Consider the following 55,958-nt stretch of genomic DNA (forward strand, 5'->3'; position numbering starts at 1 on the left):
ATGAAAGGAAACAGCATGATGTCGACGAAGATGTCAGCTCGCGGTCGCCTCGCGGCGCTCGCGGGTCTCGGCGTCGCCGCCGCCCTCGCACTCGCGGCCTGCGCCCCTCCCGGCGCATCGAACGATTCCGATTCGGGCTCCAAGAAAGACACCGGCACCCTCAAGGTCGGCTTCATCTCCCCCACGAGCGGCACGTTCGCGATCGCGGGGCAGCAGATGGAGGACGGCTGGAAGTTCTACTGGGACCAGGCCAAGAACAAGGCCGGCGGCGTCAAGATCGCGACCACGTACGAGGACGACGCGGGCGACGTGAACCAGTCGCTGTCGAAGGCCAAGAAGCTGGTCGAGCAGGACGGCGTCGACATCGTCGTCGGCCCGCTCATCGCGAACACCGCCTCCGCGGTGGCGGCGTACACGTTCAGCCAGGGCATCCCGAACCTCGAACCGGTGGCGGCGTCGAACAACCTCACGCTCAGCGGCGCCAACGACCTCACCGTCCGCACCAGCTCGATGGGCGGCACGCAGGCGAACTACGCCGGCGGAGAGTGGGCGGCGACGAAGGGTGACGCCAAGACGGCCGTCACCGTCTGCTCCGACTACTCCTTCGGCTGGGAGTCCTGCGCCGGATTCACGCAGGGCTTCAAGGACGCGGGCGGCGAGATCGTCAAGCAGATCTGGGCCCCGAACGGCACGACCGACTTCGCGTCGTACGTCTCCCAGGTGCTCGCGTTGAAGGCCGACGTGATCTACGTGGCGACGGCGGGCGGTGCCCCGGGACCGGCGTTCATCAACGCCTACCTCGGTGCCGGCGGCGACCTCGACAAGCTGCTGCTCAACTGCTGCGCCGCGGATCAGGGCACCCTGGTGTCGCTGGACAAGTCGGGCAACGGTGACAAGATCGTCGGGCTCAAGTCGATCAGCTACTGGGCCGAGGGCGCGAAGAACAAGGCGACCCAGGACTTCGTGAAGGAGTACACGGAGGCGACCGGCACCATCCCCGGCGCCTACATCGCCGGCGGGTACATGACCGCTTCGCTGCTCGACCGGGTGCTCAAGGACAAGGGCCTCGTGACCGGACCCGACCTCGTGTCGAGCATCACGTCGTTCAAGTTCGAGGACAGCATCTTCGGCAAGGTCTCGTGGGAGAAGGGCAACAACATGGTCGGCCCGGTCTACGTCCGCGAGGTGAAGCGTCACGATGACGGCAAGCTGTACAACGACGTCATCGCCGAGAACGACAACGTCTCGCAGTTCCTGGGCAAGGACCCGCAGAAGGTCATCGACCAGGACAAGAGCAAGCCGTACACCAACTCCTTCCAGGGCTGATGGCGGCTGATACGACGACGGCGACGGCTCCGGACCCGCGAGGGTCCGGGGCCGGCGCCCCCGTGCTCGTCATCGACGAGGTCGGCAAGCGGTACGGCGGCGTGCAGGCCGTCGACGGCATCTCCCTCACCCTGCACGCCGGCGAGCGGATCGGGGTCATCGGCCCGAACGGCGCCGGAAAGACCACGCTGTTCAAGATGATCGCCGGCGACGTGATCCCGACCTCGGGGTCCATCCAGCTGTTCGCGAAGGACGTGACGCGGATCGGCGCCGCACGCCGGGCCCGGATGGGCGTCGGCCGCACCTTCCAGATCTCCAATCTCTTCCGCGACATGACGGTGCTCGACAACGTCCGGGTCGCGGCCCGCGGCGGCTCCGCGAAGGCGCGGGTCTTCTGGTGGCCGCAGCGCGCGAACGACGCCGTGAGCAACCGCGCGATCGACGCCCTGGCCCAGGTCGGCCTGCACGGGCGTCGCGACGACATCGTCTCCGATCTCTCCCACGGCGAGCAGCGTCAGCTGGAGATCGCCATGGCGCTCGTCGGCGAGCCCCAGATCCTCCTCCTGGACGAACCGGCCGCCGGCCTCTCCGCGGTCGAGCGGGTCACGCTGAAGCAGCTGATCGAGGAGCTCCCCCGCACCCTGCCGATCCTGCTCATCGAGCACGACATGTCGCTCGCCCTCGGCCTCACCGACCGCGTCATGTGCATGGAGAACGGACGGCACGTAGTCACCGGCACCCCCGACGAGGTCCGGAGCAACGAGACCGTCAAGGAGATCTACCTGGGAAGGCGGGACAAGCGATGACCCTCGACGTCACCGGCCTGCATGCCGGCTACGCGGGCGCCCGGGTGCTGCACGGCGTCGATCTGACGGTGGCCGGTGACGAGACCGTGGCGCTGCTCGGCCGCAACGGCATGGGCAAGACGACGCTCGTGCGCACGATCTGCGGTCTGCGTCCGCCGGTCGTCACCGCGGGGACGATCTCCTACGACGGAGCCGACATCACCAAGCGATCCAGCTTCCAGATCAACCGGGCGGGCATCGCGATCGTGCCCCAGGGGCGACGCGTGTTCGGGTCGCTCACCGTGGTCGAGAACCTCACCGCGGTCCGCAAGCGGACCTCGACCACCGGCGAGCCGTGGACGCTCGAGAGCGTCTTCGACTTCTTCCCGCGCCTGGCCGAGCGCCAGCGCTCCTACGCCAAGTCGCTCTCCGGCGGCGAGCAGCAGATGCTCGCGATCGGGCGCGCCCTCATGACCAACCCGTCGCTGCTGGTGATGGACGAGCCGAGCGAGGGGCTCGCCCCGAGCGTGCTCGACGTCATCCAGGACCGGATCGCGGGCCTGCGGGGCACGGGCCTGTCGGTGCTCATCGCCGAGCAGAACGTCGACCTGGCACTCGAGATGGCGGACCGCATCGTGATCATCGAGGACGGCGAGGTGCCCTGGACCGGCTCCCCCGCCGAGTTGCGCGACGACACGGTGCGCCTCGAGCAGTACCTCGGCGTCTGACGTGACCGGACCGGCTGTCGACCTGCTGCTGCGCGGCGGGCGGATCACGACCCTCGCCCAGGCGGGTGACGGCCCCGCCGAGGTGCAGTCGCTCGCGATCTCCGGGGGCCGGGTGCTCGCGACCGGTTCGGATGCCGACCTCGCGTCGTACGCCCCGCACGCGACCCGGGTCGTCGACCTCGACGGACGGCGGGTGCTTCCGGGTCTGGTCGACTCGCACATCCACGCGATGCGCGCCGGCGCCGGCTGGTCGGTCTCGGTGCGCTGGGACGACGTGCGCAGCATCGGCGAGGGTCTCGACATGATCCGGGCGCGTGCCGCGCAGCTGCCGGACGGGGCCTGGATCCCGGTGATCGGCGGGTGGAGTCGGCGACAGCTCGCCGAGCGCCGCCTGCCCACGTCGCAGGAGCTCACGGCCGCGGCGCCCCGGCATCCGGTCTACGTGCAGGAGACCTACGACGTCGGCATCCTGAACACGGCCGGTCTCGCCGCGTGCGGCTGGTCGGACGCGGGCACCGCGGACCCGGCGCGCGGCCGGCTCGAGCGCGGCACCGACGGCGCACCCACCGGCGTGCTGTACGGCACGGGGGCCTTCGCGGTACCGACCGGCCTCGCCCTCGCGGTCGATCACGACCAGGCGGTCGTCGGCACGCGCGCGATGGCGCAGGAGTTCGCGAGCCACGGGCTCACCGGCGTGAACGACGGCGGCGGCCTGCTGGTACGCCCGTCCGACTACGACGCCCTCTTCGACCTCTGGCGCTCCGGCGACCTCCCGCTGCGCTTCCGGCTCTTCATCTCGGCCTGGACCCGCGGTGGGGAGCTCGCCGACTTCTCGGCCTACACCGAGCACCAGCAGCACGACTTCGGCGACGACGTGCTCGCCGTCTCGGGGGTGGGCGAGGTGGTGCACCTCGGATGCCACGACCTCGAGGGCTTGGACGAGGTCCAGGTCGATGACGCGGCGGTCGCCGAACTGCGGGAGATCAGTCGGCTGTGTGCGCAGCGCGGTTGGCGCATGTCGATGCACGCCGTGCTCGACGAGACCGTCGGCCGCGTGCTCGACGCGTGGGAAGAGGTCGAGGCGGAGACCGGCGGCATCCGCGGGCGGCGGTGGTCGATCGTGCACGCCGACGCGGCGAGCCCCGCCAACCTCGACCGGATCGCGGCCCTCGGCCTCGGTGTGCTCGTGCAGAACCGGCACGTGCTCAAGGGCGGCGACTACGTCGAACGGTGGGGTGAGCGGGCCGCCGCCGACGCGCAGCCGGTCGCGGACCTGCGAGCGCGCGGGATCCCGATCGGGGCCGGCAGCGACGCGACGCGCGCGAACTGGTTCTCGCCGTGGGCCTCGATCGCCTGGTTCGTCACCGGCCGGTCCGTCGACGGCGCGGGCGTGCGGGCCGCGCGGCACCTGATGAGCCGTGACGAGGCGCTTCGGGCGTACAGCGCCGACGCCGTGTGGTTCACCGGCGACGACGATCACCGCGGCCGGCTGCTGCCGGGCTTCGACGCGGACCTCATGGTGCCCACCGACGACCCGTTCTCGTGCGCGGACGACGACCTCGCCGGCATCCGCAGCGAGCTCACCATCATGGGCGGCCGCATCACGTGGTCGGCCGGCCGGCTGACGGAAGGAACATCGGCATGACCTCCATCCCCGAACCCCGGAAGGTGGCCAGCGGCGCCTCCGAGATCCTGCACCACGAGGGCTACGACGAGGCCATCCGCAGCCCCTTCGTGCCGGCGATCCGCACCGTCTCGAACGCGCGCCTGGTCTTCATCAGCGGCGTCACGGGCGCGCCGGTGTATCACGACCATCCGCACGTCGCGTCGGTCATCGACGCCGTGCCGGCCGACATCGACGGCCAGGTGCAGATCCTCTTCGACAATCTCGATCACGCGCTGCGCGCCGCCGGGGCGCAGCGCTCCGACGTCGTGGGGCTCACCCGGTTCTTCACGAACATCGACGAGGACCAGGATGTCGTGAACCGCGTGCAGGGCGAGTGGTTCGGCGGGCACATCCCGACGAGCACGACCGTGCAGATCACCCGCCTCGCGACCGATCCCCGACTGCGTCTGGAGATCCAGGCCGTCGCCGCGGTGCCCGCCGACTGAACGTGGCCGATCGGCCGGCCGCTCGGCACGCCCGCCGATACAACCGATTGCATAGAATCCCGGAAGGATGACACACCACATGACCGACAGCTCCCTGCCCACCATCGGCTGGATCGGCGCGGGCCGGATGGGCCTGCAGCTCGCCCAGCGCCTGCTCCGCGCCGGCTACGACGTCGCGGTCTACAACCGCACGAAGGCGAAGGCCGAGCCGCTGGCCGCGTCCGGGGCCACGATCGTCGACCACCCGATCGATCTGGCCGGGCGCGACATCGTCTTCAGCATGGTGTCGACCGGCGCCGACCTCGAACAGGTCATGCTCGGCGAGCGCGGACTGCTCACCGACCCGGCGACCACGCCGCGGATCATCGGCGACTCCTCGACCGTCGACACCGAGACCAGCAAGCGCGTCCGCGCGGCGGCCGAGGAACGCGGGGTCGGCTTCCTGGCGACCCCGGTCTCGGGCAATCCGAAGGTCATCGCCGCGGGCAAGCTGACGGTGGCCGTCTCGGGACCGCGCGCGGTGTTCGAAGAGGTGGAACCCGTGCTGCAGACCTGGGGCCGCGGCGTCACCTACGTCGGCGAGGGCGAACTCGCCCGCATCGTGAAGATCGCGCACAACGTGATGCTCGGCGTCGTCATCCAGAACCTCATCGAGATCACGCTGCTGGCCGAGAAGGCGGGCGTGAGGCGCAGCGACTTCCTGAGCTTCTTCAACGACTCCGTCATGGGATCCGCGTTCACCCGGTACAAGTCGCCGGCGCTGGTCAACCTCGACTTCGCGGCGACCTTCACCAACGTCCTGCTCTGCAAGGACCTCGACCTCGGCCTCGCCGCCGCGCACGACCTCGGCGTCGTGATGCCGGTCACCTCGGCGACCCGCCAGGTCGTCGCGAGCGAGGTCGGCGACGGCAACACGGAGCAGGACTTCTCCTCGCTCATCATGACGTGGGCCAAGCACTCGGGCATGTCGATCGAGTCGGAGAACGTGCCGGTCGACGACGGACTCGCCCCGGAGGAATGATGAGCCCCGACCACGGAACCGGCGCCGAGCACGGCCACCGGTACAAGCCCAGCCGGCTCTTCGAGCGACCATCGCAGCGACCCGCCGGCATCCGGCCGCTCGGCGCGCCGGGACAGGCCGGCGTCGACTACGAGCACCGCGTCGACTTCGACCGGCTCCGGCGCTATCGCCTCGACCGCGCGAAGGCGGCGCTGGAGGCGAGCGAGTGCGGGGCCTTCCTGCTCTTCGACTTCTACAACATCCGGTACACGACGCAGACCTGGATCGGCGGGGCGCTCGGCGACAAGATGATCCGCTACGCGCTGCTGATGCGCGGCCAGGACCCGATCCTGTGGGACTTCGGGTCGGCGGTGAAGCACCACAAGCTCTACTCCGACTGGGTGCCGGAGGAGAACTACCGGGCGGGCTTCCTCGGCTTCAAGGGCGCGGTGGACCCGACCGGGGGCTCCGATCTGATGGTCGACGCCGTCGCCGAGATCAAGTCGCTGCTGGGCGCGAACGGCCTCGCCGACGCCCCCGTCGGCCTGGATCTCGTCGAGCCGACGTTCCTGTTCGAGATGCAGCGCCAGGGTCTCCGGGTCGCGGACGCGCAGCAATCGATGCTCGACGCGCGGGTCATCAAGAACCAGGACGAGATCATGCTGCTCAACCAGGCCGCCGCGATGGTCGACGGCGTCTATCAGGACATCGTCGACGCGCTGCGACCCGGGGTGCGCGAGAACGAGATCGTGGCGCTGGCCAACGCACGCCTGTACGAGTACGGCAGCGATCAGGTGGAGGCCGTCAACTCGATCTCGGGCGAGCGCTGCAACCCGCACCCGCACAACTTCACCGACCGCATCATCCGGCCCGGCGATCAGGCGTTCTTCGACATCATCCACTCGTTCAACGGTTACCGCACCTGCTACTACCGCACCTTCGGGGTCGGCTGGGCGACGGAGTCGCAGCGCGACGCCTACAAGCAGGCGCGGGAGTGGATGGATGCCGCGCTCGACGCGATCCGGCCGGGTGTCGGGTCCGACCAGGTCGCGAGCGTGCTGCCGCGTGCCGAGGAGTTCGGGTTCGACAGCGAGCTCGCCGCCTTCGGTCTGCAGTTCGCGCACGGCCTGGGTCTCGGCCTGCACGAGCGACCGATCATCTCGCGGCTCAACTCGCTGAAGGACCCGGTCGAGATCCGGCCGGGCATGGTGTTCGCGATGGAGACCTACTGTCCCGCCTCGGACGGGATGTCGGCGGCGCGGATCGAGGAGGAGGTCGTGGTGACCGAGTACGGCACCGAGATCCTGACGCGGTTCCCGGCACAGGAGCTCGTCATCGCGAACGAGTACTGATGCCTGCAGCCGCGCTCCCGGCGTCGATGGCCGCGGCTGTGGATGGATGGCGACTACCTCTCAGCACGAAAGTGGACTGCAGCCACGGAGTAGGGCCGGCCTAGGGTTCGAGGATCAACCCGGGAGCAAGGGTGAACGTCGAGACGGTTCCGACTTCCTGCGCCACCACGGGCCCCTGCCACGACACGGGAACCTTTCCCGATCTGAGCTGGCTCGCCGTGCCGGGGCTGATCCTCGCCGTGATCGTCATCGGCATCATCGTGTACTTCGCCATCAAGGGCAGTCGCGGCCTGTAGCGCATCCGAGCGACGCCAACCGGAGTACCCTCGGGCGACCTGACGGTGCCCGGGGGCCGGAGCCGGCGTCGTCTGCCGGCCCCGCTTCCGGCGCCGCCTACTTCTTGTACTGGTAGGGGTTGTAGAGCACCTCGGCCTCGGGGATCTCCGGGAACTGCCCCGAGATCCAGTCGTCGCCCACCTCGCGCTCGAGGTACGCGACCGTGCTCTCGAGCTTCGCCTTGACGCCCTTCAGATCGCCGGCGACGAGCTTGCCCTCGGACTTCACGACCTCGCCGCCGACCAGCACCGTGTGCACGTCACCGCGCTGAGCCTGGTAGACGATCTGGCCGTACGGATTGATGAGCGGCGCCCAGGTGGGCGAGTCGTCGTTCTTCAGGAGCACGACATCCGCCAGCTTGCCCTTCTCGAGCGAGCCGATCTCGTCGTCCTTGCCGATCGCGTGCGCCCCGCCGCGGGTGGCCATGTGCACCACGTCCTCGACGCGCAGCTTGACGTGGGTCACCGTCTCGGCCGGCTCCAGTTGATGCGCGAGGTAGTGCTCGAGGGCGCGATCGGCGTTGACGGTCGCACGCATCTGCGAGAACAGGTCGGCGCTCTCCCAGACGCTCGTGTCGACCGAGAGGGAGGTCGGGATGCCGTACTTGCGCAGCTGGTGCAGCGGCGGATAGCCCTGGCCGCAGGTGTCCTCCGACTCGGTGGCGAGCGAGACGTTGCCGCCGGTCGCCGCGATCTTCTGGTACGACTCCGCGGAGAGCGAGGCGGCGTGCACGTAGGTGAAGCCCTCCTCCATCACCCCCGCGTCGTAGGCGTTCTTGATGCCCCAGTCGTTGGTGGCACCCCACACGCCGGCGTGGGTGGTGACCCGCAGCCCCAGCTCCTTGGCGGCCCGATACGCCGCGAGCTCGGGGAAGTTCTCGTCCTGGTCGGAGACGTCGAACGCGATCTGGGTGCCGTACATCCGGGCGTCGTCACGCGACGCCTCGAGGATCTTGCGCACCTCGGGGTCCGCGGTCCACTCCCAGGGCGCGGCGTGGATGTTGCCGTAGGCGAAGACGTATCGTCCCGGCGAGGTCGCGAGCGCCTCGTACGCCGCCCAGCCGTGCTCGGGCGTGCGCAGACCATGCGACCAGTCCACGCTCGTGGTCGTGCCCGACTCGATGGCGTCGAGCGCGGAGATCAGGTTGCCGGCGACGTAGTCCTCGGGCCGGAAGAGCTTGCCGTACTGCAGGTAGTACCAGACGAAGTACTGGGTGAGCGTCCAGTCGGCCCCGTAGGCGCGCATCGCGGTCTGCCACATGTGGCGGTGGGTGTCGACCATGCCGGGCATGACGATGCCGCCGGATGCGTCGATCTCGTGGGTGCCGTCGGGCACGGTCAACGCGGTGCCGACCTCGGCGATCCGGCCGTCGACGACGAGCACGTCGCCGCCCGGCACGATGGTGTGCGCGTCGTCCATCGTCAGCACGATGCCGCCTCGGAATACGACGGGTCGGCCAGCCTGGGGAACGGTCATGGGGTGCTCATCCTCCTTGATTCGCGGTCGGCTCCGGGGCCGCGCGCCATCGCGCGGCGTGACTTTCCCCGATCGGGTCGACTGTGCTTTAGTTAAGCAACACTGAACACAGGTGTCCAGTACAACTTCCGGAAGAGACGGACCATGAGCGACCGGACCATCATCGTCGTCGGCGGAACGAGCGGCATCGGCCTCGAGATCGCGAAGGACGTGATCGCCCACGGCGACCGGGTCATCATCACCGGTCGCGACCGGACGCGCACCGAGGAGATCGCCGCGGGCATCGGGCCCGGCGCGAGCGGGATCGCCCTCGACATCTCCGAGCCCGAGACGATCGCCGAAGCCCTCCGACCGGTGGGAGCGGTGCACGGTCTCGTGCTCGCGGCGATCGAGCGCGACGCGAACAGCGCCCGCGACTACTCGATCGAGCGCGCACGACGGCTCGTGGTGCTCAAGCTCGTCGGCTACACCGAGACGATCCACACGCTGCTCGACCGGCTCGACCCCTCGAACGCGACCGGCATCGTGCTGTTCGGCGGCCGGGCGAAGGACCTGCCCTACCCGGGCTCGACGACGGTGTCGACGATCAACGGCGGCGTGATGGGCCTCACCCACACGCTCGCGCTCGAGCTGGCGCCGATGCGCGTCAACGCCATCCATCCCGGCATCATCGGCGACAGTCCGTTCTGGGCCGGCAAACCCGCCGGGGTGCTCGAGGGCTACGAGAACCACACCCCGGGCGGCAAGCTCGCGACGATGCAGGATGTCGTCGAGACGACGCGCTTCCTCCTGGACAACAGGGGGATCTCCGGCCAGCACCTCTACGTCGACCGCGGCAGCGCCCTGATCTGACCGATCCCGCGGGCTCGCCCGCTACTCGGCGCCGAAGCGCGAGCGGTAGGTCGCGGGCGGCTCGCCGAAGCCGGTGCGGAACGCGCGGCCGAACTGCGTCGCCGTGCGGAACCCCCAGCGGACGCCGATCCTCGCCACCGGCACCTCGGCATCCGCCACGTCGATGAGGTCGGCACGGCAGCGCTCCAGGCGGCGCCGGAGGATCGCACCGGCGATCGTCAGCCCCGCGTCGTGGAAGATGCCGTGGGCACGGCGCAGCGACATGTAGTGCGCAGCGGCGATCACCCCGGGCGACAGCTCGGGGTCCGCGAGGTGGCGATCGACGTAGCGGAGCATGCGCTCCAGGTCGGTCTCGTCGGCGGGACGGGCCGGCCGCCTGCCCAGCGTCGTGAGGAAGATCGTGGTCAGGAGATCCGCCGTGTTGTGGGCCGCCAGGCTCCTGGCCCTCCCCGGGATGCGGTCCCAGGCCCGGTCGACGGTGGCGAGCAGCGCTCCGAAGGCGGGGGTGAGGCCGTCGTCGGGGGCGAACCGGATGGCGGTGAGCTCGCTCATCGCCGAACGGGAGACGCCGACGAGCTGATGCGGCAGGCGTACGCAGAGGCTCCGGTAGCCGTCGCTGCTGGCGACCGACGCGGGGACCGTCGAGTCGAACAGCGTGACGTCGCCGGGTCGCACGGTCGCGGTGCGCGATCCCTGCGAGAACTCGCCGACGCCGTCGACCTGCAGGCAGACGAGGAAGTCCGCGCGCTCATCGGAGGCGATGCTCTCGGCGCTTCGATGCGAGACGTGCCGATCGGTCACCATGGCGATGAAATCGATGCCCCCCGCGCGTCGGACGCGGAAGCTGCCGTGGAAGCCCCGGTCGCCGTGCGACTCGACGGCGAAGCGCATGAAGGAGCGCTCGAGCGCCGCGTTCCAGCCCGGCGCGTCGTCCGCCGTCTCGACGACGTCGACCTCGTTCACGGCACCCTCCGACCGGGGCGGCCGTGCGGGGCGCGCGCCGCCGCGATCCTGCGCGCTGCGAACAGACGCGTGCACGCTGCGCCGATGCGTGCGGGCGCGGCGCGTCCATATGGTGCGGGTGAGCGTGCGGCGCATCGAGCTGCACGGCCGAGCAACGGAGCTGAGGCATGAGCACGACATCGACAGCAGATCACGACGTCCCCGTCCTGATCGCCGGCGGCAGTCTGGTCGGGATGACGACCGCGGCCCTGCTGGGCCACTTCGGCGTTCCCACCATGGTGGTCGAGCGCCATCGCGGCACCGCCATCCACCCCCGCGCGGCCTTCATCATGCAGCGTTCGATGGAGATCATGCGCACCATCGGCCTCGAGGACGCGATCCGCGACCGCTCCAGCGAACAGTTCGATCAGGATGCCGCGATCATGGCCGTCGTCAGCCTCGCCGGCGAGGAGATCGCCTGGTATCTGCCCCGACTGAACGACGGCGTGCGCGACCTCAGCCCCTCGGAGCGCCTCTTCGCGTCGCAGATCGCGATCGAGCCGCTGCTCGAGGAGCGTGCGCGGGAGCTGGGCGCCGACATCCGGTTCGGCACCGAGCTCGTCGACTTCGAGCAGGACGAGGACGGCGTCACCGCCCGGATCCGCGACCGCGACGGCGGCCCGGTCTCGACGGTGCGGGCGCGCTACCTGATCGCGGCCGACGGCGTGAAGAGCGGGATCCGCGAGCAGCTCGGCATCGGCCAGACCGGTCACGGCACCTTCTCGAAGAGCGTGACCATCTACTTCCGCGCCGACGTCCGGCCGCTGCTGCGCGACCGGACGCTCGGCGTGATCATGGTCGTCAACGACACCCTGCAGGGCTTCTTCCGCATCCAGAAGCCCTATCAGGCGGGCTTCCTCGCCGTGCACGGGCTGGGCGACCCCGCCAACCCCAACTCGGATGTCTGGACCGGACTGACCGAGCAGGGGTGCATCGAACTCGTCCGCGCGGGGCTCGGCGTCCCGGACATCGAGGTGACGATCGACGACGTCATGGAGTGGCAGGCCAGCGCCGATGTGACCGACCGCTGGCGCGACGGGCGCGTCCTCCTCGTCGGCGATGCCGCGCACGTGATGCCGCCGTACGGCGGCTACGGAGGCAACACCGGGATCCACGACGCCCACAACCTCGCCTGGAAGCTCGCGTCGGTGCTGCGCGGCGACGCCGACCCCCGGCTCCTGGACAGCTACGAGGCGGAGCGCAAGCCGGTCGCCGCGTTCACCGTCGAGCAGGCGTACGCCCGCTACGTGGTGCGGGCGGCGCCGTCGCTGCGCGAGGGCGGTTTCGAGCAGACCGTGGACGATGCGAACATCGACCTCGGCACCCGCTACCGCTCGAGCGCGATCGTCGAGGATCCGGATGAGGCGTTCGAGGTGCACGGGCATCCTCGCGACCTCCGTGGCGTGCCCGGGTCGCGAGCCCCGCACGTCGAGATCTCGCTCGACGGGACGGCGGCGTCCATCCTGGATCTGTTCGGCACCCGGCCGGTGCTCCTCGTCGCGTCCGGCGAGTCCGGCTGGACCGATGCCGCTCGCGAGGCGGTCGAGCGCACCGGAGCCGAGCTCGGCGTGCACGTCGTGGTCGCGCCCGACGGCGCCTTCGCCGAGCGGTACGGGATCACCGACTCGGGCGCCGTGCTGGTGCGGCCCGACGGCATCGTGGCGTGGCGGGCGCGGGAGGCCGGCGACGATGCCGCGCACCGACTGGAGGACGCCCTCGCGTCGGTCTTCGGCAGGGCCGGCGATCCGGCCTCCGCACGCTGACCCGCCGCCGCGCAGCATGGCGTCGCGCCTAGGCGGGCCCGAGCAGATCGCGGCGGGTGACCTCGGCGATGGCGCCCCAGTCCGCGTCGCGGAGGTCGTCGTCGGCGAGCGCCCGTTCGAAGACGGCGCGCAGGGCGGGCATCGTCGCGGCGTTCACGCCGCCCAGCTCCTGCACGCCCTCGGCGAGCAGCAGGTCCTTGAAGCCGAGGGCCATCTCGAACCCGGCCGGCTGGTACGACCGGTTCGCGATCTCGGCGCCGTACCCGCTGTACGCGACGCCGCCGAACAGGGAACTGGTCAGCAGCTCGACGAAGGCCGCCGGATCGACGCCCTGGCGCTCGACCATGGCGATCGACTCACCGAGGGCCTGCATCGCGTGGATGATGTTGTAGTTCACCGAGATCTTGACGATGTTCGCCTGGGCCGGGTTCGTCCCGAGGTTCCAGATCCGCTTGCCCAGGAGCTCCAGGTACGGCGTCGCCGTCTCGAGCACGGAGGGCGGACCGGCGAACATGATGTTCAGCTGCCCCGCGGCCGCGTCGGGCGGGCGGCCGAGCACCGGGGCGGATCCGAAGCCCGCTCCGACCGCCGCGAAGCGCTCGGCGAGGTCCGTCACGAGCTCCGGCGAGACGGACGCCATGCAGACGTGGGTCGACCCGGCGGCGGCGGCGATCTCCGGGTCGGCGAGCACCTGCCCGGTCGCCTGATCGTTGGCGAGCATCGAGAACGACACCTCGGCGGCGAGCGCCTCCGCGGGGCTCCCCGCCTCCCGCGCACCCTTCGCGACCAGTCCGGCCAGCGGTTCCTTCGAGCGATTCCAGACGAGCACCTCGTGACCGGCGTCGACCAGGCGCGCCGCCATCCCGGAGCCCATCGCCCCGAGGCCGAGGAACCCGAGGGTCGTCACGCCTCGCCCCGGCCCCAGACCGTGTTGCGGCTGGACTGGGAATCGCGATTCAGGTTCAGCGGGCCGTCGATCGTGTAGTACTGCCGACCCGCCACGATGAGCTCCTCCGCCGGGAACTTCGTGATCACCTCGCAGCCGTCGGCGGTGACCACGAGTTCCTCCTCGATCCGCGCCGCGCCCCAGCCGTCTGCCGCCGGCCAGTAGGTCTCGAGGGCGAACACCATCCCCTCCTGGATCGTCTCGGGGTGGTCGAACGACGTGAGCCGGCTGAAGATCGGCTTCTCCCAGATGGAGAGGCCGACGCCGTGGCCGTACTGGAGCGCGAACGCGGCCATCTCGTCGGCGAAGCCGAACTCCTCGGCCTTGGGCCAGACCGCGACGATGTCCGCGGTCGTCGCGCCCGGCTTCACGAGGGCGATCGCGCGATCCATGATCTCGCGGCACTTCTTGTAGGCGTCACGCTGGGCGGTGCTCGCGGAGCCGACCGCGAACGTGCGGTAGTAGCAGGTGCGGTAGCCGTTCCAGCTGTGCAGGATGTCGAAGAACGCGGGGTCGCCCGGTCGGATGATCCGGTCGCTGAAGACGTGCGGATGCGGCGAGCAGCGCTCACCCGAGATGGCGTTGACGCCCTCGACGTACTCCGACCCGTAGTCGTAGAGGGTCTTCGCGACCAGCCCGACCGCCTCGTTCTCGCGCACCCCCGGTCGCAGGAACCGGTAGAGCTCCTCGTAGGCGCCGTCGACCATCGACGCTGCCTGCGTGAGCAGGCGGATCTCATCGGGCGTCTTGATCCGGCGCGCCTCCATGAAGACCTGCTGCCCGTCGACGACCTCGATGCCCTCCCGCTGCAGTGCGAGCAGCACCGGCAGCTCGACGACGTCGACGCCGAGCGGCTCGTTCGCCAGACCGAACTTCTCGAGCTCGCGCTTGATCTTGCGCGCGAGGTCGCCGGCCAGATCGGCATCGGGCGGGAAGGCGCCGCGCAGTGTCGAGATCCCGGCGCGCGCGCCCGACTCGAGGCGGGTGCGCTTGGCCCCCTCGTGCGGCGAGGACGGGTCGGCGTCGGCCTCCTGCGTCGTCACGTCGAGCCACGGGTTGTAGAGAGCGTGATGCTTCGCGGCGGAGCCGAAGTCCCACACGATCGGGTCGGTCTTGCGCGTGACGAGGCAGAACCGGATCAGCTTGTCCATCGCCCAGGTGCCGATGTGCGTGGCCGACGCGTACCGGATGTTCGAGAAGTCGAAGGCGAGCACCGCGCCCAGCGACGACCTCTCGAGCTCGGCATGCAGGCGGGCGAGCCGTGCATCCCGGAGCCGGTCCATGTCGACCCGCTCCTCCCAGTCGACGGCGTTGGTCCCGGTCGTCCCGGTGCTCTTCATCGAGTGCTCCCTCGGCGGATGCGGCGGCAGATCTTGTTCACAGCGTACAGCAGGGCTGAACGATGGCCGGAGGCTGTTCACCGCCGTGTACAGTCGGCGACAGTCGATTCAGGCGGGAGCGGCATGCCCACGGAGAGCATCGGTGCACACTTGCGGGACGCCCGCACCGGACGCGGTCTGAGCCTGCGCAGCGTCGCGCAGGCGCTCGGCGTCTCGGCGTCGCTGCTGTCGCAGGTCGAGACCGGCAAGACCCAGCCATCGGTCGCGACGCTGTATGCGATCGCGAGCTACCTCGGCGTCTCCCTCGACGAGCTGCTCGGCATCACGCCCGCGAGCAGCCAGCCCGGGCCGATGTTCGGCCACAGCGGCGATGCGCTTCCCGACGTGCAGCGGGCGGCCGACAACCCGGTGATCCTGCTCGAGAACGGCGTGCGCTGGGAACGGCTCGCGGTCGGCGCAGGCGGGCCGGCCGACGCACTGCTCGTCACCTACGAGCCCGGGGCCACGAGCAGCGGCGACGGGCGCCTGTCCCGGCACTCCGGGTACGAGTACGCGTACATCCTCGAGGGAGAGCTGACCCTCGAGCTCGACTTCGACACCCATGTGCTCGGCCCGGGCGACTCGATGCAGTTCGAGTCGATGCGCCCGCACCTCTTCAGCAACCGCGGTGCGACGGACGCCCGCGGGATCTGGTTCGTGCTCGGGCGGCGCTCCGGCTCCCTCGGCTTCGACGCCGCCGACGCCGAGACGGCGGCTCCCCCGCGGCACTGAAGCCGGTGGCGCCTGTCGATGGGGCCCTCTATCGGGAATGGTCGGCCGGGCGCGGGGCCTCGATCCAGGGATCGATGAGCGCCTTGATCTGCGCGGGCGACCCATCGAGCAGCGGCTGCAGGGCGTCCGGCAGGAGGCCGCTCAACGGGTAGGCGGTCGGCGCGATGTCGCTCCAGTCGTCGCGGGTGCCGAGCAGTCGGACCGCCTCCGGGAAGTCGGTCGCGAAGACGTGCGCGACCGTGCCCACGACCTTCATCTCGTCGAGGGTCCAGTGCCCGAGCGGCAGCTCCGGCTCGCCCCGCTGAATGCCGACCGGCACGATCGTGCTGCCGCGCGGGGCGGCCTCGAGCACCGACTGCAGCCCGGGTCGCGAGCCGCTCACCTCGAAGAACACGTCGACGTCGAAACCGAGCTCGTCGATCCGGTCGGTGAGGGTGGCGTCCCCGGAGCGCAGCGTCGCCGTCGCACCCAGAGCGGTCGCGAGTTCGAGGCGCTCCGGGTTGAGGTCGACGACCAGCACCCGCGCCCCCGTGGCGACGGCGGCGACCGTGATGAACGCCCCGATCCCGCCGACGCCGACGATCACGGCGTCGTCGCCGGCCGCGAGCCCGGATCGGCGGACCGCGTGGACCGCGATCGCCATCGGCTGGGCGAGCCCGAGGGTATCCATGGGCAGACCGCTGTCGCTCACGTCGAGCGTGATGCCGGCGGGGGCGATGACGTACCGCGCGAGGCCGCCGTGCGACGCAAATCCGATCGTCTTGTAGCTGCGGCACAGATTCGTGCGCCCCCGGCGGCACGGTTTGCACTCACCGCACGAGATGCCGGCGCCGCACACCACGACCGCCCCGGGTGCGAGCGACGTCACCCCCTCGCCCACCGATTCCACCGTGCCGGCGAACTCGTGGCCCAGCACGACCGGCGGCTCGGCCAGGACGAGGCTCCGGCCGTACTCGGTCGCGTCGGAGCCGCACACCCCGCACACGCCGACCCGGATGAGCACCTCGCCCGGCCCCGGCCGCGGGATGTCGACCTCCTCGATGCGCAGGTCGCCCGGTTCGTGAAGCACCGCGGCCGGCGTCGCCGTCACGCGAAGCTCCCGGACTCGATCGGCAGCTGCGCCGCGGCGCGCTCCGCGACCATCCGGCCCAGGTGCTGGTCGTAGACCGCCTTGTGCAGCGGGTGGTCGAGGTACGCGGCGAGGTCGTCGGCATCGGCCACGATGGCCGCGCAGGCGTAGTCCGTGGTGCTCGGACGCACGCGGAGGTTCGCAGCCGCACGGTACGACAGGATCTGCGGAATCTGCGCCGCCATCTGCTCGAGCGCGGTCGTGAGGGCATCGACGTCGGCGGCCGTCACCTCCGGCTTCCAGGTGAACTGGGCGATGTGGAGGATCATCGTGCTGCTCTCTTCGTCGAGGTGATCGCGCGGCCGGACCGGATGTTCAGCCATGATGTACACATTCTGCTGCGCGAGGCGCAAAATACCAACGCAGGCGCCGTCCGTGTGCGTCCCAGCTGTAAGGAGTCGCGATGACCGAACCCCGGATCGCCGTGCTGGGTGCGGGCGCCAACGGTGCCTCCATCGGTGCCGACCTCATCCGCGCCGGCCGCGACGTCACCCTGATCGAGCAGTGGCCGGCGCACGTCGAGCGCATGCGCTCCGACGGCCTCACGGTGCAGACGCCCGAGGAGACGATCCGCGTCGAGCCGGAGGTGATCCACCTCTGCGAGGTCGCGGAATCGAGGCGCCCGTTCGACGTCGTGCTGATGCTGATGAAGGCGTACGACGCCCGCTGGGCCGCGCAGCTCCTCGAGCCGCATCTCGCGGCCGACGGCCTCATGGCCGGGGTGCAGAACGGCATGACCGCGCGGGTGGTCGAGGAGATCGTGGGCGCGCACCGCACGGTGGCGACCGTCATCGAGTGCTCGGCGACCATGGAGGAGCCGGCGCTCGTCCATCGGCACACGCCCGTGTCCCGCTCCTGGTTCGCGACGGGCACCCTGCCGGGCGGCCCCTCCGCGGAGCGCGAGGAGGAGGTCGCGGCGCTGCTGCGGCATTCGGGCACCGTCGATCATTTCGACGACATCGAGAGCGCCAAATGGATGAAGCTGGTGAGCAACGCGACGCTCCTGGTCACCTCGGCGATCCTGGGCCTGCCGATGCTCGACGCGCTGCAGACGCCGGGCTACCGCGACGTCATGATCGCCGCGGGGAACGAGGCCCTCGCGGTCGGCGGCGCGCTGGGATACAGGGTGCTGCCGATCTTCGGCCTGACCCGGGCCCAGATCGCCGATCGCTCGCGCATCGTCGACATCATGACCGACAAGCTGTTCGCCGGGTTCGTGGTGCCCGGCGCGACCACGACGGTGCTGCAGGACTGGCGTCGAGGCAGCGGCCGGCACAGCGAGGTCGACGACCTCAACGGCCTGGTCGCGGCCAAGGGTGCCCAGACCGGCGTGCCGACGCCGGTGAATCGCGTGGTCACCGACCTCGCGCATCGCATCGAGCGCGGCGAGCTGTCTCCGCGGCCCGGGAATCTGAGCGAGATGCTCGGCGCGGTGCGCTGAGAACCGGGCGCACGGAACACGGCGCGCTGCTCCTAGGCTCGGGGCGTGGTCTCCGCGCTGAACATCACGTCGACCGTCGCCGACCCGACACCGCTGCTCGATCTGCCGTGGGATCTGCCGCTCGAGCTCTGGCCGGACGACGTGATCGCGGCACTCCCGAAGGGCATCTCGCGCCACCTCGTGCGGTTCGTCAACCTCGGCGGCACGGTCATCGCGGTCAAGGAGACGACGGAGGATCTCGCCCGCCATGAGTACGACCTGCTGCGCACGCTCGAGCGGCTCGAGCTGCCCTGCGTCGAGCCGGTCGCCGTCATCACGAACCGCGCGACGGCCGACGGCGAGGTGCTGGAGCCCGCCCTCGTCACACGGCACCTGCGTTTCTCGCTGCCGTACCGGGCCCTGTTCTCCCAGACCCTGCGACCCGAGACGGCGGTGCGGTTCGTCGACGCGCTCGCGGTGCTGCTGGCGAAGCTGCACATCGCGGGCTTCTTCTGGGGCGACGTGTCGCTGTCCAACACGCTGTTCCGTCGTGACGCGGGATCGTTCGCCGCCTACCTCGTGGATGCCGAGACCGGAGTGCTGCACGAGGCGGGCCTCAGCGAGGGCCAGCGCGAGCACGACCTCGAGATCGCACGCGTCAACATCGCGGGCGAGCTGTTCGACCTCGAGTCCGGCGGCCGGCTCGATGACGCGATCGACCCGATCCGCGTGGCCGACGGGATCGTCACGGCGTACCGGTCGCTGTGGACCGAGCTCACGGCATCCGAATCGTTCCCGGAGTCGGAGCGCTGGCGGATCGCCCGCCGGGTCGAGCGGCTCAACGATCTCGGGTTCGACGTCGACGAGATCTCGGTGCGGCGGGATGCCGACGGCAGCCGGGTGCGCATCCAGCCGAAGGTCGTCGACGCGGGCCACCATTCCCGCCGGCTGCTGCGGCTCACCGGCCTCGACGCGGGCGAGAACCAGGCGCGGCGGCTGCTCAACGACCTCGACGCCTACCGCACGAGCGGCGACCGGGTGGGCCGCGACGAGGAGGTCGTGGCGCACGAGTGGCTCGTGCGCGTCTTCGAGCCGATCACCCGCGCGATCCCGAAGGATCTGCGCGGCAAGCTCGAGCCGGCTGAGCTGTTCCACCAGCTGCTGGAGCACCGCTGGTACCGCTCGCAGGAGGAGGACCGCAACGTGCCGCTCGCCGAGGCGCTGACCTCCTACATCGACACGGTGCTGCGCCACCGCCGCGACGAGGCGACCGTCTACGGCCCCCCGACGAGCGCGCTCACCCTCCCCACCGAGGTCATCGACCTCGAGGGCGAGAACTGGCGCGACCGCGTCTGACCCGCGAATGACCGATTTCGACCACTCGCCCGCCCACGAGGCGCACAAAGTGGTCACTCGCGGGCATCGGCGCCCGCTGGCGGCGCTCGGGCGGGCGTCGGCACGGCATCCGGTCGTCGTGCTCGTGGTGTGGGGGATCGTGCTCGGCGCCGCCGGAGCGTTCGCCCTCGGGGGCGCGGGGGGACAGACGCTGTTCCAGCGGCTCAGCGACGGCATCCCGAGGGTGCAGGGCGAGGCGCAGCAGGGTCAGGATCTGCTGAGCTCGGGCTCCGGCACGACCGGCTTCACGCTCCTGGTGCACGGCGTCGACCCCCACTCGACCCGGCTGGCGGAACTCGCCGCCGACCTCGGTGACCGGCTGGGGCCGCTGCCGCATGTCGCGTACACCGACCCGCTCGCGATCCCGGCGCTGCCCGACGGGTCGCGGGCGCCGCAGCTCGCGCCGCTGTTCTCGAAGGACGGCCGCGGCGTGCTGCTGACCGCCTCGATCTCCGAGCACCCGTCGACCGCGGCAAAGCTGCGCGTGCGGCACGTGCTCGAACAGGCACGTGACCGCATCCGCGACGCATTCCCGCACTCGACCGTGGAAGTGGGCGGCGGCAGCCTCCTCACCGACTCGCTGCAGGGCACCTCCGAGAACGATCTGCGCCGCGGCGAGACGGTGGCGCTGCCGGTCGCGCTGCTCGTGATGCTGTTCGTCTTCGGCGGGTTCCTCGCTGCCGGGCTGCCGCTGGTCGGCGCGGGCGCCTCGATCCTCGGCGCCCTGGGCGCGCTGCTCGGGTTCACGTACGTGATGGATGTCGCCAACACCGTCATCAACGTCGTGACCGCGGTCGGGCTCGGCCTCTCGATCGACTACGGGCTGCTCATGGTGAGCCGCTTCCGCGAGCTGTATCGCACCTCGGCTCGCGGCCGCGGCGCGCGGATCGACGCGATCGCGCTGACGACCGACCGCGCCGGCCGTACCGTCGCGTTCTCGGGCACGACGTTCGCGATCGCCTCGCTCGGCCTGCTCGTCTTCGAGCCCGACATGATCAAGGCGATCGGCGTCGCGGCCATGGCGGTCACGGTCATCGCGATCGCGTCGGCGCTCACGCTCATGCCGGCGCTGCTGTCGCTGAGCGGCGAGCGCCTGATCCGCCCCGGTGCGCTCGCGCGGGTGCCGGGGGTCCGGGCTCTCGTCGCGCGCTTCGGCGACATCGCGCCCGACGACGGGTTCTTCTCGCGGCTCACGCGGCGGGTGCAACGGCATCCGGCGCTCGTCACGCTCGCGTGCGTCGTCGTGCTGGTCGCGGTCGGCAGTCCGCTGTTCACGCTGCATCTGGCCAACACGAGCGTCGACGCGATCCCGCGGGTGTCGACGCAGTACGCGTTCCAGACCACGCTCGACGACCGCTTCCCGGATGCCGCCCTCGTGCGGGTCGAGCTGGTCACCTCGACGCGCGCCGACGCCGAGACCTGGTCGCGGAGCGTGGAGTCGCTCGACCACGTGCACTCCGTCGCCGCCCCGGTGCGCTCCGGCGACGGCTGGGGCGCCCGCGTGCGCGTCGACGGCCGCGACGGGATCGCGGTCGTGCAGGAGATCCGGGCCGACCCGCCCCCCTTCCGGCACTGGGTGTCGGGCATCGACGCGTCGACGACCGACCTGTCGGCCTCCCTTCTGCGCGGAGCGCCGTGGGCCGCCCTCATCATCGCGATCGGCACCATCGCACTGCTGTTCCTCATGACCGGATCGCTCGTCGTGCCGCTCAAGGCGCTCATCGCGAGCGCGCTCTCACTCGGCGCCTCGGTCGGCGTGCTGGTGTGGGGGTTCGAGCTGGGCAACTTCGCGCCGATCCTCGGCTTCGACCCGTCGCACGTCTACGGCGTCGACGTGCTCGTGCTGCTGCTGACCTTCGTGTTCGGCTTCGGGCTCGCGATGGACTACGAGATGTTCATCCTGTCGCGCATCAAGGAACGGGTGGATGCCGGCCTGCCCGGTCCCGAGGCCATCGCCCTCGGCCTGCAGCGCTCCGGACGCATCATCACATCGGCCGCGCTCATCATCGTTCTCGTGTTCCTGGGGTTCGCCAGCGGCGACCTCATGGTCATCAAACAGCTCGGCATCGGTCTGGCCGTCGCCGTGCTCATCGATGCGACGCTCGTACGCTGTCTGCTCGTGCCGGCGTTCATGACCTGGCAGCGCCGGATCATGTGGTGGGCGCCCGCGCCGCTGACGCGGCTGCACGCCCGGTTCGGCCTCAGCGACTGAGCCTCAGCGCTCGGCGCGGAGCTTCGCGATCTCGTACAGCGCGACGCTCACGGCGATCCCGGCGTTGAGCGACTCCGTCGAGGACTCGATCGGGATCGACACGACCGCGTCGCAGGTCTCGGTCACGAGCCGCGAGAGTCCGTCGCCCTCGCTGCCGACGACGAGCACGAGCGGCTGCGGCGCGAGCTCCAGACCGGGCAGCGACAGGTCGCCGCCCCCGTCGAGTCCGAGCACGAAGACGCCGCGCGCCTTGAGCTCCTTGAGCGTCTGCGTGAGGTTCGGCGCCATCGCGACGGGCACGCGCGTCGCCGCACCGGCCGAGGTCTTCCAGGCCGCCGCCGTCATCCCGACCGACCGGCGCGACGGCACGATCACGCCCTGGCCGCCGAACGCCGCGACCGAGCGGATGATCGCCCCCAGGTTGCGCGGGTCGGTCACCCCGTCGAGGGCGACGAGCAGCGGCACGCCGCCGCCGTCCTCGATCCGGTCGAGCAGCTCCAGCGGGTGCGCGTACTCGTAGGCCGGCACCTTGAGCGCGACGCCCTGGTGCACGGCATCCGGACCGCTCAGCCGGTCGAGCTCCGGGCGCATGACCTCCAGCACCGGGATGCCGCGCTTCGTCGCGAGGGCGAGCGTCTCCTTGAGACGGTCGTCCATCTCCACGCGCGCCGCGATGTAGAGCGCCGTGGCCGGGATGCGTGCCCGCAGCGCCTCGAGCACCGAGTTGCGGCCGGTCACGACCTCGCTCTCCTCGCCCCGGCGGGACCGCGGTGCCGGCCGGCGCTGCCCGCCCGAGGATCCCGCGCCCGTGCCGCCGCGCCCGTAGCGCGTGCGCGCGGCCTCGAGCCGGTCGTTGGCCGCCTTGCGCTTGCCGGCGACGTGCCAGCTGCGGTCCTCCGCCTTGGGGGTCGGGCCCTTGCCCTCGAGCGCCTTGCGGCCGTGGCCGCCGGTGCCCGTGGTCGCGCCCTTCTTGCCGCCCTTGCGGCCGCCCGGCCGTCCCGGTTTCGTCATCAGCCCACGCTCCACTGGGTCCCGTTCGCGGCGTCCTCCAGCACGATGCCGGCGTCCGCGAGCTCGTCGCGGATGCGATCCGCCGCTCCGAAGTCCTTCGCCGCCCGCGCACGGGCCCGGTCGTCGAGGAGTCGCTCGACGAGCACGCCGAGTGCCGCGGCATCCGCCCCGTCGCCGCCGGTCGCCCACTCGGGTGCGGTCGGGTCGATGCCCAGCACACCGGTCATCGCGAGCACCTGCGCCCGCGCCGTCGCCGCCGCCGCGAGGTCGCCCGCGTCGAGCGCCGCGTTGCCGGCCCGCACCGTCTCGTGTAGCACGGCGAACGCCTGCGGCGTGCCGAGGTCGTCGTCCATCGCCGCCGCGAACGCCTCAGGAACGGCGCCGGGCACACCCGTCGCCGGCTCGGCCTCCAGCGCCTTCGCCGTGCGTGCCAGGAACCCCTCGATCCGCTCGAACGCGGCCTCCGCCTCGGCGAGCGACCCGTTCTGGTAGTCGATCGTCGAGCGGTAGTGCGCGCTCGCGAGGTAGTAGCGCACCACGATCGGCCGCGCACCGCCGAGCACCTCGCCCGCGAAGACCGAGTTGCCGAGCGACTTCGACATCTTCTGGCCCTCGACGTTCACGAGCCCGTTGTGCACCCAGTACTGCGCGAAGCCGAAGCCCAGCGCACTCGACTGGGCGAGCTCGTTCTCGTGATGCGGAAAGCGCAGGTCGAGTCCGCCGCCGTGGATGTCGAAGGCATCGCCGAGATAGCGGCGCGACATCGCGGAGCACTCGATGTGCCATCCCGGCCGTCCGCCGCCCGCGCCATCGGCTCCCCAGGGTGCCGGCCAGCTCGCCGACGCCGGTTCGCCGGCCTTGGCGCCCTTCCAGAGCGCGAAGTCGTGCGGGTCGCGCTTGCCGCGCGTGGGGGCGTCGGCCGACTCGGCCATGTCGCCGAGCCGCTGGCGGGTCAGGGCGCCGTAGTCGGGCCAGGTGGTGGTGTCGAAGTAGACGTCGCCCGTGTCGTCGTCGGCGACGTAGGCATGCCCGCCGTCGATCAGGCGCTGGATCAGCTCCAGCATCTGCGGCACGCTGCCGGTCGCGCGCGGCTCGTAGGTGGGCTCCCGGATGCCGAGCGCGCGATACGCGGCCGAGAACTCCGTCTCCACCCGGTACGCGACCGCCCACCAGGGTTCCGTCGCGCTCTCGTTGGCGAGGATCTTGTCGTCGATGTCGGTGACGTTGCGGATGAACCTGACGCGGTATCCGCGGTGCTCGAACCAGCGCCGCCACAGGTCGTAGACCAGGGCGCTGCGCAGGTGGCCGATGTGCGGCGAGGACTGCACCGTCGGCCCGCAGACGTAGAGCCCGACCTCGCCCTCGACGAGCGGCGTGAAGTCACGCAACTGCTGCTCGCGCGTGTCGTAGAGCCGGATCGTCACCCGTCGAGCCTAGGGCGTGCTCCGTCAGGACGCCCTCGTGAGCAGCGCCGTGGCGATCACGGCCACGCCCTCCCCGCGACCCGTGAAGCCGAGGTGATCGGAGGTCGTGCCCGCGACGCTCACGGGCGCACCGATCCGGCCGCCGAGCAGCGCCTCGATCTCGCTGCGCCGCTCCGAGATCCGGGGCCGGTCGCCGATGACCTGCACCGCGACGTTGACGACGCCGAAACCGGCGCCGGCGACCGCCTCGAGCGTGTCGCCCAGGAACAGCTCGCTCCGCGCTCCGGCGAAGCGCGGGTCGTCGGAGCCGAAGCGTCCGCCGATGTCGCCGAGCCCCGCGGCCGACAGCAGCGCGTCGCACACGGCGTGGATGACGGCGTCGCCGTCGCTGTGCCCGGCGAGCCCCGGCTGGTCGGGCCAGTACAGCCCGCCGAGCCAGAGAGGCGCCGCGTCGTCGTACGCGTGCACGTCGATGCCGATGCCGGTGCGCATGCCGCCCCCCTCGAGCGTCGCGGCCGCCCGGTGCAGGTCGGCCTCCGTCGTGATCTTGAACGCCGTGGGGTCACCCGGTACCACGGTCACCTCGTGCCCTGCCGCCGAGAACAGGGCGGCGTCGTCGGTGTAGTCGCGGTCGGCGGCGGCGTAGGCGGCCAGCAGCGCCGAGCGGGGGAATCCCTGCGGCGTCTGCATCGCGACGAGCGCGCTGCGGTCGACGGTCTCCCGGACGACCTCCCCCTCGACCCGCTTGATCGTGTCGGACACCGGGAGCCCGGGCACGGCGCCCGCGTCGGCGGTCACCGCCGCGGCGACGGCGTCGAACTGCTCCGGCGGGGTGAGCGGGCGGGCGGCGTCGTGGACCAGCACGACGCCGGCGGCGGGGTCGACGAGCGCGAGACCCGCGGCGACGGACGCCTGACGATGCGCGCCCCCGGCCACCACGGCGATCCCGGGGTCGACGCGTCGCGCGATCGCGCCGGCCTCGCCGACCCGTTCCGGCGGGGCGACGACGACGATCTGCGTGACGGACGCCGCCGCGCACGCCCGGCGCAGGGCGTGCTCCAGGATCGTCGTGCCTCCGAGCTCGACGAACGCCTTCGGCCGGTCGCGGCCGAGCCGCGAGCCGGAACCGGCCGCCACGACGACGACCGCGACGCGCATCCCGGGCCTCCGCGGCCTGATGTTTAGGAGGCCAGGACCTCGTCGAGGACGGTCGACGCCTGCTCCTCGTCGGTCTTCTCGGCGAGGGCGAGCTCGGAGATCAGGATCTGGCGGGCCTTCGCGAGCATGCGCTTCTCGCCGGCCGAGAGGCCGCGGTCCTGATCGCGGCGCCACAGATCGCGCACGACCTCGGAGACCTTGATCACATCGCCGGAGGCGAGCTTCTCGAGGTTCGCCTTGTAGCGGCGGCTCCAGTTGGTGGGCTCCTCGGTGAACGGGGCGCGCAGCACCTCGAACACGCGGTCGAGGCCCTCCTTGCCGATCACGTCGCGCACGCCGACGAGGTCGACGTTCTCCGCAGGGACCTCGATGGTGAGATCACCCTGCGTGACGTTGAGCTTGAGGTAGACCTTCTCCTCGCCTCGAATCGTGCGCTTCTTCACCTCCGTGATGGTGGCGGCACCGTGGTGGGGATAGACGACCGTCTCGCCGACCTCGAAAAGCATGGAGTTGTTCCTTCCGCAGACCTTCCATTTTACCACAGCGGACCTTCAGCCTCCGGGGGCGGTCCGGGCCCCGTCGCCCGTCCGGATATGCTGGGCACGACCCTCGGGAGGACCAGTTGAAGGCTCGGGCATTCGCCTCGATCGTGACCGCCGGGCTCGTGGTCGCCGGGATCGCGGGCTGCACGTTCGTCACCCCGATCGCCACCAAGGAGATCAACGACGTCACGGACGGCGTGAACGTCACCGTCGGCGACGTCAAGCTGCTCAACACGCTCGTGATCACGAAGAACGGGCAGAACGGCAACCTCGTCGCGCAGGCGTACAACGGGTCCGACGAGAGGGTGACCCTGTCGATCCAGTACGACGTCGACGGCCGGCACACCAAGAAGGTGACGCTGGCGCCCGGCAAGGCGACCGATCTCGGGTACGGGTCCAAGGGCCAGGTCTTCCTGCCCGACATCGCCACCGACGCGGGCGGCCTGCTGGCGCTCTACGTGCAGTACGGCTCGGAGCCCGGCAAGCAGATCACCGTCCCGGTGCTGACCAACCGGCAGGGCGAGTACCAGAAGCTCGACCCGACCACGCCGCCCAAGCCGACTCCGACGCCCACGATGACGCCGCTGTCCGGCGCCACCGAGAGCCCGGCGCCGAGCTCCTCGCCGACGCCGTAAAGGGCGGCGCTACGCCTCGAAACGGTAGCCGAGGCCGCGCACGGTCACGAGCATCGACGGCTGCGAGGGATCCTGCTCGATCCTCGAGCGGATGCGCTTGATGTGCACGTCGAGCGTCTTCGTGTCACCGAAGTAGTCGGCGCCCCACACCCGGTCGATGAGCTGGCCCCGGGTCAGCACCCGTCCGGCGTTGCGCATGAGCAGCTCGAGCAGCTCGAACTCCTTGAGCGGCATCGCCACCTCCGCGCCGCCGACCGACACCGAATGCCGCTCGATGTCCATCCGCACCGGGCCCGCCTCCAGGATCGCGTCGGCATCCACCTCGGTCTCCACGCGGCGGCGCAGCACCGCGCGGATGCGCGCCAGCAGCTCGCGCGACGAATAGGGCTTGGTCACGTAGTCGTCCGCGCCGAGCTCGAGCCCCACGACGATGTCCACCTCGCTGTCCTTCGCCGTCAGCATGATGATCGGCACGGAGGAGCGCGTCCGCAGCTCGCGGCACACCTCCGTGCCCGGCAACCCCGGCAGCATGAGGTCGAGCAGCACCAGGTCGGCTCCGGCGCGGTCGAAGGCGGCGAGCGCCTCCGGGCCGTCCGCCGCGGTGTCGGTCTCGTACCCCTCCCGTCGCAGCAGGAAGGACAGCGGCTCACTGAGCGAGAGCTCGTCTTCGACGATCAGGATGCGGGCCACTCAGGTCACTCCGAGGATCGCGGCCGTCGCGTGCGAGGCCTCCGGCAGGCGGATGGTGAAGGTCGAGCCGGATCCCGGCTGCGACCAGACGCGCACGTCGCCCCCGTGGTTCTGGACGGCGTGCTTGACGATGCTCAGGCCGAGCCCGCTGCCGCCCGTGCTGCGGCTGCGCGCCGCGTCGACGCGGAAGAAGCGCTCGAACACCCGGTCGCGCTCGTTCTCGGGGATCCCGACCCCCTGGTCGGTGACGGCGATCTCGACGACGCCCTCGTTCACCGCGACGCCGATGCCGACCCTCGACCCGTCGGGCGAGTACTGGATGGCATTGGCGATGAGGTTGTGCACGGCCGTCACCAGGAGCTGCTCGTCGCCGTACACCTGTGCGCGCTTCTCGCCCCCGACGACCAGCCGGATGCCGCACGCGTCGGCCGCGACCCGGTTGCGATCGACGGCCTGGGCGATCACGCCGCCGACGTCCACGAGCTCGGCGTGACCGAGGGCATCCGTCGCCTGCAACCGGCTGAGCTCGATGATCTCGTGCGTGAGCCGGCCGAGCCGGTCCGCCTCGATCGTGAGGCGTCCGGCGAACCGCCGCACCTCCGCCGGCTCGTCCGCCGCGGACTCGAGCGCCTCGGCGAGCAGCCCCACCGCGCCGATGGGGGTCTTGAGCTCGTGGCTGATGTTGGCGACGAAGTCACGCCGCACCTCCTCGAGCCGATGCGACTCGGTGCGGTCGTCGGCCAGCAGCAGCACGAACCGGCTGCCGAGCCGCGCGACCCGTACGAGCAGGTGGATCTGGGCCTCGCCGAACGGGCCGCGGCTCAGAGTGAGCTCCTGCGTGATCGGCTCGCCCTCCCGGCGCACCCGGTCGACGAGCTCGACGAGCTCGGGATGCACGAGCGCCCGGTTCCACACCAGCCCGAAGGCGAGCGCGCCGTTCGACGCCGTGAGCACGTTGTTCGAGGGGTCGAGCACGACCCCCGCCGACTCGAGGGCGTCGATGACCTCGTCGACCCCCTCCGGGAGGGCGGGACTCGCGACGGCGACGGCGCGAGCACCCCGGCGATGAGCCGCGACGATCAGAACCGTCGCTCCGGCCCCGACCACGAGGCCGAAGACCAGCGCCGCCCACGCGAGCCAGGGGTACACGCGACTAGATTAGGGCGCGGCATCCCGGTGGCACCGGTCGCGGGCGTCGACGGGGCTCCGCTTCGCCCGAAGTTCAGACCCGCGTCACCGGGCGTTCACCTGGGATGGCGAGCGTTGCCTGCGGGCGCGTCATCGCCCGGCGAATCGAGAGGACCGTCAGCCATGCGCGAGGTGTTCCAGCAGGAGCTGCGAGAGGTGCAGGACCGCCTCGTCGAGATCTCCTCCCTCGTGGAGGGCTCGATCGAGAACGCCGTCCGGGCCTTCAACGACTCGAACGTCGCGCTGGCCGAGACCGTGATCGAGGACGACACCAAGATCGACGCGCTGGCGGCGGAGCTCGACGAGCATGCCATCCAGATCCTGGCGCGCCAGGCACCGGTCGCACGCGATCTGCGCATCGTCGTGAGCGCACTTCGGATCAGCGCGTCGCTCGAGCGGATGGGCGACATCGCCGAGCACATCGCCCAGCTCGCGCGCTACCGCTTCCCCGACAAGGTCGTGCCGACGTCGCTGCGCGCGACCTTCGCCGAGATGGGCCGGCTCGACGTCGAGGTCGCGCACAAGCTCACCGAGCTGCTGCGCACCGAGGACACCCGGCTCGCCGAGGAGATCCGCGACGAGGACGACAAGATCGACGCGCTGCACCTCAGCGTCTTCGACAAGGTGCTCGGCGAGACCTGGAAGGGCGGCGCCGCCGAGACCGTGGATGCCACCCTCGCCTCGCGCTATCACGAGCGGTTCGGCGACCACGCGGTCTCGATCGCGAAGAAGGTGCGCTACCTCGCCACCGGCGATTGGGCGCCGCAGCGCGCTGGAGCTTAGAGCAGAGGCCATTTCCGGCCTCCGCCGCGACGCCAGCGCCCGTCTCGGGCCTCGGTTGCCGGCGCCCTACTTCTTGCCCTGCGCGGCGACGGCCGCAGCGCCCGCGGCGGCGGCCTCGGGGTCGAGGTAGCGCGAGGGCGCGACCGGCGTGAAGTCGTCGCCGAGCTCGTACACCAGGGGGATGCCGGTCGGGATGTTCAGCTCGGCGATGTCGTCGTCCGAGATGCCGTCGAGGTGCTTGACGAGCGCGCGGAGCGAGTTGCCATGGGCCGTGACGAGCACGGTCCTGCCGGCCGCGAGGTCCGGGACGATGTCCGAGCGCCAGTAGGGCAGCATCCGGTCGATCACGAGCTTGAGGCTCTCGGTGCGCGGGAGCTCGCGGTCGGGCACGTCGGCGTAACGCACGTCGTGCGCCTGCGAGAACTCGCTGTCGTCGGGCAGCGGCGGCGGCGGCACGTCGAAGCTGCGGCGCCACGTCATGAACTGCTCCTCGCCGTACTCGGCCAGGGTCTGCGCCTTGTCCTTGCCCTGCAGCGCGCCGTAGTGCCTCTCGTTGAGGCGCCACGAGCGGCGCACCGGGATCCAGAGCCGGTCGGCGACGTCGAGGGCGAGGTCCGCGGTCTGGATGGCGCGGGTGAGCACGCTCGTGTGGAGCACATCGGGGGCCAGCCCGGACTCCTTCAGCAGCTCGCCGGCGCGTGCGGCCTCCTGCACGCCCTGCTCGCTCAGCCGCACATCCACCCAACCCGTGAACAGGTTCTTCTGGTTCCACTCGGAGTTGCCGTGGCGCAGCAGGATCAGGGTGTGGGTCACGGTTTCAGCCTACGGCCGCCCCACCCGCCGAACGACCCGCCGAACGACCCGCCGAAACAGCCGCCGAAGGACCCGCCGAAAGACCTGTCGAAAGTTCAGGAGGAGGCGAGCGCGTCCCGCGCGAATCGGCGCGAATCGCCGTGCCGCTCCTGAACTTTGTACGGTGGGCGGCATGGCACGGGGCGCGATTCCGCAGGGGCGGATCACGCGCGGCACCACGGGGGCGAACCGGCTGCGCCGGATCGACCGGTGGATCGCGGCCCAGCCCGTGCTGCGGCGCACCGTCCAGCCGCTCGTGGTCGATCTCGGCTACGGGCGCTCGGCGACGACGACCCTCGAGCTGCGCGACCGGCTGGCGAAGCTGCGGCCCGATGTCGAGGTGGTCGGGATCGAGATCGATCCCGAGCGGGTGCGGATCGCGAGCGCCGCGGCGCGCGGCGGCGTGACGTTCCGGCTCGGCGGGTTCGAGCTCCCCCTCGACGGACGCCGTCCCGCGATCGTACGCGCGCTCAACGTGCTGCGGCAGTACGACGAGCACGAGGTCGCCGCCGCCTGGGCGACGATGTGCGCGCGCCTGCAGCCGGAGGGCCTGCTCGTCGAGGGCACGTGCGACGAGCTCGGGCGGATCGCCAGCTGGGTCGGCCTCGGTCCGGACGGGCCGCGCACCTTCACGATCTCGCTGCGCCTGGCGGAGCTCGAGGCACCCTCGATCGTGGCGGAGCGCCTGCCCAAGGCGCTCATCCACCGCAACGTCGCGGGAGAGCGCATCCACCGCCTCCTCGGCGACCTCGACCGCGCCTGGGCGACGCACTCCCCGCTCGCCGTCTACGGCCCCGTGCAGCGCTGGATCGCGTCGGTCGAGACCCTGCGCGCCGCCGGGCTCGCGGTGCACGACTCGCGCGCCCGCTGGCGCCTGGGCGAGCTCACCGTCGACTGGGCCGCCGTCGCCCCCGGCTGAGAACGGCGGAACCGGGAGGGATCAGCGGATGCGGGGGAGTCGCGGGACACCGGCCGTCGCGCCGGCATCCACGGGCACGATGACCTCCTGCGCGGCGGCGAGGTCGCCGTCGGCGGCGCGCACGGTGAGCGCGGCGCTCGGGTCGGTCGTGCGCTTCACGATCGCCAGGGCGATCGGGCCGAGCTCGAAGTGCCGGGCGGCCGCGGTGATCCGGCCGACGGTCGCGTCGCCGAGCAGCACGGCGTCGTCGTGGGCGGGCAGGCCGCCCTCTGAACCGTCGAGGTGCAGCAGCACCAGCCGGCGCGGCGGGTGGCCGAGGTTGTGCACCTTGGCGATCGTCTCCTGCCCGCGGTAGCAGCCCTTGCTCAGGTGCACGGCGCTGCGCAGCCAGTCGAGCTCATGCGGGATGGTCGTGGCATCAGGTTCGGTCGCGGCGCGCGGGCGGCGTGCGGCGATCCGCAGCGCCTCGGCGGCGTCCTCCGGCGCGAGGGCCGCCGGGAGCGCGTCGCGCGGCACGAGCGACTCCGACCAGGTCCAGTCGGTCACCGCATCCGGTTCGTCGGCGGCGTACTGCCAGCCGCCGGCCACCACGCTGGACCAGGGATCGTGCCACGTGACGACGGCTCCCTGCGGCGCGACACCGAACCCGCCGACCGTCGCGAAGTCCGCCGTCCGGTCGGCGACCTCGACGCGGAGCATGAAGCGCATCCGCTGCAGGAACTCGGCCAGCCCGGCGCCCGTGCCGGCATCCATGAGCAGCCAGGTCGTCTCGCCGTCGTCGACGACGCGCGCGGCGTACTCGATGCGCCCGCTCGGATCCAGCAGCAGCGTCTCGGCCGACTCCCCCGGCGTGAGCGTGGTGAGCCGCTGCGACGTGAGGGAGTCGAGCCAGTTGAGCCGATCGGGCCCGGTGATGCTCAGCACATCGTGCGACGACAGGTCGGCGAACGCGTCGGCCGCCAGGAGCGCGCGCTGGTCGGTGAAGGGATTACTCAAGGCGCGCCAACCGTCCGCTCGCATGGGTGCGCAGGTCCTGGCCGAGCGCGGCGATGTCCCAGGCCCAGAGCAGGTGCTCTTCGACGAGGCCGTACAGGCGGGTCGCCGCCGCATACTCCTTCGCGCTCGCCGTGCGCACGACGGCGTCGGTCGCGAGGTCGATGCGCGGCCCCTTCACCTGCCCGAGGTACAGCTCGCTCACGCCGCCGGGGTGCACGATCGACACCTCGAGGTCGAAGCCGCCGTCGCCGTTGCGCAGGGTCTCGACCGCCTCCGCCGTCTGGAAGACCGGCGAGCCGAGGCCGGGCAGCATGCCGGGGCCGGGGTCGGCATCCCCGAGCGGCCGGGCGAGGCGCCAGTAGCCGATCTCGGAGAAGAGCGGCCGCGGCTCCTCGCCCCCGAGCAGCCAGCTGGAGGAGGTGTACTGCACGTGCGGGGTGCCGTCCTGCGTGAACGCCACCCGCTGGCCGAACTCGTGCTCACGGGTCTCGTCGGCGATCTTGTACGAGAGCACGCCGCTGCCCTCCCACACACCGAGCAGCCACGACAGCGGCACGATCTCGGCGGGCAGGCTCGCGTCGAGGTCGAACAGGCGCGCCACGGCCGAGCCGCCTAGCGCTGCCCGCGGAAGAGGTTGTAGAGCACCACGACCGCGACGAAGGCGATCGCCAGCGCGGCGAGACCCAGCAGACCGATGTAGAAGAGCTCGACGGCCAGGATCATGAGGGCAGTCTACCGGCCGAGGCTCAGCGCCGCCGTGGCGAGGCCGACGATCACGAGAGCGCCGGAGAAGCTCAGGATCAGCCGGGTCACGAACCCCTCTTTGCGCTGCACACCCAGCTGGATCGCGATGGTCACGAGCACGCACAGCGCCATGACGATCGGCAGCCAGACGAGGCTGCGCCCCGGTGCGATGACCGCGACGACCACGGCCCCGGCGAGTGCGACGACCCAGACCGGGACGACGGTGCCGATCTGCCACGCCATGCCCGCCAGATTACCGCCGATAGACTCGTCGCACCCTTCAGGAGGCTCCGTTGGCCCAGCTGCTCATCCTGACCCAGGCGGTCGCGGGCGACGTGCTGCCCGCGCTGGGGCTCCTGAGCCACCGCGTGCGCACGATCCCCGCGCAGCCGGCGGCCCTCGTCAACGCCCCCGCCACCGACCTGATCCTCGTCGACGCGCGCGCCGATCTCGCGAGCGCCAAGTCGCTGTGCAAGATCCTCACCACCACCGGCGTCGCCGTGCCGCTGGTGCTCGTGCTCACCGAAGGCGGTCTGACGGCGGTCTCCGCCGACTGGGGCGTCGATGACGTGCTCCTCGAGAACGCGGGGCCCGCCGAGGTGGATGCCCGCATCCGCCTCGTGATCGGACGACTCGCCCAGCGGCAGGAGGCGGGCTCCAAGATCCAGGCATCCGGCGTCGTGATCGACGAGGCCAGCTACTCCGCGAAGGTGCACGGGCGGCCGCTCGACCTCACCTTCAAGGAGTTCGAGCTGCTGCGCTTCCTCGCGACCCATCCGAACCGGGTGTTCACGCGCGAGCAGCTGCTCAGCGAGGTGTGGGGCTACGACTACTTCGGCGGCACCCGCACCGTCGACGTGCACGTGCGGCGGCTGCGCGCGAAGCTCGGCGACCTCGAGTCGCTCATCGGCACGGTGCGCAACGTCGGCTACCGCTTCAACGTCGCCGAGGAGGACGACGCGCTCGCTCCCGTTCTGTAACTCCAGACGAACTTCCGGAGAACCTGGCGGCCGAGACGGCCGCCAGCGCTGGCGTCGCGGCGAAGGCCAGAAATGGCCTTCGCTCCAAGCTCCAGCGCGCGGTGACAGGATGGGGCGATGGAGACGGAGAGCCCTCTCGGCGACGCGACGATCGCCGCCGACCTGCTCGACGACTACGAGCCGGAGCCGGTCTGGATCGACGACGGCACGCTGCCCTCCGATCGGTTCCTCGACCGCGAGCTCAGCTGGCTCGCGTTCAACCAGCGTGTGCTCGAGCTCGCCGAGGACGAGACCGTGCCGCTGCTCGAGCGGGCCAATTTCCTCGCGATCTTCGCCGACAACCTCGACGAGTTCTTCATGGTGCGCGTCGCCGGGCTCAAGCGCCGGATCGAGACCGGGATCGCCGTGCCGACCAACGTGGGCACCGCCCCCCTCGACGTGCTGACCGGCGTCGGCGAGAAGGCGCATGAGCTGCAGGAGCGGCACGCCCGCGTCTTTCACGACGAGATCAAGCCGGCGCTGGACGCGGCCGGCATCCACATCGAGAACTGGTCGGATCTCGACGAGAACGACCGCACCCGCATCGACGAGATCTTCTCGGCGCAGATCTTCCCGGTGCTCATGCCACTCGCGGTCGATCCGGCGCATCCGTTCCCCTACATCTCCGGCCTGTCGCTCAACCTCTCCGTGCGGGTGCGCAACCCGAAGGCGGGCCGCACCGAGTTCGCGCGCCTGAAGGTGCCGCAGAACCTGCCGCGGTTCGTCGAGCTGCCTGATGACGCGAGCGGCCTCGTGCGCTACATCCCCCTCGAGGACCTCATCGCCAACCATCTCGGCGAGCTGTTCCCCGGCATGGAGATCCTCGCCACCCACGAGTTCCGCGTCACGCGCAACGAGGACGTCGAGATCGAGGAGGACGAGACCGAGAACCTGCTGCAGGCACTCGAGAAGGAGCTGCGTCGCCGCCGGTTCGGCCCGCCGATCCGGCTCGAGATCAGCGAGGACATGGACGACGTCACGCTGCAGCTGCTCATGTCGGAGCTCGAGATCACCGAGCAGGAGGTCTACCGCCTCCCCGGACCGCTCGACCTCAGCGATCTGTTCGAGATCACCGGCATCGACCGGCCCGAGCTGAAGTACCCGAAGCAGGTGCCGACGACGGCTGCCCAGTTCCGGCCGGCCGAGCCGACCGACAAGGCCGACATCTTCGCCGCCATCGGCCGCGGCGACGTTCTCGTGCACCACCCGTACGAGTCGTTCGCGACGAGCGTGCAGGCGTTCATCGAGCAGGCGGCCGTCGACCCGAACGTGCTCGCGATCAAGCAGACCCTCTATCGCACGAGCGGCGACAGCCCCATCGTGGAGGCGCTCATCCAGGCCGCGCAGAACGGCAAGGCCGTGCTCGCGCTGGTCGAGATCAAGGCCCGCTTCGACGAGGAGGCCAACATCGGCTGGGCGCGCAAGCTCGAGCGGGCGGGCGTGCACGTCGTCTACGGGCTGGTCGGGCTGAAGACGCACTGCAAGCTCCTGCTCGTGGTCCGGCAGGACCGCGACGGCGTGCTGCGGCACTACAGCCACATCGGCACGGGCAACTACAACCCGAAGACGAGCCGCATCTACGAGGACCTCGGCCTCTTCACGACGAGCAACACCGTCGGCAAGGACCTCACCCGGCTGTTCAACGAACTGAGCGGCTACGCGATCGAGAAGAAATTCAAGCGCCTGCTCGTCGCGCCGCTGCATCTGCGGGCCGGCCTCATCAAGCACATCGACACCGAGGCGCAGAACGCGCTCGACGGCAAGCCCGCCCGCATCCGGATCAAGGTCAACTCGATGGTCGACGAGCTCGTCATCGACGCGCTGTACCGGGCGAGCCAGGCGGGTGTCGAGGTCGACGTGTTCGTGCGCGGCATCTGCTCGCTGCGTCCGGGGATCGCGGGACTGAGCCAGAACATCCGGGTGCGCAGCGTGCTGGGCCGCTACCTCGAGCACTCGCGCGTGTTCTGGTTCGCGAACGACGGCGATCCGCAGGTCTACATCGGCAGCGCCGACATGATGCACCGCAATCTCGACCGCCGCGTCGAGGCGCTCGTGCGCCTGCGGCGCGCGGAGCACATCGTCGAGCTCGAGGAGCTGTTCGACCTCGCGATGAGCGATGCGACGGCATCGTGGTGGCTGGAAGAGGACGGCACCTGGAGCCGCCATGCGCGTGACGAGCGCGGCGAGCCGCTGCGCGATCTGCAGGTGGAGCTGGCCCGGCGGATCGGATCCCGACGACGGGTGGCCCGGTGAGCCCCTCCCCCGTGCTCGCGGCCGGCGCGGTGTGCTGGCGCGAGGGCGCCGACGGCCGGGTCGAGATCCTGCTGGTGCACCGCACGCAGCACCGCGACACCTCGCTGCCCAAGGGCAAGGTGGATCCCGGCGAGACGCTGCCGGAGACGGCCGTGCGCGAGATCGCCGAGGAGACCGGTCTGCTCGTGGGGCTCGGCACGCCCCTCGGGGTGGTCCGCTACAAGCTGCCGAGCGGGCGGCCCAAGGAGGTCTCGTACTGGGCCGCCGAGGTCGGGGAGCTCGCGATCGCCAACTCGACGTTCGAGTCGAACGACGAGATCGAGCGCCTCAGCTGGGTGACGATCCCCGCCGCGCGCGAGCAGCTCAGCTATCCGCACGACATCGACATCGTCGACCGCTTCGACGAACTGCACCGGCTCGGTCGCGCCCGCACGTTCGCGATCATCGCGCTGCGGCACGGCAAGGCGGTGCCGGCGGAGAACTGGGACGGCCCGGATGCCACCCGCCCCCTCCTGCAGCGCGGCGTCGACCAGGCCCTCAGCGTGGCGCCCGGCATCGCGGCCTTCCGGCCGGAGCGCCTCTACAGCTCGCCCGCCGAGCGCTGCCAGAGCACGATCGCGCCGACGGCGCGGCTGACCGGACTCGACGTGACGCTCAAGCCCGGCATCTCCCAGGACGACTACACCGACGACGGCGGGCGCGTGGCCCGGATCGTCGCCAAGCGCCTCCGACAGCGGCGCACCGCCGTGCTCTGCAGCCACGGTCCCGTGCTGCCGCAGATCATCGCCGCGGCGGCCGCGGGAGCCGGGTACCGCCACGTCGCGAAGCTGCGGCGTGCCGCACAGCTGAGCACGGGCGAGTACGCCGTGCTGCACATCCCGGTCGACGACCCGGATTCGGGCCCCGTCGCGGTCGAGGTGCACAGCCCGACGGTCTGAGGCACGGGCGCGGAGTTCCGGCCTCGTTCACCTCGCGTTCACCGGCACGGCCGAGGGTGGTCACGCGCCGTTCCTAGCGTCGGAGCGGATCCCGCAACGGGTCCGTCCCGAATCCACATTCCGAAGGGAACTCCGTGAACATCAAGCGCGTCAGCGCGATCGCGGCGATCGCCGGGGCCTCCGCCCTCGTGCTCGCCGCCTGCTCCACCGGCGGCGGCAACAGCGGCTCGACCTCCGGCCCCGACACCGCGGTGAACAGCTCCGCGGTCGTCGGTCCGAAGATCGACTCGAGCCTGGGCGGCACGATCACCGCGGGCGGCTCGAGCGCCCAGGCCAACGCGCAGACCGCGTGGGCCGCCGCGTTCCAGGCCCAGGCTTCGGGGATCACCGTGAACTACGACAAGTCGCAGGGCTCCGGCGGCGGCGTGACCAACTGGCTGAACGGCTCGTACGACTTCGCCGGATCGGACGCGGCGCTGAACCCGACGCAGTTCGCGCAGGCGAAGACCCTGTGCGCGGGCGGCGACCCGGTCGATCTGCCCGCGTACCTCTCGGGCGTCGCCGTCATCTACAACCTGCCCGGGGTGAAGCTGCAGCTGCGCTCCGCCACGGTGGCGAAGATCTTCACCCGGCAGATCACGTCCTGGGGTGACCCGGCCATCGCGGCGGACAACCCCGGCGCCGCACTGCCCGCGGGTCCGATCACCGTGGTGACCCGCTCCGACGGTTCGGGCACCACCGCGAACTTCACGACCTACCTGCACGACACCCAGCCGAGCATCTTCACGCAGGCCCCGGGCACGGCGTGGCCGGTGCCCGGCACGAGCGGCCAGCAGGGCGGTTCGGGCGTGGTGACCGCGGTCGCGGCGGGCGAGGGCACGATCGGCTACGCCGACCAGAGCTCGATCAACGGCGCGACGGCTGCCAGGATCCAGGTCGGCACGGGCACGGACTTCGTGGGCTACACCGCCGCGGGCGCCACGGCGGCGTTCGAGGCGGGAGCCACGGTGCACTCGCAGGGCACGGGCGACATGTCCGAGGTGATCGACTACTCGAAGATCACCGACGCGTCGGCCTACCCGATCCCGCTGCTGTCGTACGTCATCACCTGCACGGCGCACAAGGAGGCGACCCAGGGCGAGCTCACCCGGGCGTACCTCGGCTTCGTGCTGAGCACGCTGGGGCAGCAGGTGGGCGCCAAGAACGCGGGCGCCGCGCCCCTGCCCAACAGCGTGCTGAAGCAGGCGCAGAAGACGATCGCGACCATCAAGTAGTCCGCACTACCCTTCCCCCATCGGTCGCGCCGACGGCCGCCATCCCCGGACGAGAGAGAGCCCCGTGAGCAACGAGACCATCTCTCGTCCGGGCACCGGCCGGCCGGCCGACGCGACCACGGGGAAGGCGGGAGGCCGTCCGGCCGACCGTGTCTTCCTCGGCCTGAGCACCGGATCCGCCGCGCTGATCATGGTGATCCTCGCGGCGGTCGCGCTGTTCCTGATCATCCGGGCGGCGCCCGCGATCGCGGCGAACTGGACCACCGACCCGAACCTGTCGCACGGCACGACGGCCGGGCACGCCGACTTCTGGTCGTACGTGCTCCCGCTCATCTGGGGCACCCTGTGGTCGTCGGCCATCGCCCTGGTGATCGGCGCGCCCATCGCGATCGGGATCGCGCTCTTCATCTCGCACTACGCACCGCGCCGGCTCGCCGGCATCCTGGGCTATCTCGTCGACCTGCTCGCCGCGGTGCCCTCCGTGGTCTTCGGCCTGTGGGGCATCTTCGTGATCCGCCCCTTCCTGCTGCCCGCCGAGCAGTGGCTCGTGCAGCACCTCGGCTGGATCCCGCTGTTCGAGGGTCCGCAGTCCGGCACCGGCTCGACGATGCTCGCCGGCGGCATCGTGCTGGCCGTCATGATCCTGCCGATCGTCACCTCGATCTCGCGCGAGATCTTCCTGCAGACCCCGCGGCTGCACGAGGAGGCCGCGCTCGCGCTCGGCGCCACCCGGTGGGAGATGATCCGCTACGCGGTGTTCCCGTACGCGCGGTCGGGGGTGGTCAGCGCCGTCCTGCTCGGGCTCGGCCGGGCGCTCGGGGAGACCATGGCGCTGGCGCTGATCATCTCGCCGTCGCTGATCTTCTCGCTCGCGATCGCCACCGACACCCGCAATTCGCAGACGATCGCCGCGAACCTCGCCCTCAACTTCCCCGAGTCCAACGACCCGCAGCGCCAGGCGCTCATCGGCACGGGGCTCATGCTGTTCGTGATCTCGCTCGCCGTGAACTTCCTGGCGCGCGGCATCATCACGCGCACCGGCCGGACGTCGACGCGGCGCCTCCGCCGGGCGACGCGCCGCGCCGCGGGAGGTGACGACGCGTGAGCACCGGCACGATCGGCAAGCGCGGCGCGGCGCGCCGGCCGCAGGCGAACAGCCTGACCTCGGGACAGCTCCCGCGGTTCTTCGAGCTGTACGCGCTGGCGGGGTCGCTCTTCGTCGCCGCCGGCCTCCTCGCGATCATGGGCTTCAACGTCGTCGGCTGGCTCGTGGCGTCGGCGATCCTGTATCTGGTGTCGCTCGGCGCCTTCTCGTCGATCGTCGAGAACCGCCGCAGGGCGACCGACCGCGTCGTCCGCGGCCTCGTCATCGTCGCGTTCCTGCTGGCCGTGATCCCGCTCGTCTCAACGCTCTGGGAGGTCGTGTCGCGCGGCATCCCGGCGCTGGACTGGGACTTCATCTCGACCTCGAGCGGCGCGACGTTCGACCCGAGCACCCTCAAGGTGACCGTGCGGTACGGCGCGCTGCAGTCGATCGTCGGCACGCTCATCATCACGGGCATCGCCGCCGTCATCTCGATCCCGATCGGCATCCTGACCGCCGTCTACCTCGTCGAGTACGCCCGCCCCGGCAACTGGATGGCGCGCACGGTCACCTTCCTCGTCGACGTCATGACCGGTATCCCGTCGATCGTCGCCGGTCTGTTCGCGTTCTCGCTGTTCAGCATCCTCGTGGGACCGAAGGCATTCAGCGGCTTCTCGGCATCGGTCGCCCTGTCAGTGCTGATGATCCCGATCGTCGTGCGCTCGAGCGAGGAGATGCTGAAACTCGTGCCGCAGGAGCTGCGCGAGGCCTCCTACGCGCTCGGGGTCTCACGGTTCTCGACGATCACGAAGGTCGTGCTGCGGACCGCGGTCGCCGGCCTCGTCACGGGCGTCATGCTGGCCATCGCCCGCGTCATCGGCGAGACGGCCCCGATCTTCATCGCCGCGAGCTTCTCGAACAACTTCAACGCCGATCCGTTCCACGATCCGATGAACACGCTCGCGGTGCAGATCTACGCGGCGTTCAAGTTCCCGGGTCAGGATGTGGCGCAGTCGTTCCAGTCGGCCTGGGGCGCCGCGGTGCTCCTCGTGATCCTCGTCGTCATCCTCAATCTCATCGCTCGCCTGGTCGCGCGCTTCTTCGCGCCCCGGGGCCTGCGGTAACCCCCACGAAAGACGGAATGCCAGTGTCCAAGCGCATCGAGGTCAACGACCTGAACGTCTACTACGGCGACTTCCTCGCCGTGGAGGGCGTCTCCATGACGATCGAGCCGCGCACCGTGACGGCCTTCATCGGTCCGTCCGGGTGCGGCAAGTCGACGTTCCTGCGCACGCTCAACCGCATGCACGAGGTGATCCCCGGCGCGCACGTGCGGGGCGAGGTGCTCATCGACGGCAACGACCTCTACGGCCCGGGGGTCGACCCGGTGCTCGTGCGACGCCAGGTCGGCATGGTGTTCCAGCGGCCGAACCCGTTCCCGACGATGTCGATCGCCGACAACGTGCTCGCCGGCGTGCGCTTGAACAATCGCCGGATGCCGAAGAGCGACGCCGACGACCTGGTCGAGACCTCGCTGCAGGGCGCCAATCTCTGGAACGAGGTGAAGGACCGCCTGCACCTGCCCGGCTCGAGCCTCTCGGGCGGTCAGCAGCAGCGGCTCTGCATCGCGCGCGCGATCGCCGTGTCGCCCGACGTGCTCCTCATGGACGAGCCGTGCTCGGCCCTCGACCCGATCTCGACGCTGGCGATCGAGGACCTCATCGAGGAGCTCAAGCAGGAGTACACGATCGTGATCGTGACCCACAACATGCAGCAGGCGACCCGGGTGAGCGACAAGACGGCGTTCTTCAACATCGCGGGCACCGGCAAACCGGGCAAGCTCATCGAGTACGACACGACGTCGACGATCTTCACCAACCCGAACGTGCAGGCGACCGAGGACTACGTCTCGGGCAAGTTCGGGTAGCGCGCGCCTCGCTCAGAGGATGGATGGTGCCGGGCCGCGGAACGCCTCTCGGCGCAAGGCCGCTCGAAGCGGCGGAAATTGGAGCCCGGGGTTACCGCGGCCCAGCGCGTTCCACCCTAGAACACGTTGCGCCGCGTGGGCGTCGCTCCGCTGCGCGCGAACTACTCGAGGGAGTCGTCGCGCGCGAGGCGGGCGCAGGCGCTGAGCTCCTCGCCCGTCGTGGTGAGCCGCAGGGCACGCGTCGTCAGCTCGCGGGCGCGCTCCGGATCGGTCGCCTCCTGGTCGTCGGCGATGCTCGACGCCCCGGCCGCGGCGACCCGGCAGAACGCCGCCGCCCGATCGAGGGCGATCGCGAAGTCCCCCTCGAACAGCCCGCGCAGGATGCGATCCGCCAGCTCGTCGATCTCGCTCGGCCCGGCGGGGGTCGGCGCCCCCGCGACGACCGGGTCGATCGTGCGCAGCACCTCGACCCCGCGCTGGAACAGGATCGCCGCGGTCGCCGGGTCGTGATGGATCATGGCCCGCACGAGGTAGATCCGCCACAGCGCGCCGGGCAGGCTCGTCGGCGCCGACCGCGCCCACAGTTCCGCGAGCGCGTCGATGCCGTGCTCGTCGGTGTAACTGACGAGACGCTCCACGACCTCCGGATCCTCGCTGCGACGGGCGCGCGCGAGCAGGGCCCGGGCGCTCTCGTGCGCCGCACGCATGATCGCCGCGGGATCCTCCCCACCGGCGAACGCCTCGAACTCCCCGCCGCCGAAGTGGGCGGGCTTGTGGAAGTCGGCGGCCATCCCTCCACGGTACGCGCCGGTACGCTGGGGGGCTGACGGGCCTGTAGCTCAGTTGGTAGAGCATCGGACTTTTAATCCGCGGGTCGTGGGTTCGAGCCCCACCGGGCCCACCCTCTGCTTGCTCGCGAATGACCGATTTTGACCGCGTCCGCGCGTGGCAAGCCGCAAAAACTGGTCACTCGCGGGCGAGCACCCGTCAGATCCCCGCCGCGCCGAACAGCAGCCCGAGCAGATACGTCACGAGCGCGGCGCCGAAGCCGATCGCGAGCTGACGCAGCGCGCGCTTGAGCGGCGAGGCGCCCGACAGGATGCCGACGACGGCCCCGGTCGCGAGAAGCGCGACCCCGACGGCGGCGGCGGCGATCACGACGGCGGCGACGTCGCTCGCGCCGAGCAGGTAGGGCAGGACGGGGATGAGCGCACCCGACCCGAAGAACAGGAAGCTCGAGATGGCGGCACGCCACGGCGATCCGACCGCCTCGTTCTCGTCGACGCCGACGGCGGCCGCGTCGTCCTCGTCGAGGCGCAGCGTCGAGAGCACCTGCGCGGCGTGCGCCGTCGCCTCCGCCTCGCTCATGCCGCGGGCGCGGTAGACGAGGGCGAGTTCGTTCGCGTCGACGTCGAGGTGGGGCAGCGCCGCCTGCGACGCGGGATCGGGACGGGATGCCTCGAGCAGCTCCCGCTGCGACCGCACCGAGACGTACTCCCCCGCACCCATCGACAACGCGCCCGCGAGCAGCCCGGCGACGCCGGTGAACAGCACCGTCATCCGGTCGACGCCGGTCGCGCCGATGCCGAGCACGAGGGCGAGGTTGCTCACCAGGCCGTCGTTGGCGCCGAACACCGCCGCGCGGAAGGTGCCGGCGAGCTGGGTGCGGCCGCGCGCCGCGAGTCCGCGGAGCACCTCGCCGTGGATCCGCTCGTCGGCGGCCATGGTCTCGGTGGCATCCTCGTCACGCCCGTACGGCGAGCGCCCCTCGGCGCGCTGGGCGAGCACCAGCACGAACAGCGAGCCGAACCGCCGGGCCAGGAACACCAGCAGCCGGGTGCGGAGGTCGGTGCGCCGCGGCGACCCGGCCTGGTCGCCGAGCAGCGCGAGCCAGTGCGCCTCGTGCCGCCCCTCGGCATCGGCGAGTCCCTGCAGCACCGCACGCTCCTCGCCGCTGCTGCGGCCGGCGAGCTCACGATAGAGCTGAGCCTCGGCCCGCTCGTCGGCGAGGTACTGCCGCCACCTCCGGATGCGGCGGTCGCGATCCCCGGCCATCAGGCCTCCGCGCGGCGCAGCTCCCAGCCGCCCTCCCACGTCTCGCCTGGGGCGATCCAGACCAGGTCGGTGCCGGAGTTGAGCGCGTCCGGCGGGGCGGTCATCGGCTCCACCGCGACGGCGTCGATCGGCCCGTCGGGGCTCGCGTACTGATGCGTCGTGTAGACCTGCGCCCAGCCCCACGCGACGTCCTGGCGCAGGATCGTGCGGGCGCCATCCGGTGCCACGAGCGTCGCGCTCGTGCCCCGGCCGCCGTCGACGTCGGTGAGGGTCAGCTCGCCATACGCCGTGTCGAGGGCGAGGTCGCCGACGCGGGGGTCGCCGCGCAGATCGAACGCGGTGCCGTCGACCGGCGGCAGCCCGGTCGGATTGAGCCGGTCGTCGACCGCGAGATACCGCGCGGCCGGAACGGTGATCCGCAGGTCGGCGATCGGGGCGTCCCCGACGCGGAGGAAGGGGTGGGTGCCGGTGGCATAGGGGGCGGGGTCGGCGGAGTGGTTGACGGCGCCGTGCGTGACCTCGAGACCGTCGTCGAGCAGCCGGTAGCGCACCCAGGTCTCGAGCACGAACGGCCAGCCGTGCTGCGGATAGATCGTCGCGGCGAGCGTCACCTGATCGTCGGCGCGATCGCGGACCTCGTACTCCGTGAACTGGAGAAGCCCGTGCAAGGCGTTGCCGCGATCCACCTCGGTGATGTCGAGCTGCTGCGGGCGCCCGTTCCACGTCCAGCGGGCATCGCGCACCCGATTCGGCCACGGCGAGAGCACGATGCCGTTGCTGCTCGCCGGAGGCCGGTCGTCGGGGGTCGGCTGCGTGAGATCGGCTCCGCCGACCGTCAGGGAGCGCAGCGCGGCCGCGACCGTGCCGATGCGCGCCTCCGCGGCGCCGCGACGCAGGAACAGGGGTTCACCGACGGGCTGAATCACCTTCGGATCCTACGCGGCGCGCCGTCGGGTGCTCCTGCTACCGTCGTCGCCATGCGCAGGTCGGGCGTGCTCGCCATCGCGGCGTTCGCGGGCGTGCTCGCCCTCACGGCGTGCGCGCCGGCGCACCCCGCGCACTCCTCCGGCGCGAAGCCGGTGAAGAGCCGGCACGCGACGCCGAGCGCGACGCCCACCCCGACCGAGTCGCCGCTGCCGTCCGACGTGCTGTTCCAGATCACGGCGGTCGCGACCGCCCCGGATGGGAGCGCCGCAACGTTCATCGAGACCGTGAAGGCACCCGTCGAGCGCACCGAGCATCAGAGCGGCGACGAGACGACGCTCGACCAGCAGTGCGAGGGCTGGCGCCAGGCGTTCCCGACCATCCAGTACCTCGAGGCGACCGTCACGTCGACGCTCAAGCCGGGCGACACGTGGAGCGACGATGACGGCCGCATCGCGATCGACATGGCCGGCTACCCGATCTGGAACGGTGACCAGGAGCCGTATCAGCAGCTGTGCGCGACCGCGCTGGCCGTCATCCCCGGCACGGCGCACGCCGTCTCGCCGGTGGCCGGCGGCAAGCCGGATGCGATCGGCGGCTGGGCGGTGTTCCGCTACGGGTTCAGCGCGGTCGGCGCCGATGGCGCAGCGGCGTCCGACGGCGTCTCGTTCACCCGCTGCCACCTGCAGCTCGGCGATGCGGCGACGTCGAGCATCTTCGCGAGCACCTGGGCCGCGCATCCCGAGACCGACGGCGGGGCGGCCTGCAAGTTCGGCGGCACCAGTTAGTCGGACCGCGCGTCGCTCACGCCGCGCGGATGCCCCACGACGCCGACCACTCGGCTCCCGGCGCGAGGTGCGCGAGCCCGAGACGTGAGTTGAGGGCGTCCGGCGGGGCCGTCATCGGCTCCAGCGCGACCGCGAGTCCCGTGCCGTCCGGGCGCGGGTGGTCGCGGGGCGTGTAGACCTGCAGCCATCCGAACGCCGGATCGGCCCAGAGCACGGTGCGGCCGCCATCCGGAGCCCGCAGCTCGGCGATCGGACCGGTCGCGTCGCCGTTCGCGAGACCGGTGTACGCGGTGTTGGCGTCGATGCCGGCGAGCGCGGTGGGCCGGTGCAGGTCGTGCTCCGCGTCGATCGGGTGGATGCCGAGGGCATTCAGCCGTTCGTCCTTGTCGAGCCACGCCGTGGCGGCCACCGCGAGCTCGAGCTGTTCGACCGGGTGCGCGCCGCTGCGGAGGTAGGGGTGCGCCCCCACCGCCCACGGCGCCGACGCATCGGAGCCGTTGACCGCCCGGTGCGTCACCGTGACGCCGTCGTCGTCGAGCCGGTACGTCACGCGCGTCTCGAGCGTGAACGGCCAGCCCGGCTGGGGCACGATGAGGGCGCCGAGCTCGAGGGTCGACGCCGTGCGCTCCACGACGCGGTACGCGGTGTTGCGCAGCAGACCGTGCGAGGCGTTCCCGTATGCCGGCTCGGTGATCGCGAGCTGCTGCACCACGCCGTCGTGCGTCCAGCGTCCGTCGCGCACCCGGTTCGGCCACGGCGCGAGCACGAGGCCGTTGCCCTGGGGAGCGATCGCGGTGGCCGGCACGGGCTCGGTGAGCTCGCGACCGTCGACCGTCAGCGAGCACAGCGCCGCGCCCAGCGGCGACACCTGCGCCCGCGCCGCGCCGTGCTCGAGCGCGATCCGCGGGATCGCGGGTGCGGTCATGCGGCGGCGAGCCGGCGCTCGGCCGACAGGACGACGTTCTGCAGCAGCATGGCCCGCGTCATCGGCCCGACGCCGCCGGGGTTCGGCGAGAGCCAGCCTGCGACCTCGGCGACATCCGGATGGATGTCGCCCGCCAGCTTCGCCTTGCCGCTCGCGGTGGTGCCGACGCGGGTCACGCCCACGTCGAGCACGGCCGCGCCCGGTTTGACCCAGTCGGGCTGCACGAGGTGCGGCACGCCCACAGCCGCCACGACGATGTCGGCCCGGCGCACCTCGGCGGCCAGGTCGACCGTGCGCGAGTGCGCGAGGGTGACGGTGGCGTCGACGCCCTTGCGCGTCAGGAGCAGACCCATCGGCCGGCCGACGGTGAGGCCGCGGCCGATGACGACGGCATGCCGGCCGGCGATCGGCACGTCGTGCCGGCGCAGCAGCTCGATGATGCCGTTCGGCGTGCAGGGCAGCGGTGTGCGCAGCTCGCCGTCGACGCCGAGCACGAGCTCGCCCAGGTTGAGCGGGTGCAGCCCGTCGACGTCCTTGGCGGGATCCACCGCGACGAGGGCGGCGTGCTCGTCCATGCCACGCGGCAGCGGCAGCTGCACGAGGTAGCCGGTGACCGCCGGATCCGCGTTGAGCTTGGCGATCTCGGCGTGCACCTGGGCCTCGGTGGCGTCGGCGGGGAGGTCGACGCGGATCGACTCGATGCCCACCTCGGCGGAGTCGCGGTGCTTGCCGCCGACGTAGGAGAGCGATCCGGGGTCGTCGCCGACGAGGAGGGTGCCGAGACCGGGCACGATCCCCCGCTCGCGGAGGGCGGCGATCCGGACCTTCAGCTCCTCCTTGATCGCCGACGCCGTCGCGATCCCGTCGAGCCGGATGGCGGGGGTCATCGCCACGTCCCCGGGGACTCGAGGCCCTCGTAGAGCGGGAAGCGGTCGGCGAGGGCGCGCACCCGCTCGCGCAGGGCCGGGATGTCGGGTTCGGAGGGGTGCAGCGCCGTGCCGATGATGTCGGCGACCTCGCGGAACTCGTCGTCGCCGAACCCGCGGGTGGCGAGCGCGGGCGTGCCGATGCGCACACCCGACGTGACCATCGGGGGGCGCGGGTCGAAGGGGACCGCGTTGCGATTGACGGTGATCCCGACCTCGTGCAGCAGGTCCTCGGCCTGCTTGCCGTCCAGCGGCGAGGTGCGCAGGTCGGCGAGCACGAGGTGCACGTCGGTGCCGCCGGTCAGCACGTCGAGGCCGCCCGCCCTCGCCTCGTCGGTGGTCAGGCGCTCGGCGAGCAGCTGCGCGCCCGAGACGGTGCGCCGCTGCCGGTCGGCGAACTCGGCGTCCGCCGCGAGCTTGAACGCCACGGCCTTCGCCGCGATCACGTGCATGAGCGGTCCGCCCTGCTGGCCCGGGAAGACGTTGGAGTTGAGCTTCTTGGCGATGTCCGCCTCGTTGCTCAGGATGAAGCCGGAGCGCGGCCCGCCGATCGTCTTGTGCACGGTCGACGAGGTCACGTGCGCGTGCGGCACGGGGCTCGGGTGCAGCCCCGCGGCCACCAGCCCCGCGAAGTGCGCCATGTCGACCCAGAGGGTCGCGCCCACCTCGTCGGCGATCGCCCGGAAGGCCGCGAAGTCGAGCTCGCGCGGGTAGGCCGACCAGCCGGCGATGATCACCTTCGGCTTCACCTCGAGGGCGGCATCCCGCACCGCGTCCATGTCGATGCGCATCGTCTCGGGGTTCACGCCGTAGGCGTGGGCCTCGTAGAGCTTGCCCGAGAAGTTGAGCCGCATGCCGTGCGTGAGGTGGCCGCCGTGCGCGAGCTCGAGTCCCAGGATGCGGTCGCCGGGCTCCGCGATCGCCGACAGCACCGCGGCGTTCGCGCTCGCACCCGAGTGCGGCTGCACGTTGGCGTAGGCCGCCCCGAACAGGCTCTTGGCACGCTCGATCGCGAGGTTCTCGACGATGTCGACGTACTCGCAGCCGCCGTAGTAGCGGCGGCCGGGGTACCCCTCCGCGTACTTGTTCGTGAGCACGGAGCTGGCGGCCTCGAGCACGGCGCGCGGCACGAAGTTTTCGCTCGCGATCATCTCGAGCGTCGAGCGCTGGCGGCCGAGTTCCAGCTCGAGCGCCTCCGCGACCTCGGGATCGACCTCCGCGAGCGGAGCCAGGAACGAACGGGACGATGACATGTCGGGCTCCTCACGGTCGGATGTCGGCGGCCCAGGCGTACGGCCGCGTTCCGTGTGAGCCGCTCCCCGGTGGTGATCCACCCGAACGCCAGTCGCGACCCTGCTCAGTGTACTGAACCGCGCCGCTGCCTCACGAGGGCCAGCGCGGTGAAGGCGAGGGCCAGCAGGACGAGCACCGACTGCTCCGCGATCGCGACCGGTCCCGCGGGGATCGCGTTGCGCATCCCGACCCAGACGTAGGTCAGCACCGCCCCTGCGGCGAGACCGACCGGCGCCGGACGCAGCGCGCCGATGAGCACGGCGAGCGCCGCGAGTGCGAGGAGGGTGACGCCGACCGCGAGCCACGGGTCGCCGATCCCGCGCGCCAGCTGCGCCGCGCTCAGCAGCACGGCCGAGAGCACGATGCCCAGCACGACGCGACCGGAGTCGCGGGCCGCACCGGGCTCGGGCAGCAGCACCGCGACGACGACGAGCACCACCACCGCGACGACGGAGCCGAGCAGCCGGAGCGGGTCGGGGTCGTAGCCGCGCACCCCGGGCACGGACGCGAAGAACACGGCGACAGCGGCGAGCGCGGTCAGCACCGGGAACAGGACGAGCCCGAAGCGGCCGAACCAGGCGCGTTGCGGCCCGCCGTCCGCCGGTGTCGCGATCGCCTCCGCGAGCGCGATCGGGGTCGCGACGCTCCACACCATTTGCAGCATGAGCACGAACACGAGCCACGGACCGGAGGTGCCGAGCAGCGGGATGAAGCCCTGCTCGAGCAGGTGCGCGCCGAGGTAGTGCGGGTCGAACAGCGACTGCGTGACCAGGCCCTCCTCGATCACGCCCCAGGCGAGGCCGAGCAGCAGGATCGTCGGCCAGCCGCGCCCCAGCCGCCGCGTGACCTCGCGGATCGTGATCGCGGCCGACCCGTAGAACAGCGTGTAGAGCAGCACCTCGACGACCTGCTCGACGACCGGCGCGGGAGCGCCGCTCAGGTACTGGTCACCGAGCAGGAACTCGGCGATGAGACCGGCGGGGAGGGCGAGGGTGATCCAGCGCAGCAGTTTGATCGGCATGCTCCGAGCCTCATCCGCGACGACTCCGGATGCCTCGGCCGCCCGTCACGCCTCTCCCGTGACATTCGTCACGGCCCCCCGCTCGGCGAGGAACGCGTCGAGCTCGGCCCGGGTCGGGGCGCCGGCCGGACCGCGCCGGGTCACGGCGATCGCGGCGGCCGCGTTCGCCCGGCGTGCCGCGTCGACGGCATCGAGCCCCGCGCCGAGCCCGGCGAGGAACACCCCGACGTGCACATCGCCGGCGCCGTTGGTGTCGACCGCATCGACCGCGAATCCCGGCACGGTGACGCCGTCGACCGTGCAGCCGCCGGCGCCGCGCCGGATCAGCACGCGGAACCCGCCCGCCGGGATCGCGTCGGCTTCGGCCGTGTTGGCGCTCCACCAATCCGCGCGTGCCACGACGGGTGCCAACACCTCGCGGGGCAGCGTCGACGCGAGCGGGCCCGGGTCGACGAGCACGACCACCTCGCGCGGCACCGACCCGATCCAGGCGGCGATCTCCGGCCCGCTCGGCTCGCGCGCGAGGGCGTACCCGGAGACGTGCAGCAGGTCGCCGGCGCCGAGTACGAGGCCGTGCGGATCGCCGAGCGCCTCGGCGCCGACCGTCGTGAGGAAGCTGCGCTCGCCGCCCGGTTCGACGATCGCGACGTCCCACCCGGTATCGCGATCCCGGATCGGATCGGCGAGCACGGCGATCCCCTCGGCCCCGAGCGCCGAGCGCACGAGGTCGCCGAACGGGCCGGTGCCGTGGCCGCCGGCGTACGCCGCGGCGGCCCCCTGCCGCCGGGCCGCGACGAGGGTCGTCGCGCTGCCGCCGACCGCGGTCCGCGACGAGGTCGCCGTGACATCCGCCCCCGAGCGCGGCAGCTCGGGCAGCTCGAGCAGCAGATCGACCACGGCGTTGCCGACGCTGACGACGCGCGTCACGCGGCCGCCCGGAGCGCCAGCAGCCCGCCGACGAGCGGCTCGAGGTCGAGCTCGTTCACCGTGGTGACGGTCTGCACGGCGCCCGCCGGCCACGCCGAGCCGGTCGCACCGGCGATCGCGCCCGCCATCGCCCCGATCGTGTCGGTGTCGCCGCCGTGGTTGGCCGCCGCCAGGCAGGCCGTCCAGCCGTCACCGCCGGCGAGCGCCAGGATGCCGAACGCGGCCGGCACCGACTCCTGCGTCGCAAGGCTCGTGCCGACCAGCGCGATCAGCCGCTCGGCCCCGTCGGGATGCGCGGTGAGCGCGACCGCCCAGCCGATGCGGGCCGCCACCGAGGCGCCCGCGATCCAGTGCCCGCGCCGCTCGCCGAGCTCGGCGGCGGCGATCGCCACCTCGGTCGCGGCGGCGCGGTCGGCGCCGTCGATCCCCGCGCTCACCGCCGCCGCGACGGCGGCGGCTCCCGCGATCGCGATGCCCGTGTCGTGCGTCGGTCGGCACGCCTCGGCGACCAGGTCGACGAGCGCCGCGAGGTCGCGCGATCCGGTCGCGATGCCGACCGGCGCGATGCGCATCGCGGCGCCGTTCGTCGTGCCGGTGCGGCCCGCGTCGGCCGGGTCGGCACCCGCGCGGATCGCCGCGATCGCCGCCCGCGTCGACGGGCCGAGCAGATCGAGCGAGCCGCGGGCCCGCATCCGGTCCTCCCATGCGGCCAGCCGGTCGGCCCACTCCCGGGCCGGCACGCGTCCGCCCGTCTCCAGCAGCAGCCGGCCGAGCAGGAGCGCCTGCTCGGTGTCGTCGGTCACCGAGCCCGCCGGCAGCCCGGCCGCGATCGGATGATCGTGCACCGCCGCCCGGAAACCCTCGATCGCGCCGTACCGCTCCACGATCGCGTCCGGCGACAGCAGCTGGGTCGGCATCCCGAGCGCGTCGCCGATCGCCAGGCCCTGCAGGGCGGCGAGGGCCCGCGCGCTCCCGGTCACTTCCCCGCCAGCACCTCGTCGACGCTCGTGATCTCGATGAGCGGGCCGTACAGCGCCATCGCGTCGAGGGCGCGCTGGTGGTCGGCCGGGCTGATCCCGGCGCACGCGTCCGCGACGACGCGCACGTGCACGCCGGCATCCGCGGCCGCGAGCGCCGTCGAGATCACGCAGCAGTCGGTCGAGACCCCCGTGAGCACCATCTCGGTCGAGCCGCCCATCGCGGCCTCGAATGCGGCGTCCCACTTGCCGAAGGTCGGCCGCGTCTCGAGGTGCGGCGCGAGGTCGCGGAACGGCTCGCTCAGCGCGTAGAGCGGGTCGTCGTCGGGCACGAGCGCGAACGCCCACTGCTCGTAGTACGGCACCCACGCCCCGCGCGGCCGCTCGGGAGCGACGAATCGCGTGAAGATCGCGTCGCCGCCGAACGCGGGCAGCAGCCGCTGGATGCCGGCGGACGCGGTCGCGTAGTCCGGCGCCCCCCACGGGCTCGGGGGCTCGAAGATCGCCTGCATGTCGATCGCGACGAGGACGGGCTTCGCTTCAGAGCGACGGTCATTTCTGACCGTCGCCGCGGCCCCAGTCCCGGAGGCCGTCTCGGCCTCCGGTTCGCTGGCGGCCATGTCAGCTCTCCGCGGCGGTCGCGGCCTCCTGCCGGCGGATGCGCGCCCGGCCGAAGATCAGCGTGCCGACGAAGCCGATCACGAGCGCGAACAGCACGCCCAGGTTGGCGTAGGCCCACGCGCCGTCCTTGCCGCCGATGATCCCGAGGAAGTAGCCCTGCCAGGTCAGCCACGACACGGAGGCGGTCGCCACGACGAAGCCCCAGCCGACCGCGGTGCCGACGAGGATCAGGATGACCGCGGTCCCGTTCACGCTGCCGTAGCGGCCGCGCGAGGTGTAGAGCTCCTTGTCGGCGTAGTCGCGCCTGCGCAGCAGGATGTCGGCGAGGAAGATGCCGCCCCACGCCGCGATCGGCACGCCGAGCGTGATGAGGAAGCCCTGGAACGGGCCGACGAAGTCCTTGGCCGCGAAGATGACGATGGCGGCGCCCGCGATCATGATGATGCCGTCGATGCCCGCCGCCATCGGCCGAGGCAGGCGGAGGCCGGCGCTCAGCAGCGCGAGGCCCGACGAGTAGATGTCGAGGATCGCCCCCCCGATGAGCCCGAGGATCGCGACGATCGCGAACGGCACGAGGAACCACACCGGCAGGATCGAGGTGAGCGCGCCGATCGGGTCGCCCGCGATGGCGTCGCTCAGCTTCTTGGACGACCCCGCGAGCAGCACGCCGAAGACCACCAGGATCGCCGGCGCGATCGCCGCTCCGAACGTCGTCCAGCCGACGACGCCGCCCGAACGCGCCGAGCGCGGCAGGTAGCGCGAGTAGTCGGCGGCGGCGTTGATCCAGCCGAGCCCGAATCCGGTCATCATGAGCACGAACGCGCCGATCACCGGGCCGATGGCGCCGGCCGGCAGGGACGACACCGCGGCCCAGTCGATCTTCGGGATGACGAGGATGAGGTAGATCACCGTGACGATGCCCGTCACGATCGTGATGATCACCTGCAGCCTGATGATCAGGTTGAAGCCGTAGATGCCCGCGATCACGATGATCGCGGCGATGACGAGCAGCGCGACGACCTTGATGACGACGCTGTCCTTGGGGCCGCCGAGCTCACCGATCACCGTCGAGGTGGCGAGCACCGAGAGCACGCACAGCACCGTCTCCCACCCGACCGTGAGCAGCCAGGAGATGATCGACGGCAGCCGGTTGCCGTTCACGCCGAAGGCGGCGCGGCTGAGCACCATCGTGGGCGCCGATCCGCGCTTGCCCGCGAGCGAGATGAAGCCGCAGAACAGGAACGAGATCGCCAGGCCGACGACGCTCACGATGCTGGCCTGCCAGAAGTTCACCCCGAAGCCGAGCACGAACGAGCCGTAGCTGATCGCCAACACCGAGACGTTGGCCGCGAACCACGGCCAGAACAGCCCGGAGGGACGACCCTTCCGCTCGCTCTCGGCGATCGTCTCGAGGCCGGTGAGTTCCACGCCCCCGCGGGTGCTGGAAGTTTCCTGGGTCGTCGTCATGGCCCCGGAGTCTAGCGATCAGCCGGGATGCCGCGCGATGCGCACCCGGTCGGTCGCCACGAGGAACGCGAGCCCCGCGACGAGGAAGGCGACCTCGGCGAACGGCAGGATGCCGAGCCCGAACCCGTCGAGCAGCACGCCGCCGAGCAGCGCGCCGCCGCCGATCGACACGTTGAAGGCGATCGTGGTCCAGGCGGAGCCGATGTCGCGCAGCCGCTGCGACGTGCCGTGCATCATGCGCGCCTGCAGCAGCGCCGGGATGCCGCCGAACCCGATGCTCCACGCGATGAGCGCCGCGATGGTCGCCGGGTCGGAGACGCCGGCCAGGACGCCCGCGAGCGTCAGCGACGCGATGAGCAGGATGATCAGGCCGATGATCGTGCCCCGCGGGAAGCGGTCGCCGAGCGCGCCGGCGATGGCGAGGCCGAGCGCGCCGGCGACGCCGAACACGAGCAGGAGCGGGGCGACGGCACCCGTCCCCATCGCGGCCGCCTGGGCGATCCAGGGCGCGATGTAGGTGTAGAAGACGTTCTGCCCGGTGGCGATGAGCACGACCGTCACGCACACGATGACGATGACGATGATCGTGCGGTCGCGGTGCGGCGCCAGCTCGATGGGCCCCGTCACGGGGGAGCCGAGATGCGAGACCGGCGGCAGCAGGAACACGACCAGCAGCGCGAACGCGAGCACGGCGAGGCCGGTCACGAAGAACGCGAGCCGCCAGCCGAGCGCGTGCCCGAGGGCGGTGCCGACCGGCACGCCCAGCACGAAGGCCGCCGACGATCCGAAGCCGGTGACCGCGATCGCACGCGACAGCAGGTGACGCGGCACGAGGCGCGCGGCGTACGGGGCGGTCACCGCCCAGAACAGCCCGTGCGCCAATCCGCCCAGCACCCGCGCCGCCAGCAGGAACTCGTAGCTCGGGGCGACCGCGCACAGCACGTTGACGACGAAGAAGACGCCCAGCGTCACGACCATGAGCCACTTGCGCGAGAAGCGCTGAGTCAGTGCCGTGAGCGGCGCCGTCGTCACGACCACGGTGCCCGCGAAGACCGTGACCAGGAGGCCGACCTGCGACTCCGACACCCGCAGCCCGTGGGCGATGTCGGGCAGGAGGCCGGTGGGCAGGAACTCGCTGGTGTTGTTGACGAAGATCGCGCCCGCGATCAGGAGGAGCCGGAAGAGCGGGAAGGGGGCGGTCCGCTCGGTCATCTCGCGTGCAGCCTATGACCTTCCCGGCCGCCGATTCTCGGGCTAGAGGACGCTGCGGCGCAGGGTCTCCTCGATCCAGTCGATGAGGCGGGTTCTGTCCCATCCCGCGCGGAGGACGAGCTCGCGGTAGACACCAGGAGCCGCCAGCGCTCGGTACACGGCCTGCGCCTCCGGCAGGGGCACCCGCAGGGCGGGCCGCAGCGAGCGCATGAAGCCGTTCATGATCCGGTCGCGGCCCGCGAGCTTCGCACGGAGCAGCTCCTGCGTCTCGGGGCTCTCGTCGGCCGCGGTCTCCAGGATCAGCACCACGTCGAAATCGGCGGTGTACAGGTCGACGAGCCACTCGACCGCACCGCGGAGGCGAGACGTCTCGTCGGGCCGCTCCAGCACCTCCGCGGCCCGCCCGCGAGCATCGGCGCGGGTCAGCCACGCCTCGCAGATCTCGGAGAGGATCTCGCGCTTGGAGCCGTACGCCGCATAGACCGTGCGCACGGCGACTCCCGCCTCCTGCGCGATCCGGTCGATGCTCGTCGTCGCGTAACCGGAACTGGCGAACAGCGCTCTCGCCGTCTCGGCGATGCGTTCCCGTGTGGCGGCGGCCTGCTGCGCGCGCCAGCTGGTCTTGACATCGGAGCCCACGGCGCGACACTATCAATGCGTTGAATGCAGTATCAGTGCAGTGAATGCATGGGAGATGCAAGATGGACGCAGGAGAGGATGTCCCGGAGGCGGTGCGCCTCGTCGAACGAGTGCTGGTGGAGGCGTTCGCCGGCGGTCGCACGGAGGTGATCGCGGAGCTGAGCTCGCCCGACCTCGTCGAGCACCAGTTCGGCATGCAGGCCGTCGGCGCGGAGGCGGTGGCACGGGCCCGGTTGGCCGCGAGGCAGGTGCACGAGATGGCCCCGGACGTGACCTACACGATCGAGGATTGGGCCCAGCACGACGACGTGACCTGGGTGCGCGCGATCGGGCGCGGAACCCAGACGGGGCCGCTGCTGGGTCCGCCGAGCGGCCGCCCGTTCGAGATCACGGTGATCGATGTGGTGCGGGTGCGCGACGGCCTCATCGCAGAGCACTGGGGCGTGCCCGATCGGTTCGCGCTGCTCTCCCAGACCGGCGCGCTGGAGCGGCTGACGACCGGATGAGAGCCTGCGGCGACTCCGGCATCCGGGCCGCCGATACGCTGGGCGCGTGGACGCGGCGACGCACTGGATCCTGACCCTGGTCTGTCCCGACCGACCCGGGATCGTGCACGCCATCAGCGGCGCCGTCGTCGAGGCCGGCGGCAACATCACCGAGTCGCAGCAGTACTCCAGCCACGACAGCGGCACCTTCTTCATGCGTCTGCAGGTCGAGTCGGCCGCGGACCGCGACGCGTTCGCCGCGGCGCTCGCCCCGATCGCCGAGCGGTACCGGATGACGTGGCAGCTCGACGTCGTC

General features: G+C 71.4%; 56 protein-coding genes, 1 tRNA gene and 1 riboswitch (1 of these 58 running past the window's edge). Of the genes, 28 read left to right on the plus strand and 29 right to left on the minus strand.

From position 1 onward, the window contains the following. The 8 genes from ABD285_RS00190 to ABD285_RS00225 form a co-directional block, all read left to right on the plus strand. The coding region (locus ABD285_RS00190; protein ID WP_344199192.1) for an ABC transporter substrate-binding protein at nucleotides 1-1,326 on the plus strand (1,326 nt) is incomplete at its 5' end. After that, nucleotides 1,326-2,132 carry an ABC transporter ATP-binding protein gene (locus tag ABD285_RS00195; protein ID WP_344199195.1) on the plus strand — a complete coding sequence of 269 codons (807 nt, stop codon included), beginning with the start codon at nucleotides 1,326-1,328 and terminating at the stop codon, nucleotides 2,130-2,132. The genes ABD285_RS00190 and ABD285_RS00195, both read left to right, overlap by 1 nt. Next, a complete protein-coding gene (locus ABD285_RS00200) occupies nucleotides 2,129-2,839 on the plus strand; it encodes an ABC transporter ATP-binding protein (RefSeq protein WP_344199198.1) in 711 nt (236 codons plus the stop codon). The genes ABD285_RS00195 and ABD285_RS00200 overlap by 4 nt, the downstream gene beginning before the upstream one ends. Before the next feature lies 1 nt (nucleotide 2,840). Next, on the plus strand, nucleotides 2,841-4,484 hold the full coding sequence (locus ABD285_RS00205; protein ID WP_284254551.1) for an amidohydrolase: 1,644 nt from the start codon (nucleotides 2,841-2,843) through the stop codon (nucleotides 4,482-4,484). After that, the gene (locus ABD285_RS00210; RefSeq protein ID WP_284254550.1) at nucleotides 4,481-4,951 is read left to right on the plus strand and encodes a RidA family protein; all 471 of its coding nucleotides are present in this window, start codon (nucleotides 4,481-4,483) and stop codon (nucleotides 4,949-4,951) included. Before ABD285_RS00205 ends, ABD285_RS00210 begins: the two co-directional genes overlap by 4 nt. Nucleotides 4,952-5,030: 79 nt before the next feature. After that, nucleotides 5,031-5,972, plus strand: a complete 942-nt coding sequence (locus ABD285_RS00215) for an NAD(P)-dependent oxidoreductase (RefSeq protein WP_284254549.1) — start codon at nucleotides 5,031-5,033, stop codon at nucleotides 5,970-5,972. Then, nucleotides 5,972-7,303, plus strand: a complete 1,332-nt coding sequence (locus ABD285_RS00220) for a M24 family metallopeptidase (protein WP_284254548.1) — start codon at nucleotides 5,972-5,974, stop codon at nucleotides 7,301-7,303. Before ABD285_RS00215 ends, ABD285_RS00220 begins: the two co-directional genes overlap by 1 nt. A 131-nt stretch (nucleotides 7,304-7,434) precedes the next feature. After that, nucleotides 7,435-7,599: a hypothetical protein gene (locus ABD285_RS00225; RefSeq protein WP_284254547.1), complete on the plus strand. Its 165-nt coding sequence runs from the start codon at nucleotides 7,435-7,437 to the stop codon at nucleotides 7,597-7,599. Nucleotides 7,600-7,696: 97 nt separating this feature from the next. On the opposite strand, the gene ABD285_RS00230 is transcribed toward ABD285_RS00225, so the two are convergent. Then, complete coding sequence (locus tag ABD285_RS00230) at nucleotides 7,697-9,115, minus strand: amidohydrolase family protein (RefSeq protein ID WP_344199206.1); 1,419 nt, start codon at nucleotides 9,113-9,115, stop codon at nucleotides 7,697-7,699. Nucleotides 9,116-9,259: 144 nt separating this feature from the next. Here ABD285_RS00230 and ABD285_RS00235 point away from each other — a divergent pair, with 144 nt between their 5' ends. Further along, nucleotides 9,260-9,967 (plus strand): SDR family NAD(P)-dependent oxidoreductase, encoded by a 708-nt coding sequence (locus ABD285_RS00235; protein ID WP_344199209.1) that lies wholly within the window; start codon nucleotides 9,260-9,262, stop codon nucleotides 9,965-9,967. Between the two features lie 21 nt (nucleotides 9,968-9,988). On the opposite strand, the gene ABD285_RS00240 is transcribed toward ABD285_RS00235, so the two are convergent. After that, nucleotides 9,989-10,930 (minus strand): AraC-like ligand-binding domain-containing protein, encoded by a 942-nt coding sequence (locus tag ABD285_RS00240; RefSeq protein ID WP_344199212.1) that lies wholly within the window; start codon nucleotides 10,928-10,930, stop codon nucleotides 9,989-9,991. Between the two features lie 167 nt (nucleotides 10,931-11,097). Between ABD285_RS00240 and ABD285_RS00245 the strand changes: the two genes are divergently transcribed. Continuing rightward, nucleotides 11,098-12,732, plus strand: coding sequence for an FAD-dependent monooxygenase (locus ABD285_RS00245; protein ID WP_344199215.1), 1,635 nt, complete (start codon nucleotides 11,098-11,100; stop codon nucleotides 12,730-12,732). 28 nt (nucleotides 12,733-12,760) lie between these two features. Here ABD285_RS00245 and ABD285_RS00250 read toward each other — a convergent pair whose 3' ends face one another. Together ABD285_RS00250 and ABD285_RS00255 are read right to left on the minus strand one after the other, a co-directional pair. Next, entirely contained in the window at nucleotides 12,761-13,639 is an 879-nt protein-coding gene (locus tag ABD285_RS00250) for an NAD(P)-dependent oxidoreductase (RefSeq protein ID WP_284254539.1), read from the minus strand. After that, on the minus strand, nucleotides 13,636-15,018 hold the full coding sequence (locus tag ABD285_RS00255; RefSeq protein WP_344199218.1) for a M24 family metallopeptidase: 1,383 nt from the start codon (nucleotides 15,016-15,018) through the stop codon (nucleotides 13,636-13,638). The genes ABD285_RS00250 and ABD285_RS00255 overlap by 4 nt, the downstream gene beginning before the upstream one ends. 123 nt (nucleotides 15,019-15,141) lie before the next feature. On the opposite strand from ABD285_RS00255, the gene ABD285_RS00260 reads away from it, so the two are divergent. Continuing rightward, entirely contained in the window at nucleotides 15,142-15,789 is a 648-nt protein-coding gene (locus ABD285_RS00260) for a helix-turn-helix domain-containing protein (protein ID WP_344199221.1), read from the plus strand. Between the two features lie 28 nt (nucleotides 15,790-15,817). Here the strand turns inward: ABD285_RS00260 and ABD285_RS00265 are convergent, their stop codons facing one another. Both ABD285_RS00265 and ABD285_RS00270 read right to left on the minus strand, forming a co-directional pair. Beyond that, a complete protein-coding gene (locus tag ABD285_RS00265) occupies nucleotides 15,818-16,879 on the minus strand; it encodes a zinc-dependent alcohol dehydrogenase (protein WP_344199224.1) in 1,062 nt (353 codons plus the stop codon). Continuing rightward, a complete protein-coding gene (locus ABD285_RS00270; RefSeq protein WP_284254537.1) occupies nucleotides 16,876-17,241 on the minus strand; it encodes a Dabb family protein in 366 nt (121 codons plus the stop codon). Before ABD285_RS00270 ends, ABD285_RS00265 begins: the two co-directional genes overlap by 4 nt. Before the next feature lie 80 nt (nucleotides 17,242-17,321). Here ABD285_RS00270 and ABD285_RS00275 point away from each other — a divergent pair, with 80 nt between their 5' ends. The 3 genes from ABD285_RS00275 to ABD285_RS00285 are packed head-to-tail and all read left to right on the plus strand — an operon-like array spanning nucleotide 17,322 to nucleotide 21,945. Next, complete coding sequence (locus ABD285_RS00275; protein ID WP_344199229.1) at nucleotides 17,322-18,359, plus strand: ketopantoate reductase family protein; 1,038 nt, start codon at nucleotides 17,322-17,324, stop codon at nucleotides 18,357-18,359. Between the two features lie 45 nt (nucleotides 18,360-18,404). After that, nucleotides 18,405-19,694: a DUF4032 domain-containing protein gene (locus ABD285_RS00280; RefSeq protein ID WP_344199232.1), complete on the plus strand. Its 1,290-nt coding sequence runs from the start codon at nucleotides 18,405-18,407 to the stop codon at nucleotides 19,692-19,694. A gap of 7 nt (nucleotides 19,695-19,701) precedes the next feature. Then, on the plus strand, nucleotides 19,702-21,945 hold the full coding sequence (locus ABD285_RS00285; protein ID WP_344199235.1) for an MMPL family transporter: 2,244 nt from the start codon (nucleotides 19,702-19,704) through the stop codon (nucleotides 21,943-21,945). A gap of 3 nt (nucleotides 21,946-21,948) precedes the next feature. Here the strand turns inward: ABD285_RS00285 and rlmB are convergent, their stop codons facing one another. From rlmB to ABD285_RS00305, 4 genes are read right to left on the minus strand one after another with little or no spacing between them, the layout of a single operon-like run. Next, nucleotides 21,949-22,956, minus strand: coding sequence for a 23S rRNA (guanosine(2251)-2'-O)-methyltransferase RlmB (gene rlmB / locus ABD285_RS00290; protein WP_284254532.1), 1,008 nt, complete (start codon nucleotides 22,954-22,956; stop codon nucleotides 21,949-21,951). Continuing rightward, the gene (gene cysS, locus ABD285_RS00295) at nucleotides 22,956-24,380 is read right to left on the minus strand and encodes a cysteine--tRNA ligase (protein ID WP_284254531.1); all 1,425 of its coding nucleotides are present in this window, start codon (nucleotides 24,378-24,380) and stop codon (nucleotides 22,956-22,958) included. The genes rlmB and cysS overlap by 1 nt, the downstream gene beginning before the upstream one ends. 24 nt (nucleotides 24,381-24,404) lie before the next feature. Continuing rightward, entirely contained in the window at nucleotides 24,405-25,538 is a 1,134-nt protein-coding gene (gene ispD, locus ABD285_RS00300) for a 2-C-methyl-D-erythritol 4-phosphate cytidylyltransferase (protein ID WP_344199240.1), read from the minus strand. 23 nt (nucleotides 25,539-25,561) lie between these two features. Beyond that, nucleotides 25,562-26,044: a CarD family transcriptional regulator gene (locus ABD285_RS00305; protein ID WP_284254529.1), complete on the minus strand. Its 483-nt coding sequence runs from the start codon at nucleotides 26,042-26,044 to the stop codon at nucleotides 25,562-25,564. A gap of 143 nt (nucleotides 26,045-26,187) precedes the next feature. Between ABD285_RS00305 and ABD285_RS00310 the strand changes: the two genes are divergently transcribed. After that, nucleotides 26,188-26,715, plus strand: coding sequence for a hypothetical protein (locus ABD285_RS00310; RefSeq protein WP_344199244.1), 528 nt, complete (start codon nucleotides 26,188-26,190; stop codon nucleotides 26,713-26,715). Nucleotides 26,716-26,724: 9 nt separating this feature from the next. Here the strand turns inward: ABD285_RS00310 and ABD285_RS00315 are convergent, their stop codons facing one another. Together ABD285_RS00315 and ABD285_RS00320 are read right to left on the minus strand one after the other, a co-directional pair. Continuing rightward, entirely contained in the window at nucleotides 26,725-27,405 is a 681-nt protein-coding gene (locus ABD285_RS00315; RefSeq protein ID WP_284254527.1) for a response regulator transcription factor, read from the minus strand. Then, a complete protein-coding gene (locus tag ABD285_RS00320) occupies nucleotides 27,406-28,554 on the minus strand; it encodes a sensor histidine kinase (protein WP_284254526.1) in 1,149 nt (382 codons plus the stop codon). A 162-nt stretch (nucleotides 28,555-28,716) separates the two neighbouring features. Here ABD285_RS00320 and phoU point away from each other — a divergent pair, with 162 nt between their 5' ends. Further along, entirely contained in the window at nucleotides 28,717-29,376 is a 660-nt protein-coding gene (gene phoU / locus ABD285_RS00325; RefSeq protein ID WP_284254525.1) for a phosphate signaling complex protein PhoU, read from the plus strand. 66 nt (nucleotides 29,377-29,442) lie between these two features. Here the strand turns inward: phoU and ABD285_RS00330 are convergent, their stop codons facing one another. Further along, the gene (locus ABD285_RS00330; RefSeq protein WP_284254524.1) at nucleotides 29,443-30,189 is read right to left on the minus strand and encodes a phosphoglyceromutase; all 747 of its coding nucleotides are present in this window, start codon (nucleotides 30,187-30,189) and stop codon (nucleotides 29,443-29,445) included. 172 nt (nucleotides 30,190-30,361) lie between these two features. Here ABD285_RS00330 and ABD285_RS00335 point away from each other — a divergent pair, with 172 nt between their 5' ends. Next, nucleotides 30,362-31,147 (plus strand): class I SAM-dependent methyltransferase, encoded by a 786-nt coding sequence (locus ABD285_RS00335; protein ID WP_344199251.1) that lies wholly within the window; start codon nucleotides 30,362-30,364, stop codon nucleotides 31,145-31,147. Between the two features lie 21 nt (nucleotides 31,148-31,168). On the opposite strand, the gene ygfZ is transcribed toward ABD285_RS00335, so the two are convergent. The 3 genes from ygfZ to ABD285_RS00350 form a co-directional block, all read right to left on the minus strand. Then, nucleotides 31,169-32,167: a CAF17-like 4Fe-4S cluster assembly/insertion protein YgfZ gene (gene ygfZ, locus ABD285_RS00340; protein WP_344199254.1), complete on the minus strand. Its 999-nt coding sequence runs from the start codon at nucleotides 32,165-32,167 to the stop codon at nucleotides 31,169-31,171. Further along, nucleotides 32,136-32,735, minus strand: coding sequence for a nitrobindin family protein (locus ABD285_RS00345; protein ID WP_284255701.1), 600 nt, complete (start codon nucleotides 32,733-32,735; stop codon nucleotides 32,136-32,138). The genes ygfZ and ABD285_RS00345 overlap by 32 nt, the downstream gene beginning before the upstream one ends. A 140-nt stretch (nucleotides 32,736-32,875) precedes the next feature. Further along, the gene (locus ABD285_RS00350; RefSeq protein WP_284254522.1) at nucleotides 32,876-33,130 is read right to left on the minus strand and encodes a hypothetical protein; all 255 of its coding nucleotides are present in this window, start codon (nucleotides 33,128-33,130) and stop codon (nucleotides 32,876-32,878) included. Nucleotides 33,131-33,180: 50 nt separating this feature from the next. Here ABD285_RS00350 and ABD285_RS00355 point away from each other — a divergent pair, with 50 nt between their 5' ends. From ABD285_RS00355 to pstB, 7 genes are all read left to right on the plus strand, one after another. Next, nucleotides 33,181-33,867, plus strand: a complete 687-nt coding sequence (locus tag ABD285_RS00355) for a response regulator transcription factor (RefSeq protein ID WP_284254521.1) — start codon at nucleotides 33,181-33,183, stop codon at nucleotides 33,865-33,867. Between the two features lie 117 nt (nucleotides 33,868-33,984). Continuing rightward, complete coding sequence (locus tag ABD285_RS00360) at nucleotides 33,985-36,159, plus strand: RNA degradosome polyphosphate kinase (RefSeq protein WP_344199258.1); 2,175 nt, start codon at nucleotides 33,985-33,987, stop codon at nucleotides 36,157-36,159. Further along, nucleotides 36,156-37,097, plus strand: a complete 942-nt coding sequence (locus ABD285_RS00365) for an NUDIX hydrolase (protein ID WP_344199261.1) — start codon at nucleotides 36,156-36,158, stop codon at nucleotides 37,095-37,097. Before ABD285_RS00360 ends, ABD285_RS00365 begins: the two co-directional genes overlap by 4 nt. 134 nt (nucleotides 37,098-37,231) lie before the next feature. Then, nucleotides 37,232-38,371 (plus strand): substrate-binding domain-containing protein, encoded by a 1,140-nt coding sequence (locus ABD285_RS00370; protein ID WP_284254519.1) that lies wholly within the window; start codon nucleotides 37,232-37,234, stop codon nucleotides 38,369-38,371. A 64-nt stretch (nucleotides 38,372-38,435) separates the two neighbouring features. After that, on the plus strand, nucleotides 38,436-39,476 hold the full coding sequence (pstC, locus tag ABD285_RS00375; protein WP_344199264.1) for a phosphate ABC transporter permease subunit PstC: 1,041 nt from the start codon (nucleotides 38,436-38,438) through the stop codon (nucleotides 39,474-39,476). Next, entirely contained in the window at nucleotides 39,473-40,579 is a 1,107-nt protein-coding gene (gene pstA, locus ABD285_RS00380; protein ID WP_284254518.1) for a phosphate ABC transporter permease PstA, read from the plus strand. The genes pstC and pstA overlap by 4 nt, the downstream gene beginning before the upstream one ends. 23 nt (nucleotides 40,580-40,602) lie before the next feature. Further along, nucleotides 40,603-41,382, plus strand: a complete 780-nt coding sequence (pstB, locus tag ABD285_RS00385; protein WP_284254517.1) for a phosphate ABC transporter ATP-binding protein PstB — start codon at nucleotides 40,603-40,605, stop codon at nucleotides 41,380-41,382. A gap of 161 nt (nucleotides 41,383-41,543) precedes the next feature. Here pstB and ABD285_RS00390 read toward each other — a convergent pair whose 3' ends face one another. Then, nucleotides 41,544-42,173, minus strand: coding sequence for a DNA-directed RNA polymerase subunit beta (locus tag ABD285_RS00390; protein ID WP_344199269.1), 630 nt, complete (start codon nucleotides 42,171-42,173; stop codon nucleotides 41,544-41,546). A gap of 37 nt (nucleotides 42,174-42,210) precedes the next feature. On the opposite strand from ABD285_RS00390, the gene ABD285_RS00395 reads away from it, so the two are divergent. After that, nucleotides 42,211-42,283, plus strand: a tRNA-Lys gene (locus ABD285_RS00395). 86 nt (nucleotides 42,284-42,369) lie between these two features. Here ABD285_RS00395 and ABD285_RS00400 read toward each other — a convergent pair. Continuing rightward, nucleotides 42,370-43,437 carry a VIT1/CCC1 transporter family protein gene (locus ABD285_RS00400; RefSeq protein ID WP_344199273.1) on the minus strand — a complete coding sequence of 356 codons (1,068 nt, stop codon included), beginning with the start codon at nucleotides 43,435-43,437 and terminating at the stop codon, nucleotides 42,370-42,372. Further along, complete coding sequence (locus ABD285_RS00405; protein WP_284254516.1) at nucleotides 43,437-44,363, minus strand: aldose 1-epimerase family protein; 927 nt, start codon at nucleotides 44,361-44,363, stop codon at nucleotides 43,437-43,439. The genes ABD285_RS00400 and ABD285_RS00405 overlap by 1 nt, the downstream gene beginning before the upstream one ends. A gap of 51 nt (nucleotides 44,364-44,414) precedes the next feature. Here ABD285_RS00405 and ABD285_RS00410 point away from each other — a divergent pair, with 51 nt between their 5' ends. Further along, nucleotides 44,415-45,149, plus strand: coding sequence for a hypothetical protein (locus tag ABD285_RS00410; protein ID WP_284254515.1), 735 nt, complete (start codon nucleotides 44,415-44,417; stop codon nucleotides 45,147-45,149). 16 nt (nucleotides 45,150-45,165) lie between these two features. Here the strand turns inward: ABD285_RS00410 and ABD285_RS00415 are convergent, their stop codons facing one another. The 10 genes from ABD285_RS00415 to ABD285_RS00460 form a co-directional block, all read right to left on the minus strand. Continuing rightward, entirely contained in the window at nucleotides 45,166-46,074 is a 909-nt protein-coding gene (locus tag ABD285_RS00415; protein WP_344199279.1) for an aldose 1-epimerase family protein, read from the minus strand. Next, on the minus strand, nucleotides 46,071-46,961 hold the full coding sequence (locus tag ABD285_RS00420) for a bifunctional methylenetetrahydrofolate dehydrogenase/methenyltetrahydrofolate cyclohydrolase (RefSeq protein ID WP_284254512.1): 891 nt from the start codon (nucleotides 46,959-46,961) through the stop codon (nucleotides 46,071-46,073). The genes ABD285_RS00415 and ABD285_RS00420 overlap by 4 nt, the downstream gene beginning before the upstream one ends. After that, nucleotides 46,958-48,253 carry a serine hydroxymethyltransferase gene (glyA, locus tag ABD285_RS00425; protein WP_344199282.1) on the minus strand — a complete coding sequence of 432 codons (1,296 nt, stop codon included), beginning with the start codon at nucleotides 48,251-48,253 and terminating at the stop codon, nucleotides 46,958-46,960. Before glyA ends, ABD285_RS00420 begins: the two co-directional genes overlap by 4 nt. Before the next feature lie 22 nt (nucleotides 48,254-48,275). Then, nucleotides 48,276-48,359: riboswitch (ZMP/ZTP riboswitch) on the minus strand. Continuing rightward, a complete protein-coding gene (locus ABD285_RS00430; protein ID WP_284254511.1) occupies nucleotides 48,358-49,314 on the minus strand; it encodes a hypothetical protein in 957 nt (318 codons plus the stop codon). It overlaps the preceding riboswitch by 2 nt. Nucleotides 49,315-49,359: 45 nt before the next feature. Continuing rightward, nucleotides 49,360-50,241 (minus strand): PfkB family carbohydrate kinase, encoded by an 882-nt coding sequence (locus tag ABD285_RS00435; RefSeq protein ID WP_344199286.1) that lies wholly within the window; start codon nucleotides 50,239-50,241, stop codon nucleotides 49,360-49,362. Beyond that, on the minus strand, nucleotides 50,238-51,221 hold the full coding sequence (locus ABD285_RS00440) for an ADP-ribosylglycohydrolase family protein (protein WP_284254509.1): 984 nt from the start codon (nucleotides 51,219-51,221) through the stop codon (nucleotides 50,238-50,240). The genes ABD285_RS00435 and ABD285_RS00440 overlap by 4 nt, the downstream gene beginning before the upstream one ends. Further along, complete coding sequence (locus ABD285_RS00445) at nucleotides 51,218-51,838, minus strand: cysteine hydrolase family protein (protein ID WP_344199291.1); 621 nt, start codon at nucleotides 51,836-51,838, stop codon at nucleotides 51,218-51,220. The genes ABD285_RS00440 and ABD285_RS00445 overlap by 4 nt, the downstream gene beginning before the upstream one ends. A 1-nt stretch (nucleotide 51,839) precedes the next feature. Beyond that, on the minus strand, nucleotides 51,840-53,306 hold the full coding sequence (locus tag ABD285_RS00450; protein ID WP_344199294.1) for a purine-cytosine permease family protein: 1,467 nt from the start codon (nucleotides 53,304-53,306) through the stop codon (nucleotides 51,840-51,842). Between the two features lie 18 nt (nucleotides 53,307-53,324). Continuing rightward, complete coding sequence (locus ABD285_RS00455) at nucleotides 53,325-54,518, minus strand: MFS transporter (RefSeq protein ID WP_284254507.1); 1,194 nt, start codon at nucleotides 54,516-54,518, stop codon at nucleotides 53,325-53,327. A gap of 42 nt (nucleotides 54,519-54,560) precedes the next feature. Next, nucleotides 54,561-55,157, minus strand: coding sequence for a TetR/AcrR family transcriptional regulator (locus ABD285_RS00460; protein ID WP_284254506.1), 597 nt, complete (start codon nucleotides 55,155-55,157; stop codon nucleotides 54,561-54,563). 62 nt (nucleotides 55,158-55,219) lie between these two features. On the opposite strand from ABD285_RS00460, the gene ABD285_RS00465 reads away from it, so the two are divergent. Together ABD285_RS00465 and purU are read left to right on the plus strand one after the other, a co-directional pair. Beyond that, nucleotides 55,220-55,663: an ester cyclase gene (locus tag ABD285_RS00465; protein WP_284254505.1), complete on the plus strand. Its 444-nt coding sequence runs from the start codon at nucleotides 55,220-55,222 to the stop codon at nucleotides 55,661-55,663. A gap of 46 nt (nucleotides 55,664-55,709) precedes the next feature. Beyond that, nucleotides 55,710-55,958, plus strand: the start of a protein-coding gene (gene purU, locus ABD285_RS00470) for a formyltetrahydrofolate deformylase (RefSeq protein ID WP_284254504.1). It continues 606 nt past the right edge of the window; the window shows 249 of its 855 coding nt (coding positions 1-249); its start codon is at nucleotides 55,710-55,712; its stop codon lies off the right edge, out of view.

It is taken from the genome of Pseudolysinimonas kribbensis (assembly GCF_039531715.1).
Lineage (GTDB): Bacteria > Actinomycetota > Actinomycetes > Actinomycetales > Microbacteriaceae > Pseudolysinimonas > Pseudolysinimonas kribbensis.

Excerpts from the sequence above, each read along its gene's own strand:
- ABD285_RS00255 (WP_344199218.1), bottom strand. The coding sequence starts at position 15,018 with ATGAAGAGCACCGGGACGACCGGGACCAACGCCGTCGACTGGGAGGAG.
- ABD285_RS00360 (WP_344199258.1), top strand. The coding sequence starts at position 33,985 with ATGGAGACGGAGAGCCCTCTCGGCGACGCGACGATCGCCGCCGACCTG.
- ABD285_RS00220 (WP_284254548.1), top strand. The coding sequence starts at position 5,972 with ATGAGCCCCGACCACGGAACCGGCGCCGAGCACGGCCACCGGTACAAG.
- ABD285_RS00430 (WP_284254511.1), bottom strand. The coding sequence starts at position 49,314 with ATGCCGATCAAACTGCTGCGCTGGATCACCCTCGCCCTCCCCGCCGGT.
- ABD285_RS00230 (WP_344199206.1), bottom strand. The coding sequence starts at position 9,115 with ATGACCGTTCCCCAGGCTGGCCGACCCGTCGTATTCCGAGGCGGCATC.
- rlmB (WP_284254532.1), bottom strand. The coding sequence starts at position 22,956 with ATGACGAAACCGGGACGGCCGGGCGGCCGCAAGGGCGGCAAGAAGGGC.
- ABD285_RS00445 (WP_344199291.1), bottom strand. The coding sequence starts at position 51,838 with ATGGCCGCCAGCGAACCGGAGGCCGAGACGGCCTCCGGGACTGGGGCC.
- ABD285_RS00450 (WP_344199294.1), bottom strand. The coding sequence starts at position 53,306 with ATGACGACGACCCAGGAAACTTCCAGCACCCGCGGGGGCGTGGAACTC.
- ygfZ (WP_344199254.1), bottom strand. The coding sequence starts at position 32,167 with ATGCGAGCGGACGGTTGGCGCGCCTTGAGTAATCCCTTCACCGACCAG.
- ABD285_RS00275 (WP_344199229.1), top strand. The coding sequence starts at position 17,322 with ATGACCGAACCCCGGATCGCCGTGCTGGGTGCGGGCGCCAACGGTGCC.
- ABD285_RS00410 (WP_284254515.1), top strand. The coding sequence starts at position 44,415 with ATGCGCAGGTCGGGCGTGCTCGCCATCGCGGCGTTCGCGGGCGTGCTC.
- ABD285_RS00455 (WP_284254507.1), bottom strand. The coding sequence starts at position 54,518 with ATGACCGAGCGGACCGCCCCCTTCCCGCTCTTCCGGCTCCTCCTGATC.
- ABD285_RS00415 (WP_344199279.1), bottom strand. The coding sequence starts at position 46,074 with ATGACCGCACCCGCGATCCCGCGGATCGCGCTCGAGCACGGCGCGGCG.
- ABD285_RS00270 (WP_284254537.1), bottom strand. The coding sequence starts at position 17,241 with ATGGCTGAACATCCGGTCCGGCCGCGCGATCACCTCGACGAAGAGAGC.
- ABD285_RS00350 (WP_284254522.1), bottom strand. The coding sequence starts at position 33,130 with ATGGCGTGGCAGATCGGCACCGTCGTCCCGGTCTGGGTCGTCGCACTC.
- ABD285_RS00420 (WP_284254512.1), bottom strand. The coding sequence starts at position 46,961 with ATGACCCCCGCCATCCGGCTCGACGGGATCGCGACGGCGTCGGCGATC.
- ABD285_RS00335 (WP_344199251.1), top strand. The coding sequence starts at position 30,362 with ATGGCACGGGGCGCGATTCCGCAGGGGCGGATCACGCGCGGCACCACG.
- ABD285_RS00400 (WP_344199273.1), bottom strand. The coding sequence starts at position 43,437 with ATGGCCGGGGATCGCGACCGCCGCATCCGGAGGTGGCGGCAGTACCTC.
- ABD285_RS00210 (WP_284254550.1), top strand. The coding sequence starts at position 4,481 with ATGACCTCCATCCCCGAACCCCGGAAGGTGGCCAGCGGCGCCTCCGAG.
- ABD285_RS00260 (WP_344199221.1), top strand. The coding sequence starts at position 15,142 with ATGCCCACGGAGAGCATCGGTGCACACTTGCGGGACGCCCGCACCGGA.
- ABD285_RS00465 (WP_284254505.1), top strand. The coding sequence starts at position 55,220 with ATGGACGCAGGAGAGGATGTCCCGGAGGCGGTGCGCCTCGTCGAACGA.
- ABD285_RS00305 (WP_284254529.1), bottom strand. The coding sequence starts at position 26,044 with ATGCTTTTCGAGGTCGGCGAGACGGTCGTCTATCCCCACCACGGTGCC.
- ispD (WP_344199240.1), bottom strand. The coding sequence starts at position 25,538 with ATGCGCGTCGCGGTCGTCGTCGTGGCGGCCGGTTCCGGCTCGCGGCTC.
- ABD285_RS00200 (WP_344199198.1), top strand. The coding sequence starts at position 2,129 with ATGACCCTCGACGTCACCGGCCTGCATGCCGGCTACGCGGGCGCCCGG.
- phoU (WP_284254525.1), top strand. The coding sequence starts at position 28,717 with ATGCGCGAGGTGTTCCAGCAGGAGCTGCGAGAGGTGCAGGACCGCCTC.
- ABD285_RS00215 (WP_284254549.1), top strand. The coding sequence starts at position 5,031 with ATGACCGACAGCTCCCTGCCCACCATCGGCTGGATCGGCGCGGGCCGG.
- glyA (WP_344199282.1), bottom strand. The coding sequence starts at position 48,253 with ATGTCATCGTCCCGTTCGTTCCTGGCTCCGCTCGCGGAGGTCGATCCC.
- ABD285_RS00245 (WP_344199215.1), top strand. The coding sequence starts at position 11,098 with ATGAGCACGACATCGACAGCAGATCACGACGTCCCCGTCCTGATCGCC.
- ABD285_RS00195 (WP_344199195.1), top strand. The coding sequence starts at position 1,326 with ATGGCGGCTGATACGACGACGGCGACGGCTCCGGACCCGCGAGGGTCC.
- ABD285_RS00390 (WP_344199269.1), bottom strand. The coding sequence starts at position 42,173 with ATGGCCGCCGACTTCCACAAGCCCGCCCACTTCGGCGGCGGGGAGTTC.
- ABD285_RS00235 (WP_344199209.1), top strand. The coding sequence starts at position 9,260 with ATGAGCGACCGGACCATCATCGTCGTCGGCGGAACGAGCGGCATCGGC.
- ABD285_RS00285 (WP_344199235.1), top strand. The coding sequence starts at position 19,702 with ATGACCGATTTCGACCACTCGCCCGCCCACGAGGCGCACAAAGTGGTC.